At 68.3% G+C, this 57671-nt stretch carries 46 protein-coding genes, 1 tRNA gene and 2 pseudogenes (2 of these 49 running past the window's edge); 10 read left to right on the top strand and 39 right to left on the bottom strand.

The features are described from left to right. Nucleotides 1-384 carry the 3' portion of an amino acid transporter gene (locus tag ACFZDK_RS33735; RefSeq protein ID WP_390977701.1) on the top strand. Its footprint begins 1572 nt before the window's first position, so 384 of the gene's 1956 nt are visible here — the last part of the coding sequence; the start codon falls outside the window, past its left edge; it ends in the stop codon at nucleotides 382-384. Between the two features lie 270 nt (nucleotides 385-654). Further along, a pseudogene (locus ACFZDK_RS33730) lies at nucleotides 655-1853 on the top strand (MFS transporter). 113 nt (nucleotides 1854-1966) lie between these two features. On the opposite strand, the gene ACFZDK_RS33725 reads toward ACFZDK_RS33730, so the two are convergent. After that, nucleotides 1967-2977, bottom strand: a complete 1011-nt coding sequence (locus tag ACFZDK_RS33725) for a hypothetical protein (RefSeq protein WP_390977700.1) — start codon at nucleotides 2975-2977, stop codon at nucleotides 1967-1969. 1781 nt (nucleotides 2978-4758) lie between these two features. On the opposite strand from ACFZDK_RS33725, the gene ACFZDK_RS33720 reads away from it, so the two are divergent. From ACFZDK_RS33720 to ACFZDK_RS33695, 6 genes are all read left to right on the top strand, one after another. Continuing rightward, nucleotides 4759-6258 (top strand): transcriptional regulator, encoded by a 1500-nt coding sequence (locus ACFZDK_RS33720; protein WP_390977699.1) that lies wholly within the window; start codon nucleotides 4759-4761, stop codon nucleotides 6256-6258. After that, complete coding sequence (locus tag ACFZDK_RS33715; RefSeq protein WP_390977698.1) at nucleotides 6255-6827, top strand: helix-turn-helix domain-containing protein; 573 nt, start codon at nucleotides 6255-6257, stop codon at nucleotides 6825-6827. The genes ACFZDK_RS33720 and ACFZDK_RS33715 overlap by 4 nt, the downstream gene beginning before the upstream one ends. A 154-nt stretch (nucleotides 6828-6981) precedes the next feature. Next, complete coding sequence (locus ACFZDK_RS33710; protein ID WP_390977697.1) at nucleotides 6982-7698, top strand: ParA family protein; 717 nt, start codon at nucleotides 6982-6984, stop codon at nucleotides 7696-7698. 590 nt (nucleotides 7699-8288) lie between these two features. Continuing rightward, a complete protein-coding gene (locus tag ACFZDK_RS33705) occupies nucleotides 8289-8567 on the top strand; it encodes a hypothetical protein (protein ID WP_390977696.1) in 279 nt (92 codons plus the stop codon). A gap of 123 nt (nucleotides 8568-8690) precedes the next feature. After that, the gene (locus ACFZDK_RS33700; RefSeq protein ID WP_352178119.1) at nucleotides 8691-9011 is read left to right on the top strand and encodes a hypothetical protein; all 321 of its coding nucleotides are present in this window, start codon (nucleotides 8691-8693) and stop codon (nucleotides 9009-9011) included. A 262-nt stretch (nucleotides 9012-9273) separates the two neighbouring features. Continuing rightward, nucleotides 9274-11460 (top strand): AAA family ATPase, encoded by a 2187-nt coding sequence (locus tag ACFZDK_RS33695; RefSeq protein WP_390977695.1) that lies wholly within the window; start codon nucleotides 9274-9276, stop codon nucleotides 11458-11460. A gap of 116 nt (nucleotides 11461-11576) precedes the next feature. On the opposite strand, the gene ACFZDK_RS33690 is transcribed toward ACFZDK_RS33695, so the two are convergent. Further along, nucleotides 11577-11885: a protein NO VEIN domain-containing protein gene (locus tag ACFZDK_RS33690; protein WP_390977694.1), complete on the bottom strand. Its 309-nt coding sequence runs from the start codon at nucleotides 11883-11885 to the stop codon at nucleotides 11577-11579. A gap of 212 nt (nucleotides 11886-12097) precedes the next feature. Between ACFZDK_RS33690 and ACFZDK_RS33685 the strand changes: the two genes are divergently transcribed. After that, entirely contained in the window at nucleotides 12098-13342 is a 1245-nt protein-coding gene (locus ACFZDK_RS33685; protein ID WP_390977693.1) for an IS256 family transposase, read from the top strand. Nucleotides 13343-14389: 1047 nt separating this feature from the next. Then, nucleotides 14390-14827, top strand: coding sequence for a hypothetical protein (locus ACFZDK_RS33680; RefSeq protein WP_390977692.1), 438 nt, complete (start codon nucleotides 14390-14392; stop codon nucleotides 14825-14827). 100 nt (nucleotides 14828-14927) lie between these two features. Here the strand turns inward: ACFZDK_RS33680 and ACFZDK_RS33675 are convergent, their stop codons facing one another. The 37 genes and pseudogenes from ACFZDK_RS33675 to ACFZDK_RS33495 form a co-directional block, all read right to left on the bottom strand. Continuing rightward, a complete protein-coding gene (locus tag ACFZDK_RS33675; protein ID WP_390977691.1) occupies nucleotides 14928-16280 on the bottom strand; it encodes an endonuclease domain-containing protein in 1353 nt (450 codons plus the stop codon). Between the two features lie 145 nt (nucleotides 16281-16425). Continuing rightward, nucleotides 16426-16508: transfer RNA gene (locus tag ACFZDK_RS33670), tRNA-Leu, on the bottom strand. A gap of 356 nt (nucleotides 16509-16864) precedes the next feature. Continuing rightward, the gene (locus ACFZDK_RS33665; protein ID WP_390977690.1) at nucleotides 16865-17092 is read right to left on the bottom strand and encodes a hypothetical protein; all 228 of its coding nucleotides are present in this window, start codon (nucleotides 17090-17092) and stop codon (nucleotides 16865-16867) included. Between the two features lie 700 nt (nucleotides 17093-17792). Then, nucleotides 17793-18623: pseudogene (locus tag ACFZDK_RS33660) on the bottom strand (IS110 family transposase); the annotation flags it as partial. A gap of 189 nt (nucleotides 18624-18812) precedes the next feature. After that, nucleotides 18813-19346, bottom strand: coding sequence for a transposase (locus ACFZDK_RS33655; protein WP_390977689.1), 534 nt, complete (start codon nucleotides 19344-19346; stop codon nucleotides 18813-18815). A 412-nt stretch (nucleotides 19347-19758) separates the two neighbouring features. Next, nucleotides 19759-19974 (bottom strand): hypothetical protein, encoded by a 216-nt coding sequence (locus ACFZDK_RS33650; protein ID WP_390977688.1) that lies wholly within the window; start codon nucleotides 19972-19974, stop codon nucleotides 19759-19761. Nucleotides 19975-20160: 186 nt separating this feature from the next. Beyond that, nucleotides 20161-22404 (bottom strand): ATP-dependent RecD-like DNA helicase, encoded by a 2244-nt coding sequence (locus ACFZDK_RS33645; protein ID WP_390978076.1) that lies wholly within the window; start codon nucleotides 22402-22404, stop codon nucleotides 20161-20163. Between the two features lie 172 nt (nucleotides 22405-22576). Beyond that, the gene (locus ACFZDK_RS33640; RefSeq protein ID WP_390977687.1) at nucleotides 22577-23761 is read right to left on the bottom strand and encodes a Wadjet anti-phage system protein JetD domain-containing protein; all 1185 of its coding nucleotides are present in this window, start codon (nucleotides 23759-23761) and stop codon (nucleotides 22577-22579) included. Between the two features lies 1 nt (nucleotide 23762). Further along, on the bottom strand, nucleotides 23763-27179 hold the full coding sequence (locus ACFZDK_RS33635) for an ATP-binding protein (protein WP_390977686.1): 3417 nt from the start codon (nucleotides 27177-27179) through the stop codon (nucleotides 23763-23765). Further along, the gene (locus ACFZDK_RS33630) at nucleotides 27176-27802 is read right to left on the bottom strand and encodes a DUF4194 domain-containing protein (protein ID WP_390977685.1); all 627 of its coding nucleotides are present in this window, start codon (nucleotides 27800-27802) and stop codon (nucleotides 27176-27178) included. Before ACFZDK_RS33630 ends, ACFZDK_RS33635 begins: the two co-directional genes overlap by 4 nt. Next, complete coding sequence (locus ACFZDK_RS33625) at nucleotides 27799-29280, bottom strand: DUF3375 family protein (RefSeq protein WP_390977684.1); 1482 nt, start codon at nucleotides 29278-29280, stop codon at nucleotides 27799-27801. The genes ACFZDK_RS33630 and ACFZDK_RS33625 overlap by 4 nt, the downstream gene beginning before the upstream one ends. A gap of 650 nt (nucleotides 29281-29930) precedes the next feature. Further along, complete coding sequence (locus ACFZDK_RS33620) at nucleotides 29931-30686, bottom strand: hypothetical protein (protein ID WP_390977683.1); 756 nt, start codon at nucleotides 30684-30686, stop codon at nucleotides 29931-29933. Between the two features lie 580 nt (nucleotides 30687-31266). Next, the gene (locus ACFZDK_RS33615) at nucleotides 31267-31944 is read right to left on the bottom strand and encodes an AIM24 family protein (protein WP_390977682.1); all 678 of its coding nucleotides are present in this window, start codon (nucleotides 31942-31944) and stop codon (nucleotides 31267-31269) included. Between the two features lie 870 nt (nucleotides 31945-32814). Continuing rightward, entirely contained in the window at nucleotides 32815-32964 is a 150-nt protein-coding gene (locus ACFZDK_RS33610; protein WP_390977681.1) for a hypothetical protein, read from the bottom strand. Continuing rightward, the gene (locus ACFZDK_RS33605; RefSeq protein ID WP_390977680.1) at nucleotides 32961-35342 is read right to left on the bottom strand and encodes a 2OG-Fe(II) oxygenase; all 2382 of its coding nucleotides are present in this window, start codon (nucleotides 35340-35342) and stop codon (nucleotides 32961-32963) included. Before ACFZDK_RS33605 ends, ACFZDK_RS33610 begins: the two co-directional genes overlap by 4 nt. A gap of 1019 nt (nucleotides 35343-36361) precedes the next feature. Then, the gene (locus ACFZDK_RS33600) at nucleotides 36362-37342 is read right to left on the bottom strand and encodes an ImpB/MucB/SamB family protein (protein WP_390977679.1); all 981 of its coding nucleotides are present in this window, start codon (nucleotides 37340-37342) and stop codon (nucleotides 36362-36364) included. Next, nucleotides 37339-40791: a DNA polymerase III subunit alpha gene (locus ACFZDK_RS33595; RefSeq protein ID WP_390977678.1), complete on the bottom strand. Its 3453-nt coding sequence runs from the start codon at nucleotides 40789-40791 to the stop codon at nucleotides 37339-37341. The genes ACFZDK_RS33600 and ACFZDK_RS33595 overlap by 4 nt, the downstream gene beginning before the upstream one ends. 226 nt (nucleotides 40792-41017) lie before the next feature. After that, on the bottom strand, nucleotides 41018-41185 hold the full coding sequence (locus ACFZDK_RS33590) for a hypothetical protein (protein WP_390977677.1): 168 nt from the start codon (nucleotides 41183-41185) through the stop codon (nucleotides 41018-41020). Between the two features lie 20 nt (nucleotides 41186-41205). Further along, nucleotides 41206-42333: a hypothetical protein gene (locus tag ACFZDK_RS33585; protein WP_390977676.1), complete on the bottom strand. Its 1128-nt coding sequence runs from the start codon at nucleotides 42331-42333 to the stop codon at nucleotides 41206-41208. Continuing rightward, the gene (locus tag ACFZDK_RS33580; RefSeq protein ID WP_390977675.1) at nucleotides 42333-43337 is read right to left on the bottom strand and encodes a hypothetical protein; all 1005 of its coding nucleotides are present in this window, start codon (nucleotides 43335-43337) and stop codon (nucleotides 42333-42335) included. Before ACFZDK_RS33580 ends, ACFZDK_RS33585 begins: the two co-directional genes overlap by 1 nt. Before the next feature lie 49 nt (nucleotides 43338-43386). Further along, complete coding sequence (locus ACFZDK_RS33575) at nucleotides 43387-44463, bottom strand: hypothetical protein (protein WP_390977674.1); 1077 nt, start codon at nucleotides 44461-44463, stop codon at nucleotides 43387-43389. Between the two features lie 65 nt (nucleotides 44464-44528). Beyond that, on the bottom strand, nucleotides 44529-45389 hold the full coding sequence (locus ACFZDK_RS33570) for a phage distal tail protein (protein ID WP_390977673.1): 861 nt from the start codon (nucleotides 45387-45389) through the stop codon (nucleotides 44529-44531). After that, the gene (locus ACFZDK_RS33565) at nucleotides 45386-46651 is read right to left on the bottom strand and encodes a hypothetical protein (RefSeq protein ID WP_390977672.1); all 1266 of its coding nucleotides are present in this window, start codon (nucleotides 46649-46651) and stop codon (nucleotides 45386-45388) included. Before ACFZDK_RS33565 ends, ACFZDK_RS33570 begins: the two co-directional genes overlap by 4 nt. Before the next feature lie 48 nt (nucleotides 46652-46699). After that, a complete protein-coding gene (locus ACFZDK_RS33560) occupies nucleotides 46700-47416 on the bottom strand; it encodes a hypothetical protein (protein WP_390977671.1) in 717 nt (238 codons plus the stop codon). 21 nt (nucleotides 47417-47437) lie between these two features. After that, complete coding sequence (locus tag ACFZDK_RS33555; RefSeq protein ID WP_390977670.1) at nucleotides 47438-47662, bottom strand: hypothetical protein; 225 nt, start codon at nucleotides 47660-47662, stop codon at nucleotides 47438-47440. A 176-nt stretch (nucleotides 47663-47838) separates the two neighbouring features. Then, nucleotides 47839-48129, bottom strand: a complete 291-nt coding sequence (locus ACFZDK_RS33550; protein WP_355723796.1) for a hypothetical protein — start codon at nucleotides 48127-48129, stop codon at nucleotides 47839-47841. Nucleotides 48130-48174: 45 nt separating this feature from the next. Next, nucleotides 48175-48747, bottom strand: a complete 573-nt coding sequence (locus ACFZDK_RS33545) for a phage tail protein (RefSeq protein ID WP_365695303.1) — start codon at nucleotides 48745-48747, stop codon at nucleotides 48175-48177. Nucleotides 48748-48819: 72 nt separating this feature from the next. Then, nucleotides 48820-49227, bottom strand: a complete 408-nt coding sequence (locus tag ACFZDK_RS33540) for a hypothetical protein (RefSeq protein WP_390977669.1) — start codon at nucleotides 49225-49227, stop codon at nucleotides 48820-48822. After that, entirely contained in the window at nucleotides 49224-49400 is a 177-nt protein-coding gene (locus tag ACFZDK_RS33535; protein WP_390977668.1) for a hypothetical protein, read from the bottom strand. Before ACFZDK_RS33535 ends, ACFZDK_RS33540 begins: the two co-directional genes overlap by 4 nt. A gap of 291 nt (nucleotides 49401-49691) precedes the next feature. Then, complete coding sequence (locus ACFZDK_RS33530) at nucleotides 49692-50771, bottom strand: alpha-lytic protease prodomain-containing protein (RefSeq protein ID WP_390977667.1); 1080 nt, start codon at nucleotides 50769-50771, stop codon at nucleotides 49692-49694. A gap of 232 nt (nucleotides 50772-51003) precedes the next feature. Further along, nucleotides 51004-51852, bottom strand: a complete 849-nt coding sequence (locus tag ACFZDK_RS33525; RefSeq protein WP_390978074.1) for an SPFH domain-containing protein — start codon at nucleotides 51850-51852, stop codon at nucleotides 51004-51006. Nucleotides 51853-51974: 122 nt separating this feature from the next. Then, entirely contained in the window at nucleotides 51975-52874 is a 900-nt protein-coding gene (locus ACFZDK_RS33520) for a trypsin-like serine protease (protein ID WP_390977666.1), read from the bottom strand. Nucleotides 52875-53091: 217 nt separating this feature from the next. Further along, complete coding sequence (locus tag ACFZDK_RS33515) at nucleotides 53092-53871, bottom strand: DUF1684 domain-containing protein (RefSeq protein ID WP_390977665.1); 780 nt, start codon at nucleotides 53869-53871, stop codon at nucleotides 53092-53094. Between the two features lie 102 nt (nucleotides 53872-53973). Continuing rightward, complete coding sequence (locus tag ACFZDK_RS33510; RefSeq protein WP_390977664.1) at nucleotides 53974-54789, bottom strand: FMNH2-dependent monooxygenase; 816 nt, start codon at nucleotides 54787-54789, stop codon at nucleotides 53974-53976. Between the two features lie 89 nt (nucleotides 54790-54878). Continuing rightward, complete coding sequence (locus ACFZDK_RS33505; protein ID WP_390977663.1) at nucleotides 54879-55640, bottom strand: ATP-binding cassette domain-containing protein; 762 nt, start codon at nucleotides 55638-55640, stop codon at nucleotides 54879-54881. A gap of 19 nt (nucleotides 55641-55659) precedes the next feature. Continuing rightward, nucleotides 55660-57435 (bottom strand): FAD/NAD(P)-binding protein, encoded by a 1776-nt coding sequence (locus ACFZDK_RS33500; protein ID WP_390977662.1) that lies wholly within the window; start codon nucleotides 57433-57435, stop codon nucleotides 55660-55662. Next, on the bottom strand, nucleotides 57432-57671 hold the final stretch of the coding sequence (locus ACFZDK_RS33495; protein WP_390977661.1) for an ABC transporter permease subunit. It continues 618 nt past the right edge of the window; the window shows 240 of its 858 coding nt (coding positions 619-858); its start codon lies beyond the right edge, outside the window; its stop codon occupies nucleotides 57432-57434. The genes ACFZDK_RS33500 and ACFZDK_RS33495 overlap by 4 nt, the downstream gene beginning before the upstream one ends.

Raw genomic sequence — 57671 nt, 5'->3', positions numbered from 1 at the left:
TACCGCGACAAGATCGAGCAGATCCGGAACGACAACGACCTGCCCGAACAGGAGGACTTCGTCTTCGTCGAGGTCACAGTCACCGACCCCTCCGAGTTCGAGGCCGACCTCACAGTGCGCGGCGAGGTCCTGCACAACCGCTACCGCGTCCTGACCCTGGAGTCCTCCTCCATCCCCAACGCCCTCGCCGCACTCCTCCTCCACGTCCGGGACGCCACCGGCGCCATCCCGCACATCTACTTCGAATGGACCGAGGGCACCCCCTTCGCCAACTTCCTGCGCTTCTTCCTCTTCGGCCAGGGCGAGGTAGCCCCCGTCACCCGCGAAGTACTGCGCGAGGCCGAACCCGACCGGTCCAAGCGCCCCCGCGTCCACACCGGCTGAGGACAACTCCGGCGAGCGCGTCACGACTCGACCGTATGGTGCGCGGCCACCGATGAGTTGATCGAACTGGGCTCGTAACAAGGCGACATGGGGGGAACTGCAGCACCTCGCGGGAACCTGCAACCCCGCCGCGACCCACCGGCTCATCGAGTTCGCCATCGAAAAAAGGTGGGCGAACCTGGCCCTTCGGGTCTATACCGGCGCGGCCGAGGCCGACACCGGCGCTGGCGCGCAGGAACCGGTCGCGGCAGGCGGTTGCTGCTGATCCGGATGACCGACCTCCGTGCCGGCGGGGCCGCGACCGGGACGGCGGTCCGGTCACGGCCCCGCGTCGCGCTGCCCGCCCTGTGCGCCACTCAGATGACCAGCTGGGGCATCGTCTACTACGCCTTCCCTGTCCTCAATCCGCAGATCGCCGCCTCCACGGGATGGTCGTCCACCGATACGACCGGCGCCTTCTCCGGCGCGCTCCTGGTCTCCGCCGTCACCGGCATACCCGTTGGCCGCATGCTCGACCGTCGAGGACCGCGCGCCGTGATGACCACCGGCTCGATGCTAGCCGTCGTCGCCGTGCTGGCCATCGCCTGCGCGCCCAACCTGATCGCTTTCACTGCAGCCTGGCTCCTGGCCGGTGTGGCCATGGCCACCACCTTCTACCATCCCGCCTTCGCCGCACTCACCCGCTGGTGGGACGAGGACCGCGTCCACGCGCTCACCATCGTCACGCTCGCCGGCGGCCTGGCCTCCACCGCCTTCGCACCCCTGACCGCGACGCTCGTCGAGCACCTGAGCTGGCGCGGCACGTACATCGTCCTCGCGGTGGTCCTGGCTCTCGTGGCCATCCCACCTCATGCCCTCGCGCTCCGAGGACCCTGGTCACCCGCCCCAGCAGCACCGTCTCAACAGGCCGCTGACAGCGGCTCGGTGGCCCCCAGCCGACCGTTCCTGGTGCTCGCCACGGCCATGACCTTGAACGGCTTCGCCATGTACGCGGTCGTCATCGCCCTCGTGCCCCTGCTGATTACGCGAGCCGCCAGCCCCACCGCCGCAGCCTGGGCCCTCGGCCTCGGCGGCGCAGGCCAGACCCTCGGCCGCACCCTGTACGCGGCCCTCCCCCGCCGCACCGGCGTCACCACCCGCACCGCCGCCCTGATCGGGCTCGGCGGTGCCACCACCGCCGCATTCGCGATGGTCTCCGACCCCTTCCCCTGCTCATGGGGAGCGCGATCGCGGCCGGCATGGTGCGCGGCAACCTCACCCTGCTCCAGGCCACCGCCGTCACCGACCGATGGGGCACGACCCACTACGGGCGCCTGTCCGGGCTGTTGGCCGCGCCAGCCACCATCGCGCCCGCTCTGGCACCGTTCGCGGGAGCCGCGCTGGCCGGACCGCTCGGCGGCTATCCAGGCCTGTTCACGGTGCTCGCCTTGGTCTCCGCCACCGCGGCTCTGCTCGCGCTGGGAAGCTGACGCGGACCACTGGAAGTCCGGAGCGTCTCGCGGTCCGGACCGCCTCAGTGCCGATGACCGGTGCTGCAGTCCGTGCCGAGTGATGCGGGTCCGAGCCGACCTGTTCCCGCGGGTCAGTGCGTTGATGGAGGCGACGAGGCTCCGGAGTCGGCCAGGAGCCGGTCGAAGAACGTCCTCACTGCGTCCTCGGCCCCGGACTGCATAAGCTCGTAGCCGCCGAACCGGTAGACCTCATAGCCCTTGAGTCGCAGGGCGCGATCCTCCGCGACCATGACGGAGTAGAGGTCCGACGCCGCCGACCACACCTCCTGCCCTGCGGGCGAGGCTTGCTGACGGGCGTAGTGATGCTTGCCGTCGACCTCGACGACGATCCGGACGCGGTTGGGCAGCAGGAGCAGGAAGTCCATGCGCTCGCGGTTCAACGGACCGTGCCCGCCACGCTCGCGGCGCGTGTAGGGGTCGTAGTGCAGGTGCACTTCCGGGATGAGTGCCGGCTGGTCCAGGCCGCTCGGCTGCCCGTAGCGGGAGCAATAGGTCTTGAACACCATCTGGGCGGGAGGCGAGGTGACAGGAACGGAGGCGAAGAGGCGCTTGTACAGGGTGCGTCCCAAAGCGGCCGGATCACTCACGTCCACCTCACCGGCCATGTCGGCGAAGGCGCTGGTGGTCGGCCACCAGTCGAGCATGTTCCGCCAGGTCAGGCCCTGGCTGGTGAGGGGCCGGTCGTAGAAGAGCCAGTGCTCGGCATTCGCGGTGATCTCCAGGTAGTTGCCCACCGAGTCGTCGAGCACCATCTCCGGCTTGGGTCCAGTCCCGGCGAAGATGAGGTTGCGGAACTCCCCAGAGGCGCCACGGGGCCCCAGCTGGGCCAGCTCCTCCTCCAGCCGTTCGCTGCCAAGCTGCTCGACGACCTTCCGGGCCAGATCTACCAGTTCGGCGAGCCCGTGGTCCTCCAGGAGGACCCGAACATATTTGGCCTTGCCGCCGCCGTTCCAGTCGGCGGCGTCGGGAGCGTCCAGGCCGAGGCGGCGGCATACCCCGGGCAGCGTGTGCCAGCTAGTGCCGCTCTCCAGCACGTCGGTGATCGCGCCGCGTAGCTGTTCCGGCCTGAGCGGGGAGCTCATCGCCTCGCCTCGAAGGGTATCTGGGCGCCTGCCGTCGCTCGGGAGGCATTCACGACCTTCGGCAAGCTCAACTCCCATCTTTTCGGACTCGTTGGGGGCCCGTCGATCGATGTCCCGCCTGTTGCTACCCAAGGGGCATTCTGCCTAAGCCGGCGGGATGAGCGCGCGGATCCGCACCGCCGGACTCAGGGGCCCTCGCGGGCCGTCGGCACGGCGCGCAGGGACGAGCCCTTGGCGGCCTGTGTTCGCAGACGCTCGATCTCATCGTGCTGGGCGGCCAGCCTGGAGATCGCCAGAACCTTGAACTCGCTCAGCTCCGCCAGCTGTTCATCGCGGGTTGGGGAATCGAGCTGGCCGTACGTCGGGATTTCTACTGGCCGCCGACAGATGTGCCACCCAACTGCCCGGCCAGGAGCAGGACTACATGAGCGCCGCTCAAGGGGCCTCGCGGACCCATGAACTCGTCGAGGTACCAGGATTTTCCAGTTCGGCGTTGGTGACGGCGAGCTGACCGAGGGTGTGCTGACGTCGGCGCCGAGGAATGGCAGTTCCGGTGGTGTACCGGATGGTGCGAGAGCGCCGGCTGCCGCGCGAGGCGGCGGGGCCTCTGCCACATGGCCCGACCACTGCGCGGCTCCTGGACGGCCCCTGAAACGCTCGGCAGGTCGGTTTCGGCCAGGAACCATCCATCCCGGGCCGTCACGCATCAGCCGTCCCGCCTGAAGACATTTCCGCAGGACATAATCACGAAAGGCGACCGCCACCAGCAGCGAAGAATCCGCTGGTCAGCCCCCGCCCCTGACAACCAACCACCGCCACTCCGCGACTCATCGGCCCGACTGCTCGCCGCGCCACCCCCATCCGCAAGGCGAACCAGCACGCGATCTCACACGACCCTGACCAGCGGCAACACGCTCAACTGCCTGAAAGGGTACGGATTCGACCCGGATTCGCCCCGAGGACCCCAGACTCCCAAACGAACAGTAGTTGACCTGCAGTGATGCTGATTCTTGCCGCTGTACCGAGCATCCACCAACAGAGGAGTATCACAATTGAAACTAAGTGACATTATTGGGCAATTGACGCCGCACCGTGAGTAGTCGCACTCGCCGTCGCCGCCTCCGGGTTCCCCGAGCGCGAACCGAATGGCCGCACCACTCGGCACTCCACTCTGGCGACTAGAGGTTGACAGATCAAGGCTCTGACCAGCCTCTTTACAGAAGTTCTTCCGCCTGGCAGAAGCCATCTTGCCGAGCCGATGCAGGCCTCACGACCCTGATTCCAACCACGACACGCGGGGCGAGGACGACCCGCCGACAGGGACGGGAACTGCCATGCCGCACATCACCGCTTTTGCCAGGAACCGGTGGTACAGCTAGTGCATCTTTCTGACCTGCGCTTATGTGGGGGCGTTGAGGCTGTGACCTGCTAGGACGGGTTGCAGAGGCGTACGGAGGCAGTCAGAGGAAATCGCTCTGATTCGACCCCGGTTCGACCCGGGTCGCGCAGAGGCAGTCAGAGGCATCAGCCTCTTCAACTTGCCTTTGGGGGACCCGAGTTGGCCGGTGCGGATCACGAGTGGGCGCCTTTGGCGGGGCTCTGTTTCGATCTCGGTCGAGCTGCGATGGGGACGCCTGCCTCCGCTCGGGGCCGGGCTTATCAGGGCCTCCAGGACGGCCGTCCTGGGGACCTTGCCGGTGCCGATGGAGGTCGGTTCCGGATGCCACCCGTGGTTTTAGCGGGCCAAGGTGGCGTTCACGTCTTTGCGAGACGACCCCACCGTGACAGACCACCCCCAGCACGCCCTCTCCCAACGAAACTCCACCGCATTCCGCGGCAGCATCAGCCACGCCCGACTGCCGTCGGCCGCGACCGATCTCATCCTGCTCGGCGACCTCACCGGCCGCTACGCCACCGGCAGCTACAGCCGGCTCGCCTCCGACGGCCGGAGCGTGATCCCGCGCGGGGACCGCCAGGGCGCGGCCGAGCACGGTCACCGGATCACCGCGGCCATCGCCTGCCACGTCGCCCGCGCCGGCGGCAGCATCGACCAGCTCACCCAGCTCCTGCTGCACCCCGACCACGAAGGCGGACGGCACGCTCGCGGCATCGTCCTGCGCTCCGGGCAGACCCGCGCCCTGGACTACCTCCGCCGGGTATGGAATAGCGCCTCGGCCACCGTCGGCACCACCCTGGCGCTCGAATCCCGGCACCACGCGTACGAGGTTCTCGCCGCGCTGCGGGACCGCATCGAGACCACGCCCTGGCGCGGGGAGCGGGGACGGACCGCGCTGCGCGTGCTGCGAGCGCACCTGAACTTCGCCGAGAGTGCGGGCGGCCTGCTGCACCACGCCAGCGAGCGGCAGACGGCCGAAGAGGCGGGCATCTCCCGCACTACGCTGCGGGCCGTCTACGAGACCGTCCTCAAGCCGCAGGGCTGGCTGCGCCGCCTACGCGTCGGCCACGGCCGGGAGGGCTCCACCTGGTACCTCAACCACGCCAGCGCCTGCGGCCGAAGTCGCCCGGTTCCGCTGTCTCATTTCCGGTCCACTCAGTTCCCCCCCGACCCGGCACTTGAGGAGTGGACCACCCCTGAGACGGCCACGACGGCCGACATCGACTCCACCGTCCTCGCACGCCTGATGGGCCACGACGCCTTCGCCCACCACGCCCTCGGCAGCACCGCCCTCATGATCATCAGCGCTCTGCACCAACGCCCCCACCAGACAGTGGGCGAGCTCGTCGGTACGGCCTCGGTCTCCCGCGCCAACACCTACCGGACCCTGCAACGCCTCGCCGACCACGGCCTCGTCCAGCACACCGGGGAGACCTGGACCCTCGCACCACAAGCTCTGGAGGGCTTCGGCATCCGCCTCCCGGACGCCCTCAACGGCCACACACCGGCACAGGGCTGGGACAAGGTCGCCGAACATCACGGCACCAGGGGCATCGCGGCCCGACGCAAGGCCCTGCACACGGCGGAGCGGGCGGCGTACCAGCAGGCCCTGGACCGGCTCGCGGAGCACCGCAGCAGGGCCGTGGTGATCGTCCGCGACGGCCGTCAGGTCCTGGTCCCCATGCCCCGCCCGGACGAGATCCCGCCCGCGTGGCACGCGCCGGATGGACGGGTCCTCGACCCGGGCACCGGTCGTCCGGCCGCCGACTGGCGGGTCGCCACCGACGGGCGCCTGATCCTCATCACCCCAGCCGACCAGCGCAGTTACGACGAGCTGGCCGCCGCCCATGCCGAAGCCCTCAGCGAATGGGAGTCCGTCGCATGAACCCAAATCCCCCGGACACGCCTGGCGCGAGCGAGGCGGTGACGCCCCAGGGCCTGCGCCAGCAGTACGAGGCCGGTGCCACGGTCGCCGAACTCGTCACCGCCAGCGGCCTGTCCTACGGCACCGTCCTCAACAGGCTGCACGACGCCGGAACCGTCATGCGCACCTCCTGGCAGACACGCCGGATGCGCCAGAACCCACAAGCCCGAAGGCGCCTCGCCGCCCACCTGCGCACCCTGTACGAACAGCACGGATCAACCCTCACCGAACTCGCCGCAGCCGCCGGAGAGACCAGGCGTGCTGCCCGGCGCCTGCTCATCGAAGCCGGCGGCACCGTGCGCACCACCCAGCAGACCGTCCGCCTGCGCGCCGCAGCCCGGGCCACCGAACGCCACAAGCTCGCACAGTCCCTGCGCGCTCGGTACGAGGCCGGCGCCACCGTCCCGGACCTCGCCCAGGAGTGCAACTACTCCATCGCCACGATCTACCGGCTCCTGCAGCAGGCAGGCACCCGCATGCGACCCCAGCACCACCACGCACCGGCACACGAGACGAGGAAGAAGCCATGAGCCGCCACGTCCCGGGTGTTCCCCACCCTGCCTGGCAGACCACGAAGGCAGCCGTGCGTCAATCCTGCTGCGACAGGGCAGCACGGGCACCCCCGGCCCGCTCACCGACTCGCGCACAGCACGACACCTTCCCCTTTCAGGAGATCAAGCCCACGTGAACGAGAACACCCGCCACAACACACTCGCCGCAGCCACCGCGAGCGCCTTCGACGCATTCGTGATCGTCGTCGGCATGCTCAAGGGCGGCACCGGCAAGACCACCTCAGCCTGGTTCATCGCCCTCTACTACGCCGTCGTCCTCGACCTGCCCACCCTGCTGCTGGACGCCGACGCCACCAGCCAGTCCGCCTACGACTGGTTCAAGGTCGCCCAGGCCGCCGGCTACGAGATCCCCGCCAACCTGGTCATCGAGCGGTACCCGTTCGACGACATCGCCGAGTACATCCGCACCAAGCGCGCCGAGTTCGGCGCGATCGTGGTCGACGCCGGCGGCGGCAGCGCCCGCATCTTCCACGAGGCTGTCACCGAGGCGAACCTGCTGCTCGTGCCGGTCGCCCCCACCAAGATCGAGCGCCGCAAGCTCGTCGCCACCTTCGACGAGGCCGAACGCGCCGCCGCCCGCAACGACCACGGCGTCACCGCCCACGTCGTCATGGTCAAGGCCGACGACCGCACCAGCCTGCCCAGCCGGGCCAAGGAGCAGCTGCTGGACCCCTCCAAGGGCGAAGGCATCGGCCCGGACCGCGACGAGCCCTTCCCGCTCGCCGAGACCACCATCCACTCCTGGGTGCACTACATGGAGGCCTTCGGCGAGATCCCGACCGAACTGAGCGAGTACGCCAACCTGATGAAGGAGCTGACCCAGGCATGAGCGACAAGAACGAGAGGCCGAAGCCTCCGGCCCGCCGCATGGGCGGTCGCACCCTGGGCGGGGCCCAGAAGGCGGCCCCGCCGCCCCCTCCCCCGACCGCCGAGCTCACCCCCGAGCAGTACGCCGCCGAACAGGCCACCGCGAAAGGCGAAGGCCGTCCCGCTACGGGTGAGTTCGAGGCCCCGTCCCCTTCCCCGGTCCCTGTGGAGACTGCGGCGCAGGGCAACCCGACCGAGATGGTTTCCGTGAGGCCGCAGCCCCAAGCACCACCAACTGCCGACGTCGCACCGAGCGGCCCCGGCCAGGCTTGGGCCGCCCAGCCGGCTCGTCCGGCCGCGGCAGATGCCGCGGTGCAGTCAGTTCCCTTCGTGCATTCCACGCAGGGTCACGAGCAGTTCGCGGCCCGGGCTGCCGAGCACACTGCACCGGCGGCTCACGCAGCGCCACTGGGCGAGCAGGTTGCACAGGCCGGTCCGGCCCAAGCCACCTCCCCGACCGCAGGGGTGTCCCCCACCACCGACGTGGCCGTACGGCCAACCGTTTCTCCGGTCCCGGGCGGGACGGCCTTTCCGGTGAGGAGCGATGTTCCGGTGTCTCACCAGGAGCAGCGCACGCGGGCGGAGGCAACACCGAGCCAGGGAACCCCTTGGGCTCAGGGACCGGGCCGGCCTCAGGGCATTCCCGAGACTGCCGCCGTTCTCAACCAACGCATCATCACGCGCGAGAGCCTCGACTCCTCAGTCCCCGCCGCACTGAAGCTGAAGAAGCGGATCAAGCGATTCGCGCTGGACAACGAACTCGACCACCTACCGATCGGTGACATCGTCTCGGTCGCACTGGACGAGTGGCTCACCACCCGCGGGTTCTGACACACCATGCGGCAGCTGGGGTGGCCGCCAACTCGCCGAGTGCGCGGCCACCCTCTGCCGACTATTCCTATAGCCCCATAGGCGGCTAACTAGCCGCCTATCCGGACCGACCGGAGCAACCTCGTGCCCGACCTCTCTCACCACGCCCGTCGGTTGCGTGATTTGGCCGACGCACTCGAAGCACAGTCCAAGCCCTCCGATGATCCGCTTGCTCCTCACCCCGATACGCTCGCAGTCATCGGCAACCGCAACGTCAAGCGCGGTCAGCTCAACTACGCCGTCCCTGACGCCCTCCAAATCCAGCGCCGCATCCGCCGTTACCACGCCGACCACGGCGTGCAGCACGGCGACGTCGTGGCCTACGCGCTGGATGCCTATCTCCGCGCCCACGGCTATCCGCCCGACCTCGCCTCGCCTCAGGACAACGGAGACCGCTCACACTGATTTGCGTAGGCCCAACACCACGATCGATGCGGGACCAGCTGGCGAACCTCGGGCCATCAACATTGCCGCGTCGGCAGTTACGGTCCGTCCCAACTTGTCGACGCGTCAACGCTCCTCTCCACCTGCGCCTGTTCGACGGCACTTGCATCTTGTGCTGCGTCAACTCACGGCAGGACCTTGCCCTCACGGTGTCCGAACGTCCACGTAGAGGTCACATGGGCCTCTACGATGTCGGTTCAGCCCGACAGCCTTATGGAGCACCATGCGCCTCGCACACATCAAGATCGACAACTTTCGGGGGCTCAGCCGGGTTGACATCGGCCTCTCCCGCTTTGGTTGTCTGATCGGCGAGAACAATGCGGGGAAGTCGTCTGTATTCCAGGCCCTCAACATCTTCTTGCGCTCAGCCGCCGTCACGGAGGCCGACTTCCTCGATCCCGCGCGACCTATTCGCATCCAGCTCACCTTCACCAAGATTCGCGAGGCTGACCTTCAGCGCCTGGAGGAGAGCCACCGCTCACGTATCGAGCCAGAAGTGAGCGACGGCCGCCTCACCTTGGCCCGGACTTATACCGGTCCAGGCAAGGGCTCCATGTGGGTGGTCAAGAAGGTGCCCAGCGATGCCCGTTTGCGGAAACCAGCTCTTGAGGAGGTCCTTCGCCCCAGGATCTCTACCGAGGAGCTGGAGGCAAACGTTCGAGGCGTCTACCCGGAGATCTTCGACAAGCTGTCCGGGAAGGTCACGCGCGTCGCCGTGAAGCGAGAGTGGGCGGAACTCGTTGCCGCGCTTCCGGAAGACGCTTACAGCACGGGCGATGATCCCCTGATGACCGGTCTGGATAAATCGGTGGCTCCACTGCTGCCGGAGCCAATCTATATCCCAGCCGTGAAAGAGCTGAACGACGATCTCAAGACGACATCATCGGCGACCTTCGGTCGACTCCTGTCCCTTCTGTTCGAAGACATCGAGCATCAACTCCCCGAGCTGGAAGCCTCTTTCGACCAACTGCGGAACCAGCTCAATGTGGTGGCAGAAGAGGACGGCAGCGAGTCGGACCGGCGGCTGCCGGAGGTGCGCCAGATCGAGACGTTGATCCAGCGGAATCTCCAAGAGTCTTTCCCTCGCGCAAGCGTGCGTCTAGAGATTCCCCCACCCCGGCTGCGCAACTTGCTGGAAGAGGCCCAGATCGCCATCAACGATGGCATCAGCGGCCCGTTCAAGACCAAGGGTGACGGTCTGCGCAGGTCAGTGGCGTTCGCGATCCTGCGTACATACGTGGACCTCAAAACTGCACGGCCTTCGCAGCCCGACAGCGCCCAGCAGCCCTGTCTCCTCTTGTTCGAAGAGCCGGAGGTCTTCCTCCACCCGCAGGCACAGCGCAAGCTTTTTGAAGCCCTGACGATCTTCTCGCATTACAACGACGTCTTGGTCAGCACTCACTCGTCTGCGTTCTGCGCCCCCGGGGCAACAGGTACCTTCGTGAAGGTCGTCAAGGACCACACCCTGGAACCGCCGGCCAGCCGGACCTGTGTGATTGATCTGTCCGACATGAACGCCCGGGACCAGTTCGAGATCATCACGCACGAGAACAACGAGGCGGCCTTCTTCGCCAACTCCGTTCTGCTCGTGGAGGGTCCTAGCGACCGAACTCTCATTCCCCATATCGCGCGCATTCTCAACCCTCAGTGGGACTTCGAAAAGCACGGTGCCGCGATCGCCAAGGTAGAGGGAAAGGGAAGCATCGAGCGGTACCGCAAGTTCTTCCAGCGTTTCGAGATGCGGGTCGCAGTCATTGCTGACCTGGACGCCGTACTTGACGGATTCGAAAAGCTTGGTGCCAGCAGAAAGTGCCATGAGCTGCGTGATCGGCTCGCCTGTCGGGTCACGGAGTTGGTGGAGGAGGAAGAATCGGAGGTTTCTAGCAGGACACTCAAGAGCATCCGCACCAGTGGCAGCGCACGGGAATTGTGGCGGCAGGCCCAGATGAAGAGCGAGCAGCACGCTCAGGGACTATGTGGATTCGATGAGTTGAACGCCGCCGTAGATGCCTTCTTCGCCCGCTCCGCTTCAGGGTCGGCGCGCAGGATCCTGGAGGAATCCAGTGACCCTGAGCTAGAGAAGATGAAGCTGGATCTGCTGCGAATGCTCCGTCACGAGGACATCTATGTGTGGGAGCGTGGGGCCATCGAGGCTTACTATCCCGACTTGCAGACGAACGAATCTAACAATAAGAACGATCGGGCCCGTACGTTCTGCGAGCGGTACACCACTGCGGAAGCCATCCGCGGCCTGCCTGTCTTTAGAGACGCCGCGGCTTGCGAATTCGACCTCATCTTCGAGGCATTCTTCGGAGCAGCATCTCTGGGACTATCCCCGGTTGAGCTTCCCGAGCAGGCTGGAGCAGAGGGATCGCAGACTGAGCTCGGGGAAGCATCTGCAGTTGCATGACGCAGACGATTCTCGGTTACGTGCGCCGTCATGGAGGTCGGTACGCCCCGGCACCTGCACCTACCCGATCCAAGGGCGCTCGCCGCACGACCATAAGAGCTGAACACCGATTTAGCTCAGCCAAAGTTGAATCGGAGCCTCAGCTGGGTGCTGACCATTTCGTAGCCGTCGAGGTCGGGGGCACCGAACGGGTTGGGCATGATAGAGATCACGCGGCGGTCGAGGACGTGGGAGACGTAAACGATGAAGTAGGTCTCGCCCGGTGTCAGCCGAGAAGCGCGTCGCACCTCGGGTTCGCCGAGGACAATTTCGCCACTGTTGCTGGTGGATGCCTTGACCTCGTAGAGGTAAGTTGCGTCGCCGTCGTGGATGAGGAAGTCATAGCCGAGCCGGTCGTCCCCCCGGCTGCCCGCCTGTGAGTCCATGGACCCGCAGGCCGGACTTCCACGAGTCCTGTGGTTCGACTCCGAACTGCTCGTGATCGCGTCCCGTGAGGTGGTGTAGCCGGGCAGGGTCCCGGAACGCGCGGGTGTCTGCCCGGGGCGTGCACCTGCTGGCGGTGCATGCTCCCTGAACAAGGGCAGGCCATCGCGCAAGTCTCCCTGATGAACGGCCAGTTCAACCAGAGGAGCACGCGATGGCCTTGTCCCAGTCTGAGCTGATGCGGCTGCTGGAGTCACTACGTCGGGCCGAGGGAGTTGAAGCAATCAGGGTGGTGTGCGAGCGCATCCTGCAGGAGCTGATCGAGGCCGAGGCCACCGAGGTGATCGGTGCCGGGCCGCGTGAGCACTCCGAGACGCGCACGACCTGGCGCAACGGACACCGGGACAGGGTGCTGACCACGCAGGCCGGCGACCTGGACCTGAAGATCCCGAAGCTGCGGAGCGGGTCGTTCTTCCCGTCGTTGCTGGAGCGCCGGCGGCGGATCGATCGGGCGTTGTTCGCCGTGGTGATGGAGGCATACGTGCACGGTGTCTCGACGCGCTCGGTCGATGACCTGGTCAAAGCCCTTGGTGCGGACAGCGGGATCTCCAAGTCGGAGGTCTCGCGGATCTGCGGGGAGTTGGACGAGGAACTGACCGCGTTCAAGGAACGGCCGCTGGATCACACCGTCTTCCCCTACGTCTTCCTGGACGCCACCTACTGCAAGGCGAGGGTGAATCACCGGATCGTCTCCCAGGCCGTGGTCATCGCGACCGGCATCTCCGCCACCGGGCACCGCGAGATCCTCGGGCTGATGGTCGGCGACAGTGAGTCGAAGCCGTTCTGGACGAAGTTCCTGCGCTCGCTGCGAGCCCGTGGCCTGGAGAACGTCCAGCTGGTCATCTCCGACAGCCACAGCGGTCTGGTGGCCGCGATCCGCACCGTCTTCCTCGGCGCGGCCTGGCAAAGGTGCCGGGTTCACTTCGTCCGGGACGTGTTCTCGGTGATCGAGAGGGGCTCCGGGGAGATGGTCGCCGCCACCATCCGCACCATCTTCGCGCAGACCACCGGAGAGCAAGTGCGCACCCAGCTAAACGTGGTCGCCGACATGCTCGGACGACAGTTCCCGCAGGTCAAGAAGATGCTGCTGGACGCGGCCACCGACATCACCGCTTTCGCCGACTTCCCGACGGCGCACTGGAAGAAGATCTGGTCGACCAACCCGCTGGAGCGGCTTAACCGGGAGATCAAACGGCGGGCCGACGTCGTCCAGGTCTTCCCCAACCCCACCGCACTGGACCGGCTCGCCGCCGCGGTCCTGGCCGAACTCCACGACGAGTGGCAGGTCTTCGACCGCCGCTACCTCTCCGAAGCCTCCATGGCCGAGCTCTTCACCACCAAACCAACCGAACCCGAACCGCAGATCACCCCACAACCGGAACCGAAACAGCTGCCGTGACTACACCACCCCGCGGGACATGACCCTGCTCGTGCAGCCAAGTAGCCACCGCCGCCTCGCCCGCGACCCCCACCGCCTGGGTGCGGTCCTGGTCAGTCACAGGGACTTAGTACGAGCCGCCATACGACTTCGTAGCTGAAGACGACGAGTTGCGAGGCTGTGGAACTCGGGGGGTGACCACCGTGGCGGACGTGGCCGAGGTGGCCCGTTGTTCCGAAGTGAGGTCAGTGGCCACCTCGCGGGCGAGCGCCGCCAGCGACTGCCATCCCGCTTCCCCCTGTGTCTCTCGCCCTGCCCTGTCGTTGATCCTACTGGGCGAAAAGGTCTCTTCCCGGGGCAACTGACCACCAAAGCACGCCCGGTGGACTGGCGCAGCCCGTACGGCCAGCGCGCCAGCTTTCCGTGAAGGACTGTCAGTTAGCCACCAGAACCGGAACCTGAGAGGTAGGGCAGGTCAGTCGTCTGTCATGGGTGGGCATGGCAGTCGTGCTGCGGGCACTCCGGCGATCAGTCCTCACGAGCGGACAGGCCGTTCTCAGACCTCCCAGGGATCTTGCCGGTCGAGCGCAGCCAGCACGCGAGTCAAGGCGCGGAGATCGAAATCTGACGCTGGAAGAACACGTGGGTCTGGCGGTGCTACGCCACCACATGCAAGACCAGTTCGCCCGGCAGCTCAAAAGCCTGGACCCGTGAAATCCGGCTATAGCAGTATCGGCGGATTCCAGGTGCGGGACCAAGTTGTCCGCGTGAGGGCGTACTGTAGTTCGGTATCGCGAACTCGCAGCAGGAATCACCATGCCGCTTTCGACAGAACAGTCCGTCAGTGTTTCCGTTCAGGCCGGCTCAGTCGTGCAGCGTCGGCCGCAGCGGTCGGCTGTCCGTCATGGCCAGGCGTCCTGTGCCGACTACGGCTGTACCCGGGCTGAGTGCCGTCAGGCGGCACTACGGGCGCGGCGTCGGCGTAGGCAGGACCGTCTGTGTGGTCTGCCTGCCCGTGTGCCGCCGTATGCAGCGGCGCGGTGGGCGGTTCGGCTGCGGGAGCGGGGGATGTCCGCGCAGGACATCGCCGACCGGGCCGGCTTGTCCGTGACCCTCATCCGCCGCATCCTCCGCGTCCCTGAGCAAGGCCAGGCGCCCCGGGACATCGCTCGCATGACCGCTGACGCCGTGCTCGGCATCCCACTCCCTGCACGCCGCGCGCCTAGCGCCCCGGGCCTGACCAGCGCCTCGGAGTCGTCGCGGTTGCTGGCCGATCTGGCGCGGGCCGGATGGCCAGCCGCTGCACTCGCCCAGCGCCTGCGTGTCCATGCCCGTACCGTCGCAGAGGTCCGTGAGAAACGTCGCCGTCTCCGGCTCGATCTGGCAATGCGGATCCGCTGCCTGCACCGTGAACTGGTCGGCATCGACCCTGTCAGCCAGGGCATCCGCCCCGCCGACGCCGCCCGCGTCCGCACCGCAGCTGCCCGACACACCATCAAGGGCTGAGGAAACCACGGGTCGTGGGCGTCCGCTTGGGTCGGCTGCGGAATGGCACAGCCGACTGGTGGGCGTGAGCGACTGTGGTGTCAGATTGGGTGCTGTTTCCTCAGAACAGGGCCTGGCCGTCACTGCTGGTGTCGGCGATGACGGGCCGGGACTGAGCGGGTAGGTCATCGATGCGGTCGGGTCCGGCCGCTGCGGCCACGGCCGGCGCCGTCTCGGCCAGCCAGTTCCGGAACTGTTCGGCGGCTTCGCGGTAGGGGACGTGCGCCAGGACACGGTGCTCGCCGGACGGGCAGAAGTCGACGGCGACCGTGAGGACGCAGGCATGGGGCGCGTGGTGACTGCCCGTCCACGAAACGCGCAGGGCGCCGCAGGGTTTGCGTCCGCGGGAGCTGCGGGGATCGCGGTGGGTCGGGCGTTGTGGCCGGCACGCTACATGGGCGGTCCATGCCGCGAGATGAGGCAGTGGCAGGGTGGTGCGGGCGCGGCAGCCGGGACAACGGTGCCAGTGCCGGAGCCAGTCGGCAGCGTGGTTGTCGAAGAGGCGTGTGTAGTGGCCGGCCACGCGGATGTCGTTGCTGTAGAGGTGGTCGGGGCGCTCGTGCGTGTTGCAGGACTGACAGACCGGGGCCCGGACATAACCGTGTTCATGGCAATGGTCCAGTACGGCCGCGGGTGCGGTGCGGCAGACAGCGCACGCCCACCCGGCTATCTTCCGCGCCATGCCGGGCTTCCTGCTGAGCACCGAGTACAGCTGGCCCCGCAGTTCCCCGTTATAGGGACGCAGCGGGACGGTTGGGGCATCGGGGCTCGCCGTCTGCTCGCCGTCGGCGGCCCAGGTCTGTCCAGGGCGGTCGGATGGCTCGGTCACGGCCGTGTTCGCCTGGCGGGCCTGCCTGGCATGTAGCCACTGCGTTTCCGTGTGGGCTGCCTCATCCAGGAGCCTGACCACCGCGCGTGGCAGCCACCACGACCGCACCGTCCGGCCGTGGGGCCGTTCTACAAGCAGCCTCCGCCAGTCGATCCCCACCAGATGGGACGGCCGGGCGTCTCCACCTTGTCCTGGGCGCCCGGGGCGGCCCGCTTCCTGCAGATCCCGGGAGATGCGCGCACGCCACGGTACCAGCGTTCCCTCGTTCTGTTCCTGCTTCAGCGCGCGGCCGAACGGGCCGATATGGACCAGGTCCTGGCGATCCATCTCCACGGCGCGCATCTCCGCCGCCGCCCGGCGCACCTCCCTTTCCGAAACGCTCCACGAGCCACCGCTGGCCTCCACCATCGCCACCACACGCCGGCCGAGCACCACGTACCCCGTCTGGGCATGTACGGGAAAGGAGGTGAACACCGCTGAGGCCGTCGGCACAACGCTGCCGGCCGTCAAACCGGCCCACAAGGCATCCGCTGCGCCCAGAGAGATCAACCCGTCCGCGCGGCCCGCGGTGACACGCTCTGACATACCGCCAGGCTAGCCCCCCGGCGCAACACAGCAATTCCCGGCCCCGTCACCGGAAACCCGTCGCATTACATCCCCGGATTCTCCAGCCGCGAGAATTACCAGTTCTGGCTGGCCGTGCCACCGGGCCCGCGCTCTGTCGTTGAGGTAGGAGTGGAGGGACTCGAACCCTCACGTCCATAGGACACCGGGACTTGAATCCGGCGCGTCTGCCAATTCCGCCACACTCCCCAGCACTCCACTGCCCACCGCGCCTCGCCCCTGCCCCGGGCTCGACTCAGCCCGGAAGCAGAGGGCGAACCCGTTTACCGCCGTCACGCCATAAACGGACCACCGTGCCGTGAAGCGATCACCACAATATCCCACCAACTCACCGCTCCCACCTACTTCGTGGCCTCCAGCGTCTGCCACATCCAGCCTGCAGGGCACGCCACCAGCGGAACATGATCACGGCAATACCGTCTCAGACCCCGCGGATTACACCGGCGCGTGGCAGAGCGTCAACAAGGCGCCCGGGCATGGTAGCGACAGTGGGCAAGTGCGCCAGTGAGGACCGGCGTTCACTCAAGAGGATGACCGCTGGAAAGTCAGGAGGCGGCTGGTGGGGATACAGCCAGGATGTTGCGCACCGCTACCGGGTCCAGTCCGGTACGCCCGGCGATGTACTGGACCGTCTCCCCTGCTTGCCGGGACGCGACGATGGCGGCCCTGAGGTCCCGGCGCGCTGCTTGCAGGGCCTCCTGCGCTGCCGTCACCGTCGCCGCCGCTGCCTCCAGCTTGTCTCCCCGCGGCGCGTCCGCGGACTGCTGCGCCATCCGAGCGGGGCCTGCGTAGCCGGAGTGTCTGCATTCTCGGCAGGGGGAGCCGTCCGGACGGGACCAGCGGTAGCCCAGGGACGTCCGGCGCGTTCTCCCGCGTCGGCGCAGGACGGGCGGTACGCGTGGCTGTCACCGTCGCAAAGGTCATGGAAGCACCCTCATCATCGCCATGCAGCACTATGCGAGAGCGTTTTCCCCCGAATGTATCCCACCGGTCCGTGTGCAGCCGGCCCACCACCACCGCCCGGGGCTCCCTTGGACACCGACTCGGCCAGGTTCTCCGCGAGCTAACGCCACGCGCTGCGGTCCATGAAGTCTCGCCATCACGCCATGTGTTCGTCTCCCGGTCATACGTCCGTAGTGTCGATGCCACCGTGAACCGCACCACTGCAACCTCCGCCCTCGTGCTCACACAGAGAGTCGCTCGACACCCATCACCGTCAACGGCAGCTCATAACGCATAGCCTGAAGCGTTCCACAGCCCACCGACAACACCGGCCGCGGGTAAGGAAGTGAGCCGTGGAAGAGTCGGGGCCGGGCCAGCGCCCACACGTCGCAGAGAAGTGCAGTGAACTCGAAACGGCAGAAGGGCGTAGCAGAGATCGAAGCTCCCGCCACCGTGCCTGGTGGCGGGAGGAGCTCGGCAAGGTAACCGGGGGGGTGCTTCTATCTCTCCGGTCAAGGTCTGTGGGCGTGGTCAGGCTGTTCGTCCGTGCCCGGGTTGGTAGAGGGCGCGGTGTTTGAGCATGGCGTGCAGGACGTCGACGCGACGGCGGGTGAGGCAGATGAGGGCTGCGTTGTGGCGCTTGTTTTCCGCGCGCTTTCTGTCGTAGTAGGCCCGCGATTCGGGGCTGCTCAGCGCGGCGAACGAGGCCAGGAACAGGGCCCGTTTGAGCATTTTGTTGCCGCCGCGGGGCGGTCCTTCGCCCCGGATGGAGGTCCCGGAACGACGTGTGGTGGGGGTCAGCCCCGCGTAGGAGGCCAGGTGGGCGGCGGTGGGGAACGCGCTGGCGTCGCCGACCTCGGCCAGGATGCGGGCACCGGTCCTGACTGCGACCCCGGGCATGGAGGTCAGGACCTTCGCGAGAGGGTGGGCCTCCAGCAGGGCCGTCATGCGGGTCTCCAGGATCTCGCGGCGCTTGAGGAGCACGGCGAGCGACTCGGCCAGACCGGAGATGATCTCGCCGGCCGAGGCCGTGCCGGGGACCTGGACGGTTTGCTCGGCCAGGGCGGCATGGATCTGTCCGGCCAGCTCCCGCGGGGTCCGCATGCGTGGGGCCGCGTCGGTCATGACCTCGATGAGCTCCTCGGTGCCGGCCCGGGCCAAGGCGGCCGGGGAGCCGAACGTCTGGAGCAGGGCCAGGACCGCCGGGTGACGCAGCCGCGGTCCCAGGACGCGTTCCAGGGCCGGATGGATCGAGGTGAGCAGTCCGCGCAGCCGGTTGGAGGTGCGGGTGGCGTCCTGGGCGAGATCGTCGTCGTAGCCCAGGACCATGCTCAGTTCGGCCCGCACGCTTTCATCTGTCAGCGGTCACGTAATTCCCCAGGATCTTCATGATCAGCGTCATGTAATTCCCCACCTGGGCTGAGGCCGTGACGGGCCGCCCGACGGCTGAGTGTGCGGCTGGTCCGGTCAGTCAAGGGCGCCTTCGGCGGCGCTCCGCGCTGGCCTTGCGGCCACCCTGGACAGCCCTGACCAGCCTGAACGACGGTCTGGCTATCGGGCGGCCCGGGAACCTCTGGCGCCCTGGGGATGCCGACGCACGGTCATCGTCCCCATGTCCACGGCGGTCGCGACGCCGCCGTCCCGGTGGCCCATTACGTGACGTTTGGGGTGGGGAATTACGTGACCGTCGACATCATCGGCTTCGATGCTGTGCAGCAGGTGGGGCATGGTCCGGGCGGCATCGGCGATGACGTAGGCGTCGCGGGCGTCGGTCTTGCCGGTGCCGGGATGGCAGTCGGCCAGGCGGCGCATGGACAGGCCGGGCAGGTAGGCCACCTCGCATTCACAGGCGCGGGCCACGGCCACCGCCAAGGTCCCCACGGATGCGGGCTGGTCGACCACGACCAGGACCTTCCCCTTGCGCTTGAGACGGGCGAAGAGCTCCCGCAACTGGGGCTCACCGTTCGGCAGCGGCTTGTCGAAGGTGATGCGGCCATCGGCCAGCACAGCCGTGCCGTGGTGAGCGGACTTGCCAACATCCAGGGCACAGAAGACGTCGATCGACGTGAAGTTGTTGCTGGTCACCGGGCCTTTCCTCCTCCCGGGCACAACGAGTGGCCCGCTCGGGCACCGGAGATCGGCAGCCACATTACGCAGCCCTGCCCGTGGGCGGACACGCTTCCATCAGCGATCGACCGGTGCCGCCGGGACCAGCGACAGCACCCCCCGGATCATCAAGGACAGGGGCGACGAGTCATACCGGCCCCGAAGGCCACGAACCCGAACCGGGTTCTACGACGAAGGTAATGGGCGACCGCGCCGAGTGTGTCTGCCTGCCTCCCCATGCCTGTGGGCAGGCACCGTCCGGAAGGCGCGCCGGACCGTGGCGGCTGGTAGCCCATAGCGCACCAGCCGCCACAGCTATACCCGCCCCTGGCTGGCAGGAGAGGCTGCTGACGTGAGCCACCTCGCCCGTTGGGCAGGGTCAGCTCTGTGGTCAGGGCCAGTTGGGGTGGTGGCCGGACGGGTTCTGGGAGCGCGGTTCGAAAGCCTGCTGGTCAACAGCATGTGCATGGGCTGGACGGGTCTTCTGCGGACGGCCGGTGGACGTGGTGGTGTCGTGGGTCCATTCGCCGTCGCCGAGGATGAGGACCGGGTCGAACATGATGATCGCCGCGGCCACGACCAAAAAAGCGATCGGGCCGATCAGCATCGACAGATGGGTGTTCGGCCGAGTGGAGACCATAACGGGCACGCTTGCGGCTTTCCGGGCAGTCACCGTTCGGGCCGTCCAGTGGCCGTAGCCTCGTCGGCGACATGCATCGGAGTGAGCTGCCTTTCCAATTGGAGACATGGGCCGTGCTCGGCCTCCTCAGGGTCCGTGTCAGGGTAATCCGGGTTACGTAGGGGTGAGTCGGTGGTCGAGTGCGGTGTGTCGTCGGCCGGCGCTGATGGTGCGGACTGCTTGGCCGAGGGCTTTGCGGGAGCCGACGAGTACGACGAGTTGTTTTGCTCTGGTCACGGCGGTGTAGAGGAGGTTGCGTTGGAGCATGGTCCAGGCTGAGGTGGTGAGGGGGATGACGACGGCGGGGTATTCACTTCCCTGGGATCGGTGGATGGTGACGGCGTAGGCGTGTGCGAGTTCGTCCAGTTCGTCGAAGTCGTAGTCGATTTCTTCGTCTTCGTCGGTGAGGACGGTGAGTTTCTGTTCTTCGGTGCTGAGGGTGGTGACTACACCGACGGTGCCGTTGAAGACGCCATTCTGTCCCTTTTCGTAGTTGTTGCGAATCTGGGTGACTTTGTCGCCGATTCGGAAGGTGCGGCCGCCGAAGCGGCGTTCGGGCAGTCCTTCGCGGCCGGGGGTGATGGCGGCTTGCAGGAGGGTGTTGAGGTTGCCGGCTCCGGCGGGGCCGCGGTGCATGGGGGCCAGGACCTGGATGTCGCGGCGCGGGTCGAGGCCGAATTTCCGTGGGATGCGCCTGGCTGTGACGTCGACGGTGAGGTCGGCTGTGGTGTCGGTGTCGTCTTCGGGGAAGAGGAAGAAGTCGGGGAGGCCGTCGGTCAGCGGGGGGCGGCCCTGGTTGATGCGGTGGGCGTTGGTCACGACGCCGGACTGCTGGGCCTGGCGGAAGATTTTGGTCAGCCGTACGGAGGGGATGGGGCTGTGGGGGGCGAGCATGTCGCGCAGTACCTCGCCCGCGCCGACGGAGGGCAGTTGGTCGACGTCTCCGACGAAGAGGAGATGCGCGCCGGGCGCGACTGCTTTGGCGAGTTTGTTCGCCAGGATCAGGTCGAGCATGGATGCTTCGTCCACGACGACGAGGTCTGCTTCAAGGGGCCGGTCGCGGTCGTAGGCGGCGTCGCCGCCGGGCCGCAGTTCCAGCAGGCGGTGGACAGTCGAGGCGTCTGCGCCGGTGAGTTCCGACAGCCGTTTCGCTGCCCGGCCCGTGGGGGCGGCGAGGACCACTTTCGCTTTCTTCGCCAGGGCGAGGGTCACGATGGACTTCACCGTGAAGGACTTGCCGCAGCCCGGACCGCCTGTCAGGACTGCGACTTTCTCGGTCAGCGCCAGTTTCACTGCCTCCTGCTGCTCCGGTGCCAGTTCCGCGCCGGTCCGGCGTGCCAGCCAGCCCAGTGCCTTCGTCCAGTCGATGGGTGTGTCGCTGCGGGGTGAGAAGGCGGGCATTTTGTCGGCGTCGGTGCGCAGGAGTCTCAGGAGCTGGTTGGCCAGGGAGGTCTCGGCACGGTGGAACGGCACCAGGTAGACGGCTGTCACCGGCTGTCCGTCCGAGCCGGGGACGCTTTCGCGGACCACGCCGTCTTCGGTGACAAGTTCGGAGAGGCAGTCGATGACCAGGCCTGCTTCGACCTGGAGGAGTTTGACGCCATCAGCGATCAGCCGTTCCTCGGGGAGGAAGCAGTTGCCCTGGTCGCTGCTCTGCGAGAGCGCGTACTGCAAGCCTGCCTTGACCCGCTCGGGACTGTCGTGGGGGATCCCGACGGCCTGGGCGATCTTGTCGGCGGTCAGGAAGCCGATGCCCCAGACATCGGAAGCGAGCCGGTAGGGCTCGTTCTTGACCACCCCGATCGAACTGTCGCCGTACTTCTTGAAGATCCGCACCGCAAGGGAAGTGGAGACACCCACGCCCTGCAGGAAGACCATCACCTCCTTGATGGACTTCTGCTCCTCCCAGGCGGCCGTGATCAGAGCGGTCCGTTTCGGGCCGAGCCCCGGCACCTCGACCAGCCGCTCCGGCTCCTGCTCAATGACATCAAGACTGTCGATGCCGAAATGTTCGGTGATCCGGTCGGCGAACCGAGGCCCGATGCCCTTGATCAGCCCCGACCCCAGATACCGCCTGATCCCCTGAATAGTGGCCGGCAGCACGGTCGTGTAGTTCTCCACCGCGAACTGCTTGCCGTACTGCGGATGCGACCCCCACCGCCCATACAGCCGCAACGACTCACCCGGCTGCGCCCCCAGCAGCGCCCCGACCACCGTCAGCAGGTCATTCGCGCCGCGCCCGGTATCGACCCGGGCCACCGTGTAGCCGGTTTCTTCGTTGGCGTAGGTGATGCGCTCCAGCACCCCTTCCACCTCGGCGAGCTGCCGCTGCGGCACCTGGGCCGTACTCACGCCCATCCCCCGATCCTGTTCTGCCCCCATCCAGGGACCTACGCTATCCACCCACGCTGTGCCACTTCGCCCAAGCCCACGTTTAGGCAGGTGCACGTCATGCCGCGGCGCCCGCTGATCGGCTCGGTGCGCGGCGCTCACTCACGCTCAAACCAGGAGCCTGCCGCAGGCGCGGTGCCTAGTGGGGCTCGTTGAGGGCGTCTTCGAGCAGGTGGAACCGGACGCGTTCTTGTTCGAGTCGCACGTTGGGGCCGAACTCGCCGTCCACGAGGCTGCCGTAGACATCGGCTTCGTCCGGAGTGAGCGTGCCGAGCGGCTGGTGGGTGGGGGCGTCTTCCTTTACCCACTGGCCGCGGTGTTCCAGGAGAATGTCCCGGTTCATCAGGATGGACTGGGTGTGCGGGAAGGTCCGGCGCAGCCGGTCGAGGATGGTGAATCCGTGGGTGTCCAGGTCGCCCCAGTACACAAGGCGCATGCCGTGTAGCCAGTTCAAGGCGGACAGTTGGGTGACGGCGTAGCCGCTGCCGTGGATCACGATGCTGTGGGGCTGGTCGGGGAAGGCGAGGTAGGTGGTTTCGTTCTCGACGACGTACACGGTCGTGATGCCGGGCGGGGGCGCGGTGAACTCATCGGCGCGAACCGTGAGTTCCTTGAAGCCGGCCAGCGAGTGGCCGCCGAGGATTCGGAACCGCAGGTAGGCGGGCTTGCGCAGGAAGCGGAAGCGGGCGGCGAAGTCCGTGCGTGCGGCCTCGGTGTCGATGCGGTCGTCGGGTAGGCATTGTTCGAGCAGGGTGGTCAGGATGGCGCGGTGGCGTTCGATGAATTTGGTGTCCACGGCGGGTACGTCGAGCTGGCGCAGGTAGACGGCTGGGCCGCGGTAGTTGGTGATCCAGCGGATCGTGGCCTGTAGGCGGTGCCAGTCGGCTTCCCGTTGGAGGACCTGCATGGGGTGGGCGATCATCCAGCCGGCGAGCGCGGGCACTGATTCCCGGGCAGAGGCCAGCAGGGTTTGGTAGCGGGCGACCGTAGGGGTGACGCCCAGTAGCCGCCAGAGGTCGTGGCGGTCGTCGATCCAGACGCGGTCGGGGATGTTGTTCACGCCGGCGAGTCGTCCGCCGAGTCGGCGGTATTCGATGCGCAGGTGCCGGTGTGCGCTGGGCGCCCACGATTCAGTCCAGGCGAGGACTTGATCGTAGTGGCGGGTGATGTCGCCGGCCTTGGGGCCGCGCAGTGGGATCACGACAGGTTCCCAGGGTGCCTGGTCGGCGAGTTGGGTGAGGTAGGTACCCGTGTTCCAGCGTTTGCGGAGGCGTTCGAGGACGGCCTGCGGCGTAGTCCAGTTGGAGTTTTGATGCGTCGTCATCTCAGTCTCCCTGTCCGGCGGCGGGCTGCAGGCCTGCCAAGGTGCGGGCAAGGCGTTCTTGGCGGTACTGGGCAATGGTCAGAGTGCGCAGGCGGGAGTGGTGTCCGCTGGGGTTGTCGACGAAGCCGACGGCGGAGACGTAGGGCTCGATGACATGGATCTTCTGCAGCGGCGTGACGATGAGGAGTTGCAGGCCCAGGCGTTTGAAGAGGTCCAGGGCAAAGCGGGCGGATTCCTCCGAACCGCGCCCGAAGGCCTCGTCGATGACCACGAAGCGGAAGGTACGGCTCCTGCTGTGGGTGGTGTCGAGCTTGAACTGGTAGGCGAGGGAAGCGGCCAGGATGGTGTACGCGAGTTTCTCCTTCTGCCCGCCGGACTTGCCGCCGGAGTCGGAGTACACCTCGTACTCGGAGTCGTCCTCGCGGCGTCGTTCGCTGGCGCTGAAGACGAACCAGTACCGCACGTCGGTGACGCGCTTAGTCCAGCCGCGGTCGCTGTCCGCGTGGCCTTCGCGGCCCTTGAAGCGTTCGATGAGGTGCTGGACCTGGTGGAACTTCTCCTCGGAGTACAGTTCGGAGTCATCTCCGGACAGGACGTCGTCGGTACAGGCGCGCAGCTCCGCGGTGAACTCCCGGATCTCGGTGTTGGGCGTCTGCTCGGGCTTGAGCATGATGTAGCGGCCCGGGTTGTAGTCAATGCCGGCCAGCGACTCGTTGATGGTGTTGATGCGGTCGCCGATCTCGTCGGCCCAGATGTTCAACTGCGCGTGGAATCCGGCGATTTCGCGGATCACGTTGGTCTTCAAGTAGGTGCGGAACTGGTCCTGGAAGCGCGGCAGGTCGTCGGCGACGAGCTGCTGGCACAGGGCACGGTAGCCGGGGGCGGAGGCAACGGAGGCGTCGAGTTCGCTGGTCTCGACCTGATAGGTGGTGCGGAAGGAGCTCATCTGGGCGGCGATCGTCTGGGCGAGGCGGGTCTGCTCCTTGGTCCAGCGGTGCTTGTGCGCCGTCATCTCCTCGCGCAGCCGGGTTTCGGTTTGCACGCACTCCTGCGCGGTCCGGCACGCCAGGCGGGCGGTGGTCAAGCGCTGTTCGAGGGCCGGGAAGTGGGCCTGTGCAGCGCCGGCGGCCGGTTCGTCGAGTACCGCGCGGGCCTCGTCGCGGGCGCGTTCAGCGGCGTCGCGCTCGCCGTCGACCCGTCCCCAGCTTTGGCTGGCCTTCTCGTAGGCGGCTCCCTGTTCGGTGATTTCGTCGGCGATCTCGGTGAGGCGGCGGGTCAGTTCGTCCAGGTCGTTGGAGGCGGTTTGCAGGCGCTGCTTCTCCGCGGTCAGCTCGGTGATGCGCCGTACCGCGGACGGCCAGTCGATCTCGCTGTAGTCCAACATCGCCGTCAGCCGGTCGAGGATCTTGTCACGACTGATGGCGTCCTCGTAGGCGGCTCCCAGCCTGCGTTTCTTCTTCTCCATCTCGCGCTGGGCGCCATGGACCCGTCCCGCCTGATCCAGGAGGGCATCGATCTTCGCCTGGTTCGTCCAGCCGAGCACATACGTGCTGCGGTCGTCGATGCGGGTGGTGTCGTTCTTCTCGTGGCGGCCCCGCACCCCCTTGATCAACCCCTGTGCGGTGATGGCTAGTTCGGCGTGCCGGAAGTCCTCCATCGTCGGCACGCAGGCGTGGGAGGCACGGCGTTCGAGCTCGCTGGCCAGCCACGGGGCGAACGGCGAGTCCTCGCGCACTTCGAGCTTGGTGAACAGCGCCGTGGACGCACCGGTGGGCAGGCGCCGCGGCGGGAGCTTGTCCGGGACGCGGAAGTAGACCAGTTTCGTCCCCAGGTGGTGGTCGTTGATCCAGTCGGAGACGCGAGCGTACTGATCGCCGGGGACCAGGAGGGACACGGCGAAGCCGCGCAGCAGCCGCTCGGCGGCTCCGGCCCACGCTTGTTCCTCGTCTCGGACCTGAATGAGTTCGCCGGCGAAGGGCAGGGCACTGTCCTCGATGCCGAGTTCGCGGCTCAGGCGGGCGCGTACCTCCAGCTGCTTGCGGGGGATGTTGCTGCGGCGCGTGCGCAGACTGATCAGGTCTGCGTTCAGGTCTTCGGCCCGCTGCTTCAGCTGTGCGGCCTCGACTGCGAGCGTCTCCAGGGCAGTGCGCGTCTCCTGTGTCGTCGCGGCAACGTCGTGCTGGGCCCGGGCGATCTCCTCAAGGCGGTCGGTGAACTGCGCCTTATCACTGACCGGGGCCAGCTCTGCCTGCTCCAGAAGGGTTGCGTGCTGGCGGGCGCGCTTCTCCTGAGCGGCGCGCTGCTGCTCCGTCTCCTCGATCTGGCGCTCCAGTTCGCCCAGGCGCCCGCCGCCCAGGCCCTCACGCTGCATTTCCCACCGGCGTTCCTGGTCCCGCAGCCGCTCCAGCTCGTCCTTCGCGGTCTTCTTCTCGCCCTCCAGGCGGGCGAGCATCCGCTCCGCCTCGGCGCGCTGGGCTTCGTGCAGCATCGACGTGCGCTGGGCGATGAAGTACCGCAGGGCGGCCTGCTGGGCGTCGGCCTCCTCGATGCGTGCGGCCAGGCCCTCGTAGGCGTCGCAGTCCTCAAGCAGAGGGGTGAGGGCCTCGATCTGGGCACGGGCCCGCTGAACGGAGTTGTAGGTGGTAGTCAGAGCGTCGAAGTGGCTCACGATGTTGTCCGCCATCGCCGCCGCATCGAACGGTTCGAGCATGTGACTGCGCACGAACTCGTCCAGGCTGCCCACCGACTTCATCGACACCGTCTGGTGGAAGAGCTCCAGCGCCTGTTCGGACTCGATGCCCATCCGGCGCCGGAAATCCTTGCTGTAGGGCGGGAACGTCTTGTGGACGCGGACATCGCCCGCTTCGAGACGCTTCTTCAGCGCCCTCACCTCGGTGCCGAAGTCAGCGAAGTCTCCGGCGACGGACAGCGCCCGGTCGGCGACGAGGAACAGCCGCTCGGGGCTGGTGGCGTTCCCGTCGGCCAGCCAGAACACCTGCCCCAGCGTGATGGTCGCCGCCAGCGCCGGGTTCGTGAACACGCCCAAAATGACGGAGTAGCTGCCCGGCTTGCGCAGCGCCACCGGCTTGGTCGTCCCGGTGGTCTCGTTGCGTTCGGACTTGTAGTGGCCCAGCACGTAAGAGCGCAGGCTGCGCTCGCCACTCTCCGCACCGGCCGCCTTGTTGTAGGCGATCTTGCGGGCGGGCATGAACAGCGTGGTAATCGCATCCACCAGGGTGGACTTTCCGGAACCGATGTCACCGGTCAGCAGGGCGTTGGCGCCGCCGAGGCCGAACGACCACACATGCTTGTCGAACGTGCCCCAGTTGTAGACCTCCAGACGCTCCAGCCGGAATCCTGCCGCAGCCAGGTCGGCGGAGGCACTCGTGTCGGCAGGGCCAGGCTGGGCGGGGATCACTGCTGCTTCTCCTGGGGGGTGTGGGTAGCCGCGTACTGGGCCAGGTTCGTGTCGAAGTCGGCGAGCCACTGCCCGTCGACGAAGGCTTTGATGATCCGCTGCACCTCGAACAGCTGCTCCTGTCCGCGAGCGCGGCGCAGGAACTGCAGGTCCACCACCTTGTTGATGTGGCCGTCGATCTGGTCGACCAGGCGTGCCTCGTTGCTGCCGGCCGGGAGGAACATGCGGATCATCTCGACAATCTCATCCCGGGTGATCATCAGCCGGGTGCCGTCGGCGCCCGCGTCGAACTCGGCAAGCCGCTTGCGCAGCAGCACGACCAGTAAACTGACGGGGTAAGACAGCGAGCGGCGGGGCATCAGCCGCGGCGGGGCCATGCGGGGATCGCGGACGTCGTCCTCGTCGTCGGACTTCGACTGGAGGAAGGCGTAGCCCTCCATCTCGTCGATCACCACGCGCAGCCCCATGACGTCGACATAGTCCTTCACGCCGGCACTGTGGTGCAGCAGCGCGTCCCAGGCCCGCTCGTGCTGGTCGCGGAAGACCGGGCCCTTGAGTAGCTGGTTGACCGGTAGCGAGAGGGAATACGGCTGCTGCGGGGTGGGGGTGGCAGGTGTGGTCATCGCCCCTCCTTCGGGCTGGATACCCAGACGATGCCGGGGCTGGTGCGAGCAAAGGTGACCACGGGCACGGTGGCGACCTGCTGGACGTCGTCCTCGCCGATCCACGTGATCTCTTCTTGGCGGTGGTCGTCGAACACGGTGGTGAACCCGTCGTCCGGTAGCGCGAAGTAGGCGACCAGTTCGGCAAGCCCCTGCTCCAGGGGGTGCTCGCGCAGCGTCTCGGCCAAGGACACTTGCGTGCGCAAGCCCAGGGCGTGGTGCACCGCGGCCGTGAGCCGGGCGGGATCCACATACACCGCCTCGAACAAAGCGTCGGCGGTGAACTCCTCGTCCCCCGCCTCGATGCCGGTGCTGTCGATCGGCGCCTTGACCACCGGCGTATACAAGGGCCGCTCCATCGGCAGGGCGATGGCCGGGGCTGCCGCATCGATCTCGGCGACCAGATTCACGCCCGGCACGTCGCGCAGGGCCAGGGCCTGCGTCTCGATCGCGCGCACCAGTTCCAGGACGCGGCGGTCTTCCGAGCGCACCTGGTCGTCCAGGAATCGGCGGAGCTGATCCGACAGTTGCCGTACCGTGGCCTGGGTACGTTCGGCGGCCTCCAGCCAGTCCCGGGCCATGCGACGCATCCTCGGATCGGGCTCGCCGATAGCCTCCATGGCCTCAACCTCGGCCAGCAGCGTCTTGAGTTCGTCCTGACGGCTCGGAGCAAGGAGGAAGTCGTAGAACGCCTGGAAGGTCCGCCCCTGGTCCGACTCCGCGATGCTCTCGCGGCTGCCCAGCACCTCATCCAGGAGTTCGCCCTTGGCCCCGTCCCACGCGGCGATCTTGCTCCGCAGGTCTCGGTCCAAGTCCCGGAAGTTCGCCTCAACCTCGCGGAAGTCGGCCAGCAGCCCATGCGCCGTCGCCGTCACCTGCTGGTAACGGTCCCGCAGCGCCGCGCTGTCCAGGACGTCCACCTCGCCGGCTGCAACACGCTCGATTTCCTGGTCGATTTCATGCCGTCGCCGCGTGAGCTCCGCCAATCGCGCCTCGGGGTCGGTTTCTGTGCCGAACGTCATCTGCCGCAGCAGATCGAAGATCGTATTCAGGCGCGACTCCGTACCGACGAACGAACGCTCCTCCAGCGACCGGACCCACGCGATCGCCTTTTCAACCGCAGCCGTAGCGTCATAGTGCGGCTCGTCCGACTCCGGCGGGTAGTACTTGCGCAGCCAGCCATTCCCCTGCCCCGACCAGTCGTCAAGATACGCTTTCGCAGACTTGGGAAACGTGCCCTGCCCCAGCCGGCCATTGAGTGCAAACAGCTCGTCGTCCAGCCGTTCGACAAGCTCCGCACCCGCAATCGAGCGCGCTCCCTGCTCGACGAACACCTTGTTGAAGAAGCTCAACATCAGCGCGGCGTTGTCGGCCTTCAGCAGCCGCCAAGCAGCGCTCTGCTTGCGTAGGGCGACCAGACGGTCGTAGTCCAACTCCATACATCCTGCCCTCTCACTACCCCGGCGGGTACGACCGCATTTCCCGCCCGCCAACGGCGGAACCGCACGCCCACTCGGCCGCCACCCATGCCCGCGCAGCCATGCATCGTCATTCCGCGCCGATACAAGAAACCGTAGAGGCCACCACTGACAACCGAGCCCGGCAGAGTCAACGAGTGGATGGGGCAAGGCGACCTCTGGGCAGCAAAATGCCAGACCGGAGGGCAGACACATCCGGATCTCAGATAGCTCCCACCCCTTCGCCACCGCACCCGTTACGAACACAATTTCGATCCCCTGCCTCTGTCATCTGCGGGAGCAAGAAACCATCCCATCGCACCCTGATCACGACAGGTGAGAGCAAACAGCCCACCACCCTCGACCAGGACCCGCACGGCCATCACGAACGCGACAGACGGGCTGCCCGCTGCGGTCGGGCGTGAGGGCAAGATCACCGTCCGGGCCCGGGCGTCGCCCCACACCCTGGTAACTCCGGCTCCGGGCTCCACACCCACCCAGCCGACGCGGTGACGTCATACACTCTCGCCCAACGCCTTGTGCACCCGGCGATGTCACCGAGTACAGAAGGCGGTAGAGCGCGACGGGGCTGGTCAGCCTGAACCACTCTCGACGTTAGTTGCGCGTCCTCGTCACGCCGCCAAGAGCGTTGCTGCCTCCTCCGCCGCGGGGGGCGCGAGGAGCGGGAAAGCACAGTCCTCGGGGCGCCGGCCCATCCGTTGCAGCGTGACCGCCGCGAGCAGTGCCACACCTGGACCGGTCACCGGCGAACGCTCCATTCCCACGTAGTAGATCCCGTTCTCGTCAGGTTCGACGTCCAGGCGGTCGAGGCTGACACACAGGGCGGCACAGAAGCCCCACAGGTCAGCTCGCAGTCCGCTGGAGATGTCCGTGCGGACCCAGACGAGAGGGTGCGGCGCGCCCTGTTCGTCGTAACCGATGGCGACTGCCGCCCCCACGCTCTCGGGCAGTGGGTAGGCCTCCTCCGGCACATCCTCGGCCGTGCCGTTGAGCGCGTCGGTGATGAGTGTGCGCAGCGCCGCGATCACCTCATCGTCGCCGCGCCAGCCGTGCAGCGCCTCGTAGGCGGTCCCTTGGTAGAGCTCGCGAACGTTCTGGCTCCGTTTCGGACGCACAGGTGGATCGACTGCCGAACAGTCCTCCGGGGCGATCCCCTCCAGGCCGGTCTCGACGTAGGTGATCCCGCCCTTCGAATCCATCGTGATGGCGGACCAGCCGTGCTGGATGTATTCGGAGAATAGCCTTCGGACAAGGCGTTCCTTCGCCTTGTCGGACAGCCCGGGGACCGTGATGACGACGATCAGGCCGCGAAGGACGATGAGCCATGCCTGGTGATCTTCGATCAGTTCCCCCTCGGAGAAGGACACACCCAGAACCTCTCCGAGGCTCTCGACTGGCAGAGCCCACGCGTCGTGAGCCCGCAGCTGAGTCGTTGCCTGTGACTGCTTCAAGCAGGTTTGGGCATTATTCGTGATCGTGTGAACCGAATTGGACACCACGATGCTTCCTCTCGCCAGAAAATTGGGTAAACCGAGTCTTCGGCGAGAGGTCACGCAGTGTCCCATAAAGTAGGTGAAGCTCTTCTCGTGTGACCAGAAGCAGCCAGGCTGCGGACCGTCATACCGGCCTCAACGCATGTACCCCAGCTATATCGCTTCTCATCAGCCCCGTACTACCCCATTCTTGACGGCTCGCACAGGTTCATCCAGAGATAAAACCCTTTCCGCGACCTGCGCGGCCCCGGGGCAGGCGGTCCGGACAGCCTCGGTATACGCGCTCGCGCGATCCCGGCACACGATCTCCGCGCTGGGGTGCTCGTGCAACCACGTGATGAGGGCCGCCGCGGTGCGGTCCGGCATCAAAAACAGCCCTCGTCCCCGAGGGTCGATGCATCAGTCATCACACTTCGCGACACCACGACATAGACAAAGCAACGACTTTGGCACTTCAACGCCGCTGTTCCTTCTCCGGTGTCACCTCGCTCGGCCGTACGACAACGCACCCCTCACCTTGCAACATCAACTGCACGACCTCGCCGGAACCGCCCCTCAGCATCGACCCGATGGACTGCGAACGGTGCAACGAGGTCCGCAGCGCTGCCGTCCAACCGACCACCGCGTCCGTGTCGACGAACACCGGGTACTGAGCCGACACAGGTATGACGAGGGGATTCCCTTCGCACATCAGCCCCAGCCGGCCCTGCCCCGTGAAAACACTGTTGAACAGCCCACCGCCGGCCATGCCCGCACCCTTCACCATCGCAACCCGGTACGACAGCGAGGCGTCGAAACACAGCACGTTACGACCGTTGACCGTGAACTCGTCACCAGTCTCGACCTCGACGATGAAGCAATTCTGCGCCTCGTGCGCGAACCACGCCTCGCCCTGCCCCCGCACCACCATCAGTGGCAACCCCTCACCCGTCACCGCGCGCTTGAGCATCCCTCCCACACCCTGGCCCTTGCGCTCGAACTTGAGGCTGCCGCGATAAGCGACCATCGCGCCCTGGCGGGCAAACATCTCGCCATACACCGCGTACTTAATACACTTGGCGTTCTCGACACTCATGCCCGCTTCCATAACCGGTTGAACCATATGTTCACCGGAGAAAAGAGAACCTTTCATACAAAAAATCCTAACCTAGAGATACAAATCGCACTAAAAAGCGAACAAAATCATCGGACACGACAAGCGGAATGAGACAGAAATACCCGCTGGTACATTCCCTGGAACAACTCCGAGCGATTCGCGATCCATTCCTCCTCCCTCATCTACGCTGACCGCATTCTTCGCACGTGTCCGGAGTCGGCCTTTGGGTTCCTCGCTGAGCCTTCACTCCGGAATCCACCGGATTTCCGGAGAAGTGACGTCGACGACTCCGGAGCGCTTCATGCATTAGACTAAAGATGCTCACAGAAATAAACTTCAAAAGTCAATCTCTTTCCGGATGGGGCAGCACCCCCACTTCTTACTGCACCAGCAACATCAGGGCGGAGAAAAGATTTCACATGTTAGATATATTCCGTAACCAAAAAAGGGGAAGGAGCCTTCCCTAATGTATGTAGCCAGTCGTGTGGCCCTGACTCCGTTCGGCGTGCCGGATGCGACGGTGAGGGGCTGGCTCGATAACAGAACCAGTCCCCGAAGCACTGTCTACGAAGGGTGCTGACCAGGCGTAGACAGCTCTGCCTACAGCACTTCCTCGTAACTCCAGGCATAAGCTCTCCGCTCGTCAGGTACTACGGAGGACAACACTTGTAGTTACGGCGCCGAGGTCAGAAGAGTTCACCCATGACCTGGTGAAACACGCGGACGTCTGAGTCACGGCTGTCTAGAAGTCCGGCATTGAAGTTCCCGCCTGAGGTCGGACAGCGGGTGTTTACACTGCAGGGATGAGGTCCTGCTAAGGCGTCCCCCGGAGTGTAGACACAGGGGCTCATGCTGCAATCGCGAGTTCATCTGCTCGTAGGCGCCGCTGTTCGAACTCTGCTGGTGCTAGCTGACGTCCCGATCGCGGATGAGGTACTGCAAGGTCAGGATGGCCTTGACGACCACCGCGATCTGTCGGGGGCTGCCGCGGAAGTCGCAGGCCCAGTCGTTCGCCCTGACATCGACAGCCGCCCTCAGCCGCGCGACTGGGGTCATTTGTCCCGCAGCCACGCCAGGTCGGTCTCGGCGCGGGTGCGGGCCGCCTGTTCGCGGGTGAAGACGGCCTTCGTCTTGGTCAGGACCAGGACGTAGGGGCGTCCCTGGCGCCGGGTGGTGTGGGAGACGGGCAGGCCGGCCTGGTCGATGCGGCTGTGGAGGTGGCGGCGTCCGTCTTTCGCGAGCGGCCATTCCATGACGTGGCGGGTGCGGGAGGTGAGGAAGGCGTCCAAGTCGGGGCAGAGTCCGCAGCCAGTGCGGCATGTCCCGGTCGGGGTGAGGGACCAGTCGTCGGCCGCGCGTACGGGGCGGGTGAGGGCCGCGATGAGCCGGTCCTCACAGTGGTCGGCGAGGGTTTGGAAGGCGCGGGCGGCGGGTGCGCCGTCGCGTATGGTCGCCGGGTGGTGGGCCGCGGTGCGCAGGGCGGGGAGCAGGCATTCCAGGGCGGTGTCCGGCAAACCGCGCAGCGTGGCGGCCATGGTGTCGGCGGTCTCGGGCCCTGCCGCCTGCAGGATACGGGCCAGTGATACGCCGAGCCGCTCCATTCCTGTGCGGCGCTCCGTCTCGCGGCCGATGCCGAGCCAGCTGGTGAGCTGCCGCTCGACTGCCTGCCAGGCACCTTCGGCCAGCGGCGAGGCGATCGCGTCCCCGTCGCCGTCGGCCGCCCGCAGCGCGGTGCACAGGCCGGGCAGCGATTCGAGCCAGGCCGCGCGGTCGGCCCCGGTGTACGCGCCAACCGTGCCGAACCAGCTGCTGACGGCCCCGCGGGCCCACGTCCGTCCGTACCGGGCGGCCGCTGCCGCGAGAGCCGGGGCGTGCCGCTCGCCCAGGGTCTCCACCCCGAATGGCGCGAGGAGCATCGTGGCGGTGGCCGCTTCCCGCAGTCCCACCGCGACGGGCAGGGCGGCGGCGAAGAGCGCCGCGGCCGCGTCGCCCGAACCGTGGTGCTTCCAGAACGGGGCGAGTGACCGGGCGAGCGTGCGCGCCCGGTCGAGGTCTCCGGCATCCAGGTGGCCCTGAAGTTCCCGCAGTGCGCCCTCGGAGCCGGCTTCGGCGCGGGCCGTGAACGAGCGCTGCCGGGGCCACAGGACCACGGCGGCCCGCCGGTACCAGCGGTCGAGGGTGTTGCCGTAGTTGCCCATGTAGCCCTCGTACTCGGACTGGTAGGGCGTCAGGTCCTTGTTCTCGGTGGTGGCGCACACCTCGGCGTATGCGACGGGCAGGTTGATCTGCTCACCGCCGGTGCCGTCCGGGCGGGTCCACCAGCTCAGTGTGATCTCGTCGTCGATCAGGTCGTTGAGTTCGTAGTCGGAGAAGTCGCCGCTGCGGCGGCGCTCGGCGCCGGGTTCCCCGTCGGGGTCCAGGAGGCATTCACCCTCACACTCCTCGTCCTCGCAGTCGTCGTAGTGCTCGACCTCGCCGTAGTAGTCGTAGCGGTCGTACGGAGCATGCGCGTCCCAGGTCTCCTTCACCTCGGCCAACGCGAGGACCGCTTCACAGTCCGTCTCTGCGGCGGCCTGGCGGAGCAGGGCGGTGCGGGTGGCGTCGGCTCCCTTGAGGCGATCCCAGTCCAGGCCGCGCTGGGTGTACTCGTGGTCGAGTAGGTACACGAGGCGGTTCGGGGGCGCGGCCTTCTGGCGGCCGTAGGCGTAGCGCTCTTCGGCCGGCTCGGTGAAGTGTCCGGTCAGGCAGTGGGCCAGGTCGGCGACCGAGTCCCCGTCGTCCTCGCCGGCCGGGCGGACGCGTTCGGCGAGGAGGTTCATGGCGAGGGTGACGCGGTAGCCGGACTTGACGGGCCTGACCTCGTGCAGACAGTCCGCGTAGAAGGCGGCGAAGGTCAGCTTCTCCCTGGACGCCTGGTGGACGACGCTGCGGTCGGCGTGCGAGACGACGAGTTCGCCGCCGGTGTGGTGCGAGGGCAGCGAGACGACCAGGGTGCCCACCATGGAGTCGTCCTTCTCGGAGTCCTGGTGCGGCAGGAAGAACTGGCCCTTGCCGTAGACGAGCAGTGCGTGCGGCTCGGCCCGCAGGACGGTGGTGGGCGGCAGACCGAGCGCGGTGCGGACACCGTCGAGAACGCCATCCAGGGTGCGGCCCCAGTCAGTGCCGCCGAGCGTGACGCGGTCCGGGGTGATCTCCCAGGTGTCGCGGACGCTGGTGTCGGACAGGGTCTGCTCGCCCCGGCCGAAGGATGCCTGCCGGGCCTGCGCGATCAGTTTCTTGGTGACCGGAGCACGCAGCGGCAGCGACAGTTCCCCCACCCCCTCGACCTCGATGCGCAGCGCTCGGGCCGACATCTCGATGCAGGTGCTGAAATCCCCGCGCCGCTGCGCGTCACCGAGCAGCTCCGCCAGCTGCCTCCGCGCTCCGTGTCCCATACTGTTTCGTCCCCCAGGGGCGCAGCGTGCCGTCTGGCCTGTCCAGGAAACCCTAGCGCCGCGGGCAGCCCTCGTTCCCGGGGAACTCTCCGAGGTACCAAGAGGTCCAGTTCGGCGTTGGTGACGGCGAGCCGACCGGGGCTGTGCTGATATCGCGCCAAGGAATGGCAGTTTCGGGGGATACCGGATGTTGCGAGAGCGCCGGCTGCCGCGCGAGGCGGCGGGGCCTCTGCCACATGGCCCGACCACCGCGCGGCTCCTGGACGGCCCCTGAAACGCTCGGCAGGTCGGTCTCGGAACCATCAATCCCGGACCGCGTCACGCATCAGCCGTCCCGCCTCAAGACATTTCCGCAGGCCGTGATCACGAAAGGCGACCGCCACCAGCAGCGAAGAATCCGCTGGACAGCCCCCCGCCCCTGGCAGCCGACCACCGCCATTCAGTGTCCCGTCAGCGGCTCAGTCGCCCGACTACTCGCCACGCCGCCCCCATCCGCAAGGCGAATCAGCACGCGACCTCACACCACCCTGACCAGCGGCAATACGCTCGACAACCTAAAAGGGTGCGGATTCGACCCGGATTCGACCCGAGGGGCCCAAACTCCAAAACGAACAGTAGTTGACCTGCAGTGATGCTGATTCTCGCCGCTGTACCGAGCATCCATCGACAGAGGAGTCTCGCAATTGGAACTAAGTGGATATTTTCGGGCGATTAGCGCCACGTAGTGAGTAGTCGCACCCGCATGCGCCGCCTCTGGCTCCCCCCGAGCTCGAACCGAACAGCAGCATCACCCGGCCCTCCGCTCTGGCGACTAAGGGCTGATAGAATAGGGCTCTGACCAGCCTCTTTACAGAAGCCCTTCCGCCTGACAAAAGCCGTCTTGCCGAGCCGTTGCAGGCCTCACGACCCTGTTTCCAACCACGGCACGCGGGGTGACGGAACCCCGCCGACAGAGACGGGAACTGCCATGCCGCACATCACCGCTTTTGCTGGAAACCAGTGGTTCTTGGCATGAACGATCAATTCGCGAGAGCCGCTGGACGTACGGCTTTCAGACCGAAGCGGCGGCGGGCCCGGTCGGCGGCAGCCTCGGCCGCACGGGCCCGGTCGTCGCCCGGCTCCAGGGAGAGCTGACGGTAAGCGCTGCCGGCCGACAGCAGATCGTTGGCGCGGAGCGCGTAGGAGCGGACTCGTGCTCGTTGCAGTCCGAGGGCGGCCAGCAACCCGAGGGCGGTTGCCGCGATGGCGGGTGAATGGTCGGTGGGTTCCGGCAGCGTGCGCGTGCGTGTGGTCGAGCTGTGGTCGGCATAGCGCACCGTCAGGGCGAGCCGCCCGGCGACCTGGCTCTCGCCGCGCAGGCGTTGACCGATCCGGTCGGCGAGTCCCAGGACCGCTCGGTGATGTCCGCCCGGGTCGAGGCAATCCCGGTCCAGCACGAGGTCCGCGTCCATGTGCTCCGCCGGTTCGGACGGAGTGACCGGGCGGGGATCGTGGCCGCGGGCGCGTTCGGCCAGCAACCGGGCGGGCCCTGCGCCGAGCAGGCGCTGCAGGGTCCCCGCGGGCAGATCTGCGATCTGGCCGATGGTGTGCAGCCCGTACCTGCTGAGCGTCTCCGCTGTGGCACGGCCGATTCCCGGCAGCGCGATGACCGGTCGCGGGTACAACCAGTCGGCCGCTTGCCCGATGGGAACCCAGGTGGTGTCTCCGGGGGCGGACGCGTCGGCGGCCATGGCCGCGAGCATGCGGTTGCCTGCCAGCCCGGCGCTGCTGTCGATGTCGTAGAGGGCCTTCAGCCTGATCTTCGCCAACTGGACGACGTCATAGGGGGACAGGTCGAAGTACCGGAGTGCGGAAGTCAGATCCAGTTGAAGGGCGTTGGGCGGAACGGCCTGGACGTGAGGCGTGATACCGCACATCAGTTCGATCAAGTCGTCGTACTGATCCTCGGTCGGCGAGGCGTGCAGATGGAGGTGGGCGATATGCCGCTGCCGTGGGGTCATCCCGCGCTCCCCTGGCTGCGGTGGCCGAACTTCTTCAGGTCGGCCGAGCGGGTGCCGGCGGGCTGGAGGTCGGCGTACGGATGCAACCGGGCCCCTGTCGTGCCGTTGGCCAGGGTCCGCTGGGGCTGGGCGGGGGTCGGGTGCGGGCGGGTCTCGCCGAGGAGGGCGAGGGCGGCCTCGGGGCCGTTGTCGCGGCGGGCGGCGGCGATCTCGTCCAGGTCCCAGGCCATGCTGCCCACGACGGTACGGCGGCTACCGCGCACCTGGACCGTGCCGCGCACCAGCAGCAGCCCACTGTGGAAGACGGTGTGCGCACAGGCCGGATGCGAATCCTCGAAGAACGCCAGATCGACCAGCCCGGACCCGTCCTCCAACGTGACGAAGATGATCCGCTTACCGCTCGCGATCGGCGGAGTCTGGGTCGATGCCCGTACACCGGCGACCAGAACCTGCTGACCGGCGCGCAGCCCGGCAAGATGCGCCGCGTCGGTCGCGCCGATCTCGCGCAGCAGCCGGTGGTGGTGCTCCATCAGGTGCCGGGAGACGTCGATGCCGAGGGTGTTCAGCTCGGCGCTCAGGGCCTCGCGGCCGGTCATCTCCGGAAGACCGCTCGGCTCCACCCCTCCGACAGCGCCCGCGTCGATGGGCAGTTGCCCCTCGTGCGCGGAACGGCTGTGGGACTGCCGGTGCAACTCGGCGATCTGGAGCAGCAGATCACGCCGGGTGAGCCGACCGTCGTGCAGACAGGTCAACGCGCCGATCTCGGCGAGGCGTTCGGCGACCGGTCTGCTGGGGCGGGCCCGCTGCCAGAAGTCGGAGAGGGATCCGTACGGCTGCCCCTCCTCGATCCCGGCGCATTCGTCCTCGCTGATGCCGTGCACCGCGGACAGCGCGAGCCGTACGCCCCACCGGTCTCCGTCGGCCTTCTCCACGGTGTGCTTCACCTGCGAGTTGTTGACGTCGACGGGCAGGACGGGGACACCGCCCCGGCGGGCGTCGGCGACCAGGACCCGCTTGGGCCACATCCCGGGGTCGTGTTCGAGCAGGCCCGCCAGCAGGAACGCCGGGTAGTGCGCCTTGAGCCAGGCGCTCTGCAGCGCGGGGACGGCGAAGGCGACCGCGTGCGCGCGGCAGAAGCCGTACGCCCCGAAGGCCTCGACGGTCCTCCAGACCTCCTCCCGGACCGCCGCGCTGTAACCGCGCCCGCGGGCCCGCTCGTGGAACCAGTCCCTGATCCTGGGCAGTTGCTCCTTGTCGCCGAGCGCCCGCCGGGTGACCTCCCCGAAGGCCCGGTCGCAGCCGGTCAGCACCCGCAAGGTCTCGATGATCTGCTCGTGCCAGATGGTCACGCCGTAGGTGTCGGCCAGGACCGGCTCCAGGTCCGGGTGGGCGTAGACGGGCGTGCCGCCGTGGCGGGCTGCGATGTACCGCTCGGGCATGCCGCCGGCGACCGGGCCTGGACGGAAGAGGCTGATGTCGGCGATGACGTCCTGCACGTCGCGGGGCTGGAGCCGGGACAGGAGGTCCTGCTGGCCGGGCGACTCCAGCTGGAACAGGCCGAGGGTCTGGCTGGCCTGGATGAGCTTGAAGGCGAAGACGTCGTCGAGCGGCACCTGTTCGGGGTCGTCGAGGTCGATACGAGCGCCGGTGGTGCGCTCGATCTCGGCGACCGCGTGGGCCATCGCGGACTGCATCCGCACGCCCAGGACGTCGAGTTTGATGTTGCCCAGCGCCTCGATCTCCTCCTTCGCGGCCATGGCCATGGGGTAGTCGCCCTGCGGGGTGGGCTGCACCGGCAGCCGGTCCAGGAGGGTGGCGTCGCTGATGACCACGCCGCAGGGGTGCATGGCCATGCCGTGGACCAGGGAGTCGAGGCCTTCGGCGAGTTCCCACAGCGGGCCGTACCGGTGGGCCTCGCCCGCGAGCTGCCGTAGTTCGGGCAGTTCGGCGAGGGCACTGCCGATGTCGCAGGCGCGCAGGTGCGGGAAGCTCTTGGCGATCCGGTCGACGTCGGCGGGCGGGATGCCGAGGGCGAGGCCGGTGTCGCGCAGGGCCCGGCGGGCGCGGTAGGTCTCGGGCATCGCGGTGACCGCCACCCGCTCCTTGCCGAAGCGTTCGAAGATCGTGTCGTAGCACTCCAGGCGGCGGGCGGACTCCACGTCGATGTCGATGTCGGGCAGTGACTCCCGGCGTCTGCTCAGGAAGCGTTCGAACAGCAGGCTGTGGTCGAGCGGGTTGGCGGTGGCGATGTCCAGGGCGTGGCAGACCAGGGAGCCGGCGCCGGAGCCGCGGGCCGCGACCCGGATGCCCTTGGCCCGGATGTCGGCGACGACCTGTCCGATGGCGAGGAAGTACGAGTCGTAGTTCCAGTGGGAGATGACGGCGAGTTCCTCGTCCAGCCGGGCGAGCGCCTGCCGGTCGCGGTCGAGGCCGCGCCGGGCCAGGCCGGCTTCGGACTTCTGCCGCAGCAGCCGGGCCGCGCCGCCGGCTGCGGGCTCGGCACCGAAGAGCGCCGGTTCGGGGAGGTGCGGGGTGCCGAGGCCGAGGTCGGCCGCCGGGTCCACGGCGCACGCGGCCGCCGTGTCCACGGTGTCCGCCAGCAACCGACGGGCCCTGCGGACGTCCGTTCCGGCGCAGTTAGTGATCATGCGCGCGACGGTCTCCATGCCTCGCTCGTCCTTGAGCCAGCGCTGTCCGCTGTCCAGCCGGCGCCGGTCGATCGGCCTGAGCAGCCGGGCGGCGTCCAGGACGTCGGCGAGGCGGTGCTGGTCGGGGTCGGCGTAGCGGACGGCGTTGGAGAGGACGGCGGTGGTGCGGGTGCGGTCGGCCAGGGCGAGGGTGCGGGCGGCCAGGCGCAGGGATCCCGGACCCGTGCCAGAACGTTTCTGCGCGACGGTTTCCAATCGAACATCCCTTCCGAAGATCTCCTGCCAGGGCGCCAGCAACCTCATCGCCACGTCCTCCCGGCCCACCGACAGCGCCCGCACCGGCTCCGAGAGCGGGCCGAGCAGCACGGTCAGGCCGGGGCCGCCGTACTCGCGCAGCGCCTCCCACGGCACCACCGGAGCCGTACCGGACACGGCGCCGACATGGGCGGCCGACGTGATCCGGCACAGCCGCGCCCAGCCCTCCCGGTTCTGCGCGAGCAGCACGAACCGCAGCGGCGGCTCGATCACGTGCGCGCCGCCGCGCGCCGGGGTGCGGCGGCGCTGGACGGGCGGTGGGGGCGCCAGGGCCCGCACCGCCAGGTCGATGCCGAAGACCGGCCGGACCCCCTCCTTCGCACAGGCCTGCGCGAATCGAACAGCTCCGGTGACCGTGTCCCGGTCGGTGAGCGCGAGCGCGGACATGCCCTGCTCGGCCGCCCGCCGGACGAGCCGCTCGGGGTGGGAGGCGCCGTAGCGAACGGAGTAACCGGACGCGACGTGCAGATGGGCGAAGCCCGTCATGCCGCACCTCCATCACTCCACCCCTTTTCAGCCATACGCCCGATATGTTCATCGTACGCCCGTTCGATTACTCTAGCCTCATCAGCACCGGTCAGCGACCCCGTATTCGATCCGTATTCGAACACATCAGCGATTCACTGAGGGGGTGGCCGGCGGCCGAAACAGGACTGCCCCGCCATCTCCCGGGCGGGGCAGAGCAGTTGGAGAGCGGGTGACGGATCGGGTTCTATTCGGACTCGGGAGTGTCCGCCTCGGCGGCTTCCGGCTCTGCGGCGATCGTCTGGGCGGCGGTCGCGGCGGCCGTCGGGCGCTGTGCGGTCTCCAGGGCGTGCAGACGGCGCTTGATGTCCTTCAGCTCGGTGAGGAGGGTGTCGGGGCGGTTGATCCTGGTCATGGCGTGCTCCTGGTTCAGGTTCAGGGGGTGTTCGCGGCGGGTGTCACGGTCAGCTGGACCTGCTCCTCCCCCGCGTCGTTGCCCGGGGCGACCTCGATCCCGGTGATCCGTACGTCGAAGTGGGTGCCCTCGGGGAAGAACACGTCCTTGATGACGACGGTGGCGTCGTCGCCGACCTGGTAGGAGCCGAGTACGGGTTCCAGGTCGGCGCGCACGGTCAGTTCGGGCAGGACGACGGGGGCCGAGACGGCGGCGAGGGCCGAGCGGGCCTGGGAGCGCAGGAGGTTCACGTCGGTGAGGTTGACGTAGGAGACCTCGGTCTCGGTGAGGGGGCGTCCGGTGCTGCGGTCCTCGGCGACGGCGACGAGCTGGCCGGTCTCGCTCTGCTCGCCGAGGGCGAAGACGCGGCTCGCGGTGGAGGCGCCGTCCACCGGCCAGGTGTAACCGGTGAGGCCGACCCCGTACTCCCACACGTGCGGGGTGCCCTGCTGGCCGAGGTGGGGGGTACCGACGCGGAGTCTGCGGACGGGGCGGCCGTCGGTGCCGTACGCCACGTCGAAGAGGAAGTCGGGGCCGTCCTCCAGGCTCGCCAGTTCGCGCAGGGCCTCGCCGACGCTCTTGAGGCCGCTGCCGGGGTAGTCGAGGGTGCGGGTGATGCCGGAGGCGGCCGTGGACTCGGGGCGGACCTGGATGTCGCCGCCTTCGTGGGCCTGGGCGGTGGCGACGAGGGCGCGGGCGATGTGCGACTGGTCGAGGTCGGTGAAGGAGACGTCGACGGCGGCCAGGTCGGTGGTGCCCGGGTCGAAGCCGGCGGGCAGCACCCGGCGGTGGTCGAAGTAGGAGAGGAAACCGGCCGCCCCGATCTCCAGGTGCCGGTCGGCGGAGGTGTACTTGGCGGTCCAGATCACCCCGCCCCAGACGAGCACGCCGTCCCGCTCCACGTATACGGCGGCCCGTCCCGGCTCGGTGAGCTCGCGCGGGCGGTGCACCCCCACCCGGGGGTCGCCCAGCGGCAACCGGGCGCGGAACTCACCGGCTTCGTTCAGCTGGGTACTGAACGTGGCGTCGTACAACGGGAGTTCGTCGGTGATGGCGCCGGTCGCGAGGTCGGCGGTGTAGTAGGTGTAGCGGGTCGGACGGGGGGTCACTAGCCCACCAGCCAGGTGGTGTTGAGGTAGACCAGCTGGGTGGCCGGCAGGGCGGTCGACTGGGGGTACACCAGCAGGTTGCCGTCGGTGTTGAGCATGAGCTCGACGCCGGTCCTCGTGCCGCCCAGCACCGCGTACCAGTGGTGCCGCACCGCCGGGCGGAACCCGGCCGGGACGGTGATGATGGTGGGGGCGGTGCTGGCCGCGATGGCCACGCTGGTGATCATCGCGCCGCGCAGATGGACGACGGACCCGATCCGCCGTACCGCCGGGTTCTCGGAGTTGTACACGGTCCAGTTGGCGAGCAGCGTGAGCGGGGTCCAGCCGGTGTCGTCGTTGAGGGCCCGCCAGCCCGCCGTGCTGTCGTACCACTCCAGGTGGTTGGTGTCCCAGCGGTGGACGTACATGCCGCTGTAGGGGTACGTGGGCCGGCCGGCCTCGCCCGAGATGCGGAGGATGCCGCCGGCGGCCGTGGTCCAGGGGCGCAGGTCCTCGATGTCCGCGCTGGTGACGGATGTGACGCTCTTCGCGACCTTGATCCGGGCGAGCGGGATGGCGTCGCCGGTCACCGCGGGGTCGACGGGGGTGGCGGCGGCGGTTCCCTTGACGAGTTCGACGGTCATGGCGGTGGTGGTGTCGCCGTACTGGACGTCCCGCTGGCGGGCGACGACCAGGTCGTTGCGCGGGTTGGCCGCGTCGGCGGGGTTGGTGCCGAGCACGTCGAGGGTCTTGAGCTGGTCGAGCGTGACGAGGTAGGCGCCGGTCGCGGTGGCCCTCGTGCCCTGGATCACGCCCTGGAAGGGGTTGACGGTGACCTTGCCGGACGCGGTGGCGGTGGCCTGCACCTTGCCGGGGTCGCCGGTGGACGGCCGGATCCCGCTGCGGGCCTGCACCGGGCCCGCGCCGGGCGCGCCGAGCACCCCGGTGGCGAGCCGGGCGTCCTCGGCGTCGACGACACCGCCGGAGATCCAGCCGGAGTCGCGTTCTGGGGTGGGCGTGCTCATGAGGGCGCTCCTCGTGGGAAAGGTGGCGTGCGGGGTCGGCTGGTCGCGGTCAGGGGACGGGGAAGGCCAGCACCCGCAGCCCGGAGTAGATCGGGTTGGCGAGACCGGTCAGGGTCCCCGTGCCCGCGACCCGCTGGAACTGCTGGACGAACACCAGGGAGGTCGTGCCGGCGGGCATCAGCCGGTGGGCGGTGGTCACGCTCGTGTTGATGCCGGTGGGCCCGCCGGAGAAGGCGCTGATGCTCAGGTTGGCGCTCTCGCCGACCACTTTGATCGAGTGGTCGAACCTGGCGTCGGTGGACGAGGACGTGGCCGTCAGCTGGGCGGTGCACATCAGCATGCGCGGGTACGGGGCGGGGGTGATCGTCACCTGGTTGAACACGAAGACGGTCGTGTCGGTCGAACCGGACTTGGGCCAGCCCGTGTCGGCCGGGCCGAAGAACTGCACCGCGCCGGTGACCGCGGGCCGCCAGGCGGTGTCGACGCGGACCAGGTCGAGCCCGGTTTCGAGGTCGTACAGCCGCTGCCCCGAGTATCCGTCGGCCGGGAGCGTCTCGGCGGCCTGGAGCGGTAACACCCCGCCCGCGGCGACCGTGGAGACGCGCAGGTCCTTGATGTCGGCCGTGGTGACGGACCCCGCGTTCGCGCGGACGGTGATCTGGGCGAGCAGGATGAAGTCGCCGGTCACCGTGGGCGCGGCCGGCGTGGCCGCGGGCGCCCCGGCCACCACCCGTACCAGCATCCCGTCGCTCTCGTCGCCGTACTGCCGGTCGGTCTGCTGGGCCACGACGAGGGCGATCCGGGGGTTGGAGGTGTCGGCCGGGGCGGCGGTCAGCACGTCGAGGGTCTTCTGCTGGGCCAGCGTGATCAGGTACGCGCCCGCTGCGGTGGTGCGGGTGCCCTGGACGACCCCCTGGAAAGGCCGGACGGTCACATTGCGCGAGGGGGTGGAGGTCGCCTCGACGTTGCCGGGGCTGCCCGGACCGGGCCTGATACCGGTGCGGGCGGCGATCGGGGTGTTCGGGTTCGCGGACGCCGAGGCGAGCACGCCGGTGGCGAGCCGGGCGTCCTCGGCGTCGACGACGCTGCCGGAGAGCCATCCGGAGTCGCGCTCGAAGTCGGCCATGAGGATGCCTTCCTTGGGTGGGGGCCTTGGGGGGCCTCGGGGGGGGCCTTGGGTCGGGGTGGTGGTCAGATCCAGGCGTCCCGCCACTCGGCGGTCAGCCGGGCGGCGGAGGCGAAGTCGCGGGCGCGGAAGAGGACGGGGTTCTGCCCCGGCCGGAGCGGGAACCAGTCCGAGCCCGGTCGCAGCGCGGCCCGGCGGGAGGCCGTGCCCTGGAGCAGGACCGAGCGCGCGTCGGTGTCGACGAGCAGGAACTCGCCGTCCTGGAGGGTGAGATCGAAGGCGAGCTCCTCCCCGGTCGCGGTGTCGGTGACGACCGGCTGGACACAGGGGCCGCCGATCCGCCAGACCGGCCAGGTGGGCGCGGTGCCCGCGTTCTCCAGCAGCAGCCGCCCGCCGGAGGAGCCGCTGCCGAAGTCCAGCGGGAAGGTGAGCGGGAAGGAGACCCCGCCGCTGGAGGAAGGCAGCGGGCAGGTACGGACGTTGAGGCCGTACGAGTAACGCAGCGGATCCGGCGCGGTCATGGTCAGGGAGAACTCGAAGACCCCGGCCTTGCGGTCGACGATCTTCGTCTCGGCGCTGAGCCGCACCAGGGCCCGGCGGACCCGGTGCGGCTCGGTGACGACGAGCGGTACGAGGCCGCTCCCGTCCGCGAGTACGGCGGCCAGTTGGTCCTTCGCCGCTTCCCGTACGGCCCGGTCCGGAGCGATCGCCGTACCCTCCAGGGTGATCACGCGGGGGCCCCGGTAGGAAGGGGCGTCGAACGCGCCGTTCCGCTCGGGCCGGTCGGTCAGGGTGAGCCGGACGGGCGGGGTGGCGGCCCACCCCTGCTCGCTGGTGACCCACCACTCGACGCCGTCCTCATCGACGGTGTTCCCGGCCCACCCGTCCACCTCGAACACCGGCTGCTGGAGCTGCTGCCCGCTCATCGCTTGGCCGCCCAGGCGAGTTCGCGGGCGGTGATCCGCCCGATCTCGTACTCGGACTGACCAGGGCGGGGGTGGACGTTGACGGTGACCGGAGCTCCCGCGGCGGCACCTGTCGTACGACCGCCTCCGCGCGCGGCGATTCCGGCGAGCCCGTAGCCGGGCCCGATCGCCGCCCGCGCGGTGGCGGTGGCCAGCCTGCCGGCCGCCCCCGCGACCCGGTTCCCGGCCCCCTCCATCCCGAGGGCGAGTCCTTCCCCGATGTCCCCGCCGAATCCCATCATCACCTTGGAGGGCGAGGAGATTCCGAGAGCGCTGCGGATGGGCCCCGGAATCTTGTCGACGATGAAGTTCTTCACGGCGGAGAGAACGGCCGAGGCTTTGTCCCGAATACCGTGGATGAGCCCCTCGACGATGTCACCGCCCATCGTCCTGAGCCGCGAGACAAGCCCGGAGAGCGTGCTGACGATCCGCCCCGGCAGCTCCCGCACGAATCCGACGACCCCGTTGATACGGTCGGAGACGGCGTTCTTGGCCTGGGTGAACGCGTCGCGGACGATCTCGTAGACCTTCCGGACTCCCTGTATATAGGTGACGACCAGGTTGATCCCGAAGCGAACGACCGCGACGATCCCGTCGAAGACGGTCTTCCAGAAGTTCCACAACAGCGTGAAATACGTCCTGACGACGTTCCAGATGATGGTGACGGTCTGTCTGATCACCTCGCTGATCCGGGGCCAGTACCGTTCGATGATCGGTCTGATGTAGTTCATCGCCGCGCTGACGGCATCACTGATCGCCTTGAACGCCCGTTGCACGACGGCCTGTACGGTCTTCGACTGCATCGCCATGTCGATGAGCTTGGTGATGAGCGGCATGACGAGGGCGAGGATCGCGCCCATGACGTTGGCCTTCATGGCGGTGTTCAGGCCGCGCTGAGCGGTGGTCGCGGTACGCAGCCCCTGACTGAACCGGCTGAACAGCCCACCGCCCGAGGCCGCGTTCCGGCCCGCCCGCTGGACGTCGCCGGAGGCCCGGACGGCCGCGGTCCGCATCTGGTCGAAGCCGCCGCTCGCCTGCGCGGCCGAGGCCCGCAGCCGGGTGTTGGCCGTGCTCGTCTGCGTCGCCGCGCCCTTGAGCCGGTCGACCGAGCCGGTGGCCCCGGTCACCGCGCTCCGCATCCGCGTGACGGCCCCGCCGGTTTCGGTGGCCGCGGATCTCATCTGGTTCAGCGCCCGGGTGACCGCTACGAGGGAGGTCTGCATGGTGGGTTGGCTCCGTCGGTGTCGCCGTTGGGGTCGGTGTGGTCGATCTCAGTGCAGGGCCCGTTCGAGGGCGGTGACCCGTTGGATCAGGTCGCCGATGTCTCCATTCGCCTTGTGCGCGGCGCTCCCCAAGGCCTCGACCTTCCTCAGGCCGTCATTGACCCGGGTCTCCAGCTTCTCTGCCTTGGCCTCCAGAGATCTGCTGTGCTCGGCTGCCTTGCGCCCGACCTTGGTGCCCTCGTCCCTGAGCTTGGAGATTCGCTGGTGCAGCATTTGATCGGCCTTCAGCAGCTCCTCCCGCTCGCGCTTGAGCTTGTCCCGCAATTGGTCGGTCCAGGTCTTCAACTGCTGGTAGTCCTTGTCCTGCCTTCTGCGGATATCGGTCGCGGTTTTGGTCAGTTCCCGCTCCACCCGCTCCACCAGGTTCTTGACGCTCACGACCGCGGTTTCGAGGCGACGGAACCGGCCCTCCAGCTCCTCCTCACGCCGCCTCTCAGCCCCGCGTTCCAGGATCTTGTTGAGATCGATGGCCGTGGCTTCGTGCTTGACCAGGTTGTACTCGGTCTGCACCCCGAACACGCTGAGGGAGCCGCCGGTGGCGGTGACGGACCCGCCGGTGACCTCCCCCTTGACCCCGGTGACCGGCACGTTGTCCGCATGCGCCTTGACATCCCAGGCGATCTTTCGCACCGCGTCCGTGAAGGACTTGACCGTCGTGTAGTCATAGATCCACGACGGAATACTCGCGTGCTCCGATGGCGGCACAGGTCGCCTCCTTTCAAGCTTTCAGGCGGGCGAATTGAGGAAGGCCACGACTTCCGCGAGGGTCGCGCTCCGCGGTTCGGGCGAACCGGCCGGCTCCACCGCGCCGTCCCCCGGCCTCGGCACCGGCTCCGGATAGTCCGCCGGCTCCGTGTCCTCGTCGCGGTTGACCGTCGCGAACATCCAGTTGGCGACGGCGAGATGGTCGACGACGGCTGCCAGGAGGTGGTCGGTGACCGTCCAGTCCACCTGTTCGCCGTGGACCGCGCGGGCATAGGACGAGTCCGCCGGAAGGTGTGCGATCAGGACGCGCAGGCGGCGGGAGGAGAGCCTGCCCCGGTGCCAGTCGAGGAGGTCGACGCCGTAGTGGCGGAGCAGATCCGCCTCCAGGGCCTCGGCGTGCTCGTCGACCAGCGCGCCGAGGCTCAGCCTTCCCCCAGCGTCATCCCCGTCTCGCTGCCGTACGCCTCCAGGATCGCGGAGACGTCCTGGACACTGACGTCGTGCTTGCAGAACCGCTCGAACTGATCGGCACCGAGCAGCAGCCCCAGCAGCCCGTCGATGTCGTTGTCCTCCAGCGCGGCGATCTGCTTGGCGACGCTCCGCGGGAACTCGGTGGGCAGCCGGAACACATCGTCGTCCACCTCGAACTCCCAGTCCCTCCCGAGGGTTTCGAGACGCTGGGCACGGGCGGCGTTGACGTTGAAACGAGCCATGACGGGTGACGCTCCTTGCGATGAGCGGAGGGTGGGGAAGAGAGATCAGGCGGCGAAGTTCGCGTCCTTCATCAGGAACGTCGCCAGCGGGGCACCGTCCACCGTGGCCAGCGCCGTGAACGTGACACCCAGCTTCACCGGGGCCGTCCGGACGAGGGAGACCTCCTCCGTCTCGGTCACCTGCCCCCGCGCGATGATCAGCCGGTACGAGACGTCGGTGCCGTCGAGGAACTCCAGCCCCAGCATCCGCTCGTCGAACTTCGGCTCGGCCGCCAGCTCGTACTTGTAGAGCCCGGACCCGGTCGCCGTCTCCTTCACCTGGCCGCCGCCGAAGAAGAACGGCAGGGTGTCCTCGTTCAGCTGAAGGAGCTGGAACTTGAAGCTGAGGTCGCGGTCGGAGTAGACGAACCTCGCCGCGCTGACGCTCTGCCAGGTGTCCACGGGATCCAGCTTGTCCTTCTTGGAGATCTTGACCCCGTCGGTGGTGGTGTAGCCGAGGTCCTTCCAGCCGGTCCCCCAGGCCGCGGTGGTGTCGGCGGGCGGGGCGGTGGCGAGCGGTGCGATGAGGACCCGGCCATTGCCCGCGACCCTGATCTCCTTGGCGTTCGTTCCGGCCATCACTGCTCCTTGATGGGAGTGGGACATGACGTGCTGAGGAAGTGGTGCGGAAGTGCGTGCGGGGGCCGGCGGTCAGGCCGGGCGGACCACCAGCCGGGTGGTCGAGACGTAGCGGGCGGCGGTGGCGTGCCGGTAGTCGGGCAGCCAGCGCGGGCCGTCCTCCTCGACGACGTCCACGACGGTCGCCGGGCCGTACACCGCGCCCCGCAGCTGGAGCAGCAGGGAACGGGCGATGAGGGAGACGGTATGGGCGGCGGGTTTGGAGGGGCCGTACACCTCCAGGTCGACCAAGGGGTTGTCGAGGCGGGGATCCTCCGCCCAGGCCCCGCCGACCCGGGAGACCAGGACGGCACGCTGCGAGCCGTCGAAGCCGGAGGGCGGCTCGACGTCGACGAGGACCCCGGCCAGCTCGCTCCGGTCCTTGAGCAGGTCGACGACCAGCCGCTCCACGTCCGGGAAGGTGATGTACGGCTCGCTCATCGCCGTAACTCCGACTCGGCGCCGGCGTCCGCTTCGCCCTCGGGATCCGGCTCCGCCTCCGGCGCGGGCCTGGCGATCACTCCCAGGGCTCCCCGCGCGGTGGGGTCGTCCACCTCGACGACGTCCCCGGGCTCGTGCCCGTTCCACCAATAGGTCAGCTGGATCTTCTGCACAGCACTCCCCCGATGTTCGGCTGTACGAACTCCGTCACGGAGACCGGCGAGAAGGGGCTGACACAAGGTCAACTTTCTTGATTTTCACGCGAGTTGGTATCTCCGGAGCCCCAAATGTAATCAGCGTCCCAAGAGCAGCGTGAGCCACACGACATCTCGAAAAGGTAACGATCGCGCAGGACATGTGTACGGCGGGGATTCGGCCGCCCGCCCACCTGCGGAAACAGTGGTGCGGGTGGTGCGGCCGGGCACACGGACCCGGCCACACCACCCGCACGCACGAGAGAAACGTCAGCCGATCTGGGTCCCCGTCGCCGACAGCGCCTCCGTCACCGGCTGGAAGAACGTCTCCCCTCCGGAGGTGCAGTCGCCGCTGCCGCCGGAGGTCAGGCCGATCGCGTTGCTGCCCGAGAAGAGCGAGCCGCCGCTGTCGCCGGGCTCGGCGCAGACGTCGGTCTGGATGAGGCCGCTCACCGTGCCCTCCGAGTAGTTCACGGTGGCGTTGAGACCGGTGACCGTGCCGTCGTGGACCTGGGTGGTGGAGCCGCTGCGGGTCACCTTCATGCCCACGGTCGCCTCGGCCGCGCCCGTGATCTTCTGGCTGGAGCCGTTGTAGAGGTCGACCTCGCTCGGGTGGTCCACCTCGGACGTGTACTTGACCAGCCCGAAGTCATTGCCGGGGAAGCTGGACTGGGCGTTCTGGCCGATCACGTCGCCGGAGGAGTCCGACCAGGTGGAGATGGCCTCCGTGCAGTGCCCGGCGGTCAGGAAGTACGGCTCGCCGCCCTTGACCACGTTGAAGCCGAGCGAGCAGCGCCCGCCCGAGCCGCTGATGGCGTCGCCGCCCGCGATGAAGGGCTTGAACTCCCCCTTCGAGCGGCGCAGTTCCACCTTCCCGCCGAGTCCGTCGACGACCTTGGTGAGCTTGGCCAGCTCGGTCCCGGCGACCGTCTTGTCGGCGGTGACGACGACCTTGTTGCTGACCGGGTCGGTCGCCCAGGAGGTGCCCGGGATGGTCGCGTCCTGCTTCAGCGTGGTGCGCGCGCCGTCGAGCTCGGCGAGGGAGTTGGCGACGAGTCTCGCCTTGGCCCCGGCCGCCTCGACGGCCTGCGCGGCGGTGTCGTCGAGCACGTTGACGACGAGGTTCTTCGCCTGTGCGTCGTAGTACGTGCCGGCCGTGTCGGTACCGAGGTCGGCGGCGAGCGTCGAGGCGAGCTTTCCGGCCGCCGGGGCGGACAGGATCTGCGGTACGGCGGCTTTGGCGGGCTCGCTCGCGTTCGCACTCTGGAAGGTCACTCCGGCGGCGACGAGCGCGGCTATGCCCGCGCCCGCGAACGCCGCCCGGCGCCCGGGTATGCGTCGGTGCTTCAACTCACGTCCTCCTGTGGGGGGTCGGCCCGTAAGGTTGTGGGGACCTCTGGGGCCGGAAGGCTGGTTGACGAGCGCCAACTATTCCGAGACCCACAGGGAGCACACAAGGTCGACTTCAGGACGCGCGTGCGCGGATGTTGTGCGCCCCCCGTGCCCGAGGCGTTCACAGTCACCGCAGGATGATTCGCACTGCAAACACCACGTGCGAGTAACGGGCGGCGGACCGTGACGCCTACCCCTGGCCGGAATTCGCCCCGCCAGGCTCACCGGAGCCATCGGCCCCTGCCACCCCCGGCGTCCCCGGCGCCCCCGGCGGCAGTTGCTGCTGCGCCCGCTCCAGGAACCGCAGCAGTTCCACCGGGAAGGGCAGCACCAGGGTCGAGTTCTTCTCGGCGGCGACCGCCACCACCGTCTGCAGCAACCGGAGCTGGAGGGCGGCGGGCTGCTCCGACATCTCCTTGGCGGCTTCCGCGAGCTTCTTGGAGGCCTGCAGTTCGGCGTCGGCGTTGATGACCCGGGCCCGGCGTTCCCGGTCGGCCTCGGCCTGCCGGGCCATGGACCGCTTCATGGTCTCGGGCAGCGAGACGTCCTTGATCTCGACGCGGTCGATGGTGACGCCCCACTCCACGGCCGGGCTGTCGATCATCAGCTCCAGGCCCTGGTTGAGTTTCTCGCGGTTCGACAGGAGGTCGTCCAGCTCGCTCTTGCCGATGATGGACCTGAGCGAGGTCTGGGCCATCTGGGAGACCGCGAACCGGTAGTCCTCGACCCGGACGATCGCCTCGGCGGGCGCGGTCACCTTGAAGTAGACGACGGCGTCGACGCGTACGGTCACGTTGTCCCGGGTGATGCCCTCCTGGGCGGGCACGGGCATCGTGACGATCTGCATGTTGACCTTCTGGAGCCGGTCCACGAACGGAAGGATCATCGTGAACCCGGGCTCGCGCACGTCCGGTCGGAGCCGGCCCAGGCGGAACACCACGCCCCGCTCGTACTGTCTGACGACCCGTGCCGCGGCCAACGCGTAGACCGCTCCGACGGACACGAGAGTGGCTGCAGCCGCCACCAGCGCCTCGACCATGCCGGCCCCCAAGGGGTGACTCCTACGGTCCTTCGACGGTAACGCGGGGTCCGTACAAGGGCGAGCCCCCGCACGCGAGTTGCGTGCGGGGGCCGCTGCCGGGAGTGGATCCGTGCGGATCGTCAGCCGACGCTCACGCCGTAGTAGCTCAGCGCCTCGGTGACCGGCTGGAAGAAGGTCGTACCGCCGGAGGTGCAGTCGCCGCTGCCGCCGGAGGTCAGACCGTAGGCCACGGAACCGCCGTAGAGCGGGCCGCCGCTGTCGCCGCCCTCGGCGCAGACCGTGGTCTGGATCATGCCGTAGACGATGTCACCGCTGCCGTAGTTGACGGTGGCGTTGAGCGCGGTGACCCGGCCGCTGTGGGTGCCGGTGGTCGAACCGCGGCGGTACACCGTGGTCCCGACGCTGGGCGTGGCCGCGCTGGAGATGGTCTGGCTGCCGACCGCGCTCGGGTGCGCGATCGAGGTGTTGGTGTACTTCACCAGCGCGAAGTCGTTGGTCGGGAAGCTGTAGCTGACGTTGGTGCCCAGGACCGTGGTGTGGCCGGAGTTGCTGTACCAGGTCGAGGCCACCTCACCGCAGTGCCCGGCGGTCAGGAAGTAGTACGTGCTGCCGCTGTGCACGTTGAAGCCGAGCGAGCAGCGGTAGGCGCCGCCGTAGATGGCGTCGCCACCGGTGATCAGCTTCTTGAAGGTGCCGGGGGTGCGCTTGATGGTGAGCGCGCCGGAGTTCGCGCCCGCCTGCCGCTTGATCTTGGCGATCTCGGCCTTGGAGACCGTGGAGTCGGCGGTGACGACGACACGGTCGGTCTTGCTGTCGACGGCCCAGGCGGTGCCGGGGACGTCGGCCTTCAGGACGGAGCTGTTCACGGCCTTCAGCTCGGTGGTGCTGAAGGTGTGGGTGTCACTCGCGCTCGCGGTGGGGACGGCGAACGCGGCCGCGGCCAGGAAGCCGGTGCCCACGGCGATCAGCCGGGTCCGTCTCGTGATACCGCTGCGGGGGGTCGTGCGCTTGATCCTCACTTTTCGTTCCCTCCCAGGGGAAGTCGGGGGCCCGCGTGGGGTCGGGGCCCGTGAGGCGCAGCCAGGGGTGGCGCCCGGATTCCGGACACGCAATGCCCCTGACAAGCGCTGAGGGGGAGTATTCGGGCGGACGACCGGTAGCCGCAAGGGCGCCTTTCAGCCGTGCGGCTGTGTGTGAACTGTGGGGAATTTGTGCGATCTTGCCCTTGCCTGTCCCTCAGACCAGGAGCCGCTCCCCCGCCTCGACCGCGAGGCCCAGCGTGTTCCCCGGCGGCGGGAACGGGCAGATGAAGTGGTCCGCGAAGGCGCACGGCGGCAGCTGCGCCCGGTTGAGGTCGACGAGGGTGGAACCGTCGGCGTCCGGGGCGGCCGAATAGAGGAACCTGAACCGGTAACTGCTGTGGCCGCTGGTGGGGTCGGCGAACACCGCCCACAGCCGGCCGTCGGCCTGCTCGGCGACCTGGAGCGTCAGCTCCCGGCCGGCCACGGTGAAGGCGAGCTCCCCGGCGAGCACCAGCGCGCGCTCCACTCCGTCCGCCGTGTCGACGCGGACGGAGTGCCGGTCGCCGTCGTACGGCGTGAAGCGCCCGGGCACCGACCAGCGCGGGTCGTAGGGGGTGGCGTCGATGCCCCGGAAGGCGCGGCGTGTCGCGGCGGCCGGGTCGTAGTCCCGTACGCCCCAGACGCCTTCGCGGACCAGGACCACCAGCCGGCGCTCGCCGAGGGTGACCCGGGCGGCCGGTTCGCGGTCGGCGGCGAGGCGGATCTCGCCGGCGAAGGGCTCGCCGTCCACGGCCAGGCCGTCGGCCGCCGTCGCGGTGAGGCGGACGCCGTCGCCGTCGGCCGTCCAGATCCCCGGGACGCCCGGAAGCAGGCCGTCCGCATGGTCCTCCACCCAGTGGGTGCCGACCAGGGCGAGCGGCCCGTAGGGCGCGGACACCTGCGCCTCGCGCTCCTCGTGCCAGCGCTTCCAGTCGCCGGACGCGTCGACGGTCATACGATCAGCCCTTCCACATCTCTCGTCATGACTCACCTCATGTCTCTCGTATCTCCCGTATGGGCTCAACCTGTCCGTGACGGCCACGAGCCCCGGGTTGTTTCAGGGTGCCGCGAACTGGCCGGCGGGCCGGGCGAGACCGAGGTGCTCGCGCAGGGTGCCGCCCGGGTAGAAGGTGCGGAACAGACCGCGGTGCTGGAGCAGCGCCACGGTGCCGTTGACCAGCCGTTCCAGGTCGCGGCGCGGTTCGGCGGGGACGAGGTGGAAACCGTCGGTGGCGCCCTCGCCGTGCCAGCCGGCGATCAGCTCCGCCAGGTCCACCGGACCGCCCCGGTACAGCGGTCCCTGCACGGTCTGCCGGGGCCCACCGCCACCGTGCCCCGGCTCGGCCGCACGCTCCCCGTCCCCCAGATCCACCAGCAGGCTCACCAGCACCCGCAGCGCTTCCGGATCCCGCCCGAACTCCCCCGCCGCCGCCTTGAGTTCCTCTCGTACGGCAGCGGCCTGCGCGGGGCTCGCGGCGCGCACCAGGGCGACATCGGCGTACCGGGCGACGGCCCGCCGGGCGGTCCCCTCGGTGGCGTCGGCGACCCGGACCACATGGCCCGGCGGGAGGAGTCCGGTGTCGCCCCACCGGCCGACCCGGCCCGGGCCTGCCTGGTCGAGACGGTCGACGGCACCTTCGGGGGCGGCCGTCAGCGGCACCAGCCCGATCCGCCGGGTGGCCGGAACGACCTGTGCCAGCACGGCGAGCACATCGGCCTCCGGCTGCGCGAACCGGCCGTCGAGGGTCACGAAGTCCAGCCCCCCGCTCTCGGCGAGCCGCACCAGCTCGACATACCGCTCCGCGTCGAACACGCCGACCTGGTCCACGGCGGCCGCCAGGTGCAACAGCCCCCGGCCGGACGAGCCGGTCATAAGATACCAACCTTTCCGAAAAGCACCTGAAAAAGCACCCGGAAACTCCCCCTCTTCACCGCACCCTCGGCTTCACGGAACGCCCGACTTCACAGCACCTTCGACAGGAACGCCCGGGTCCGCTCCTCGCGCGGGGCGTCCAGCACCTCCGTCGGCGGTCCCGTCTCCACCACCCGTCCGTCGGCCATGAAGACGACCGTGTCGGCGACCTCCCGGGCGAACCCGATCTCATGGGTGACGACGATCATCGTGGTCCCCTGCCGGGCCAGGTCCCTGATGACGTCGAGGACTTCACCGACCAGCTCGGGGTCGAGCGCGGACGTCGGCTCGTCGAACAGCAGCAGCTTCGGCTCCAGCGCCAGCGCCCGCGCGATCGCGACCCGCTGCTGCTGGCCCCCGGAGAGTTGCCGGGGGTAGGCGTCGGCCTTGTCGGCCAGCCCCACCCGGTCCAGCAGCCGCCGCGCGCCCGCCACGGCCTCGGCGCGCGGTCGTTTCAGCGCGGCGACGGGCGCCTCGACGATGTTCTCCAGCACGGTCAGATGCGGGAAGAGATGGAAGTTCTGGAAGACGAACCCGATCCGCGTCCGCTGCTTCAGCACCTCCCGCTCGCGCAGTTCGTACAGCTTGTCCCCGGAGCGCCGGTAGCCGATCAGCGTGCCGTCCACGCTGATCGCCCCCTGGTCCACCTTCTCCAGATGGTTGATGGTGCGCAGCAGCGTCGACTTGCCGGACCCGGAAGGACCGAGGACGACGGTCACCTCACCGGCCCGTACCTGGAGGTCGATGCCCTTGAGCACCTCCAGCGCGCCGAACTTCTTGTGCACGGATCTGATGTCGACCATGACGGTCATGGGGTGCGTCCCTCACAAGTCACTGGATGGAGGCGGACCGTGCGACGGTCCGGCCCGCGAGGTCGTTCAGGAAGGTCAGCGCCGCCCGGGCCGTGGCGTCGTTCTGCCGGAACGCGGGCCCTCCGGTCCGCGGCCGGGTGAACGCGCCGGGGGTACGGCCGTCCGTGAACGGCCCGAGCGCGAACCGCCGGGGATGCGGCCGTCCGCCCGCGTCGAGGATCCGCCCGTCGGTGGGGTCCACCCGGAGCAGTCCGTCGGGTGTCTCGGCGGCCCCGTCGGTCTGCAGCTCGCGCAGCAGCGGGTCCCGGGCGCGTCCGACGGTGGGTTCGGGCAGCCGCGCCTCGACCAGGGCCCGCGCCTCGACGGAGAATCCTGGCACGGTGTCGGCGGACGCCCGGAACACCCCGTCCTCGGCGGCCACTCTCATCCCGGCGCCGACGAATCTCACCACCCCCGCCCGGGAGAGCGCGAGCAGCTGCCGCAGCCGGGGGCCGGGCGGTCCGGAGGCGAGATAGCTGAAGAACCCGTGCCACCAGGACCCGATGTTCCCGAGCCGCACCAACTGCCCGTAGACGGAGAGCAGTCCGAGGAACACCGCCAGGTCGGGGCTGTACTCGGGATCATGACGGCGGCTCAGGTCCCCCTCGACATAGGCCCGCAGTCCCTCCTGGAACTCCTCGTGCGATCCGTACCGCACCCCGTCCAGTGGACGGTCCAGCGCGGCGAGATCGAGCCGGTCGGCGGGATCCGGTACGGCTGCCGCCACCAGCGCCCGCAGCTCGGCCTCGCCCTCGGCGGCGGCGTACTTCTCCTCGAAGTCCGGCCAGGCGACGGTCGTCCGCCCGGGATGGACGGTGAACAGCCGGTGGTAGTGGGCGAAGCCCAGCTCCTTCTCGACCAGCGGCCACACGTCCTGCCGGAAGTCGAAGCGGTGCGGCCGGGCGAGCAGTTCCGCGACCTCGGCGGGTCCGAAGAAGCGGGGCAGCGGCGGGCGTTCGCCGGTCCAGTCGTATCCGATCTTCGAGTGGTACGGCACTCCGCGCCGCGATCCGACGTACAGCACCGGCTCCCGCCCGGACGGCACGTAGGTGTCGCCGTCGTAGCCTCCGCCCCGTCCCTCGGTGAGCAGCACCATCAGGTCGACGAAGGCGAGCCCGAACCCCCGTACGAGGACCGGTTCGCCGGGCCGCAGCGCGGACAGGTCGCTGTCGGCGGTGAAGTCGGGCGGCAGGTGGACCAGTCCGTGTGTCTCGGCGTAGGCGGCCAACCCGGCCTGCTCCGGGTCGAGTTCGGCGTCCAGGTGACCGAGGGCGAGGACGACGAGGTCGGCCAGGAGCGGGCGCGGGCGGTCCTCCAGCCACACCTGCTGACGCCCCTCGCGCGGTCCGCTCACCCGCACGGCACGGCGGGAGTGGTGGTGGACGGTGACGCCTTCCGGGAGGTCGGCGAGGGCACGGTCGTAGACGTGGCGCAGATAGCGGCCCTGGATCTGCCGGTCGGCGAAGGTACGGCCGTCCAGGCCCGCCCACTCGTGCAGGGTCGGTCCCTCCCGCACCGGTCCCGTCATCTGCACGGTCTCGTCCGTGAACATGGTGACGTCCTCGGCATGCGAGTTCATCCACAGCAACGGCGACTGGGCGGCCCGCCAGATGCGGCCGGCGCCCGGCGGATGCGGGTCGACCAGATGGATGTCGAAGCCCTGGCCGGCGTAGAGCTCGGCCGCGTTGGCGGCGATGCGTTCGAGGAGTCCGGTCCCCCGCGGCCCGGCTCCCACGATCACCAGCTGGGGCCTCATCGGGTCGCTCCCGTACCGCGCGCGTAGTGCTTCTCGACGTAGTACTGGGCGATGCCCAGCACCGAGGTGACGACGGTGTACCAGAGGGTGGCCACCATCAGCAGCGGGATCACCTGGTAGGTCTGGTGGTACACCAACTGCACCGAGAACAGCAGGTCGTTGACGGCGATGACGCTGACGATCGAGGTGCCCTTGAGGGCGCCGATCAGCATGTTGCCGGCCGGCGGCACGATCGC

The sequence above is a fragment of the Streptomyces sp. NPDC007901 genome (genome assembly GCF_042959465.1).
Taxonomy (GTDB): domain Bacteria; phylum Actinomycetota; class Actinomycetes; order Streptomycetales; family Streptomycetaceae; genus Streptomyces.
This window is presented reverse-complemented; position numbering and strand designations above follow the sequence as displayed.

What these genes read in the sequence shown, in the direction of transcription:
- ACFZDK_RS33725 (WP_390977700.1), bottom strand. Translation starts at nt 2,977, where the DNA reads ATGAGCTCCCCGCTCAGGCCGGAACAGCTACGCGGCGCGATCACCGAC.
- ACFZDK_RS33715 (WP_390977698.1), top strand. Translation starts at nt 6,255, where the DNA reads ATGAACCCAAATCCCCCGGACACGCCTGGCGCGAGCGAGGCGGTGACG.
- ACFZDK_RS33695 (WP_390977695.1), top strand. Translation starts at nt 9,274, where the DNA reads ATGCGCCTCGCACACATCAAGATCGACAACTTTCGGGGGCTCAGCCGG.
- ACFZDK_RS33690 (WP_390977694.1), bottom strand. Translation starts at nt 11,885, where the DNA reads ATGGACTCACAGGCGGGCAGCCGGGGGGACGACCGGCTCGGCTATGAC.
- ACFZDK_RS33685 (WP_390977693.1), top strand. Translation starts at nt 12,098, where the DNA reads ATGGCCTTGTCCCAGTCTGAGCTGATGCGGCTGCTGGAGTCACTACGT.
- ACFZDK_RS33680 (WP_390977692.1), top strand. Translation starts at nt 14,390, where the DNA reads ATGTCCGCGCAGGACATCGCCGACCGGGCCGGCTTGTCCGTGACCCTC.
- ACFZDK_RS33675 (WP_390977691.1), bottom strand. Translation starts at nt 16,280, where the DNA reads ATGTCAGAGCGTGTCACCGCGGGCCGCGCGGACGGGTTGATCTCTCTG.
- ACFZDK_RS33665 (WP_390977690.1), bottom strand. Translation starts at nt 17,092, where the DNA reads ATGGCGCAGCAGTCCGCGGACGCGCCGCGGGGAGACAAGCTGGAGGCA.
- ACFZDK_RS33650 (WP_390977688.1), bottom strand. Translation starts at nt 19,974, where the DNA reads ATGCTGATCGGCCCGATCGCTTTTTTGGTCGTGGCCGCGGCGATCATC.
- ACFZDK_RS33645 (WP_390978076.1), bottom strand. Translation starts at nt 22,404, where the DNA reads ATGGGCGTGAGTACGGCCCAGGTGCCGCAGCGGCAGCTCGCCGAGGTG.
- ACFZDK_RS33640 (WP_390977687.1), bottom strand. Translation starts at nt 23,761, where the DNA reads ATGACGACGCATCAAAACTCCAACTGGACTACGCCGCAGGCCGTCCTC.
- ACFZDK_RS33630 (WP_390977685.1), bottom strand. Translation starts at nt 27,802, where the DNA reads ATGACCACACCTGCCACCCCCACCCCGCAGCAGCCGTATTCCCTCTCG.
- ACFZDK_RS33625 (WP_390977684.1), bottom strand. Translation starts at nt 29,280, where the DNA reads ATGGAGTTGGACTACGACCGTCTGGTCGCCCTACGCAAGCAGAGCGCT.
- ACFZDK_RS33615 (WP_390977682.1), bottom strand. Translation starts at nt 31,944, where the DNA reads ATGAAAGGTTCTCTTTTCTCCGGTGAACATATGGTTCAACCGGTTATG.
- ACFZDK_RS33610 (WP_390977681.1), bottom strand. Translation starts at nt 32,964, where the DNA reads ATGACCCCAGTCGCGCGGCTGAGGGCGGCTGTCGATGTCAGGGCGAAC.
- ACFZDK_RS33605 (WP_390977680.1), bottom strand. Translation starts at nt 35,342, where the DNA reads ATGGGACACGGAGCGCGGAGGCAGCTGGCGGAGCTGCTCGGTGACGCG.
- ACFZDK_RS33600 (WP_390977679.1), bottom strand. Translation starts at nt 37,342, where the DNA reads ATGACCCCACGGCAGCGGCATATCGCCCACCTCCATCTGCACGCCTCG.
- ACFZDK_RS33595 (WP_390977678.1), bottom strand. Translation starts at nt 40,791, where the DNA reads ATGACGGGCTTCGCCCATCTGCACGTCGCGTCCGGTTACTCCGTTCGC.
- ACFZDK_RS33590 (WP_390977677.1), bottom strand. Translation starts at nt 41,185, where the DNA reads ATGACCAGGATCAACCGCCCCGACACCCTCCTCACCGAGCTGAAGGAC.
- ACFZDK_RS33580 (WP_390977675.1), bottom strand. Translation starts at nt 43,337, where the DNA reads ATGAGCACGCCCACCCCAGAACGCGACTCCGGCTGGATCTCCGGCGGT.
- ACFZDK_RS33575 (WP_390977674.1), bottom strand. Translation starts at nt 44,463, where the DNA reads ATGGCCGACTTCGAGCGCGACTCCGGATGGCTCTCCGGCAGCGTCGTC.
- ACFZDK_RS33570 (WP_390977673.1), bottom strand. Translation starts at nt 45,389, where the DNA reads ATGAGCGGGCAGCAGCTCCAGCAGCCGGTGTTCGAGGTGGACGGGTGG.
- ACFZDK_RS33565 (WP_390977672.1), bottom strand. Translation starts at nt 46,651, where the DNA reads ATGCAGACCTCCCTCGTAGCGGTCACCCGGGCGCTGAACCAGATGAGA.
- ACFZDK_RS33550 (WP_355723796.1), bottom strand. Translation starts at nt 48,129, where the DNA reads ATGGCTCGTTTCAACGTCAACGCCGCCCGTGCCCAGCGTCTCGAAACC.
- ACFZDK_RS33545 (WP_365695303.1), bottom strand. Translation starts at nt 48,747, where the DNA reads ATGGCCGGAACGAACGCCAAGGAGATCAGGGTCGCGGGCAATGGCCGG.
- ACFZDK_RS33540 (WP_390977669.1), bottom strand. Translation starts at nt 49,227, where the DNA reads ATGAGCGAGCCGTACATCACCTTCCCGGACGTGGAGCGGCTGGTCGTC.
- ACFZDK_RS33525 (WP_390978074.1), bottom strand. Translation starts at nt 51,852, where the DNA reads ATGGTCGAGGCGCTGGTGGCGGCTGCAGCCACTCTCGTGTCCGTCGGA.
- ACFZDK_RS33515 (WP_390977665.1), bottom strand. Translation starts at nt 53,871, where the DNA reads ATGACCGTCGACGCGTCCGGCGACTGGAAGCGCTGGCACGAGGAGCGC.
- ACFZDK_RS33510 (WP_390977664.1), bottom strand. Translation starts at nt 54,789, where the DNA reads ATGACCGGCTCGTCCGGCCGGGGGCTGTTGCACCTGGCGGCCGCCGTG.
- ACFZDK_RS33505 (WP_390977663.1), bottom strand. Translation starts at nt 55,640, where the DNA reads ATGACCGTCATGGTCGACATCAGATCCGTGCACAAGAAGTTCGGCGCG.
- ACFZDK_RS33500 (WP_390977662.1), bottom strand. Translation starts at nt 57,435, where the DNA reads ATGAGGCCCCAGCTGGTGATCGTGGGAGCCGGGCCGCGGGGGACCGGA.